The 56,602-nt window shown below is 65.7% G+C and carries 51 protein-coding genes; 21 read left to right on the forward strand and 30 right to left on the reverse strand.

What is annotated here, in order from left to right:
• From AC1DIX_RS20450 to AC1DIX_RS20470, 5 genes are all read left to right on the forward strand, one after another.
• On the forward strand, positions 1-918 hold a 918-nt coding region (locus AC1DIX_RS20450; RefSeq protein WP_477326933.1), incomplete at its 5' end, for an acyl-CoA dehydrogenase family protein.
• 125 nt (positions 919-1,043) lie between these two features.
• Positions 1,044-1,976, forward strand: a complete 933-nt coding sequence (locus AC1DIX_RS20455; RefSeq protein WP_477326935.1) for an IS1595 family transposase — start codon at positions 1,044-1,046, stop codon at positions 1,974-1,976.
• A gap of 93 nt (positions 1,977-2,069) precedes the next feature.
• Complete coding sequence (locus AC1DIX_RS20460; protein WP_477326937.1) at positions 2,070-2,975, forward strand: helix-turn-helix domain-containing protein; 906 nt, start codon at positions 2,070-2,072, stop codon at positions 2,973-2,975.
• Positions 2,941-4,362, forward strand: coding sequence for a cytochrome P450 (locus AC1DIX_RS20465; protein WP_477326939.1), 1,422 nt, complete (start codon positions 2,941-2,943; stop codon positions 4,360-4,362). Before AC1DIX_RS20460 ends, AC1DIX_RS20465 begins: the two co-directional genes overlap by 35 nt.
• The gene (locus AC1DIX_RS20470; protein WP_477326941.1) at positions 4,340-4,993 is read left to right on the forward strand and encodes a hypothetical protein; all 654 of its coding nucleotides are present in this window, start codon (positions 4,340-4,342) and stop codon (positions 4,991-4,993) included. Before AC1DIX_RS20465 ends, AC1DIX_RS20470 begins: the two co-directional genes overlap by 23 nt.
• A 65-nt stretch (positions 4,994-5,058) precedes the next feature.
• On the opposite strand, the gene AC1DIX_RS20475 is transcribed toward AC1DIX_RS20470, so the two are convergent.
• From AC1DIX_RS20475 to AC1DIX_RS20530, 12 genes are all read right to left on the reverse strand, one after another.
• The gene (locus AC1DIX_RS20475) at positions 5,059-5,739 is read right to left on the reverse strand and encodes an OmpW/AlkL family protein (RefSeq protein WP_477326943.1); all 681 of its coding nucleotides are present in this window, start codon (positions 5,737-5,739) and stop codon (positions 5,059-5,061) included.
• Positions 5,740-5,767: 28 nt separating this feature from the next.
• A complete protein-coding gene (locus tag AC1DIX_RS20480; RefSeq protein WP_477326945.1) occupies positions 5,768-7,120 on the reverse strand; it encodes an SGNH/GDSL hydrolase family protein in 1,353 nt (450 codons plus the stop codon).
• Positions 7,121-7,346: 226 nt separating this feature from the next.
• Positions 7,347-8,858: an alpha/beta hydrolase family protein gene (locus tag AC1DIX_RS20485; RefSeq protein ID WP_477326947.1), complete on the reverse strand. Its 1,512-nt coding sequence runs from the start codon at positions 8,856-8,858 to the stop codon at positions 7,347-7,349.
• A gap of 205 nt (positions 8,859-9,063) precedes the next feature.
• A complete protein-coding gene (locus AC1DIX_RS20490; RefSeq protein WP_477326949.1) occupies positions 9,064-10,122 on the reverse strand; it encodes an L-threonylcarbamoyladenylate synthase in 1,059 nt (352 codons plus the stop codon).
• Entirely contained in the window at positions 10,119-11,327 is a 1,209-nt protein-coding gene (locus AC1DIX_RS20495; protein ID WP_442124292.1) for a 5-(carboxyamino)imidazole ribonucleotide synthase, read from the reverse strand. Before AC1DIX_RS20495 ends, AC1DIX_RS20490 begins: the two co-directional genes overlap by 4 nt.
• A 19-nt stretch (positions 11,328-11,346) precedes the next feature.
• Positions 11,347-11,865 (reverse strand): 5-(carboxyamino)imidazole ribonucleotide mutase, encoded by a 519-nt coding sequence (gene purE, locus AC1DIX_RS20500; protein ID WP_477326951.1) that lies wholly within the window; start codon positions 11,863-11,865, stop codon positions 11,347-11,349.
• A gap of 1 nt (position 11,866) precedes the next feature.
• Entirely contained in the window at positions 11,867-12,763 is an 897-nt protein-coding gene (locus tag AC1DIX_RS20505) for a phosphoribosylaminoimidazolesuccinocarboxamide synthase (RefSeq protein WP_477254024.1), read from the reverse strand.
• A gap of 231 nt (positions 12,764-12,994) precedes the next feature.
• Positions 12,995-14,059, reverse strand: coding sequence for a class II fructose-bisphosphate aldolase (gene fba, locus AC1DIX_RS20510; RefSeq protein WP_442124289.1), 1,065 nt, complete (start codon positions 14,057-14,059; stop codon positions 12,995-12,997).
• A gap of 174 nt (positions 14,060-14,233) precedes the next feature.
• A complete protein-coding gene (pyk, locus tag AC1DIX_RS20515; protein ID WP_477326953.1) occupies positions 14,234-15,703 on the reverse strand; it encodes a pyruvate kinase in 1,470 nt (489 codons plus the stop codon).
• 56 nt (positions 15,704-15,759) lie between these two features.
• On the reverse strand, positions 15,760-16,962 hold the full coding sequence (locus AC1DIX_RS20520) for a phosphoglycerate kinase (protein ID WP_442124287.1): 1,203 nt from the start codon (positions 16,960-16,962) through the stop codon (positions 15,760-15,762).
• Between the two features lie 47 nt (positions 16,963-17,009).
• A complete protein-coding gene (locus tag AC1DIX_RS20525) occupies positions 17,010-17,354 on the reverse strand; it encodes an AzlD domain-containing protein (protein ID WP_477326955.1) in 345 nt (114 codons plus the stop codon).
• Positions 17,347-18,090, reverse strand: coding sequence for an AzlC family ABC transporter permease (locus AC1DIX_RS20530; protein WP_477326957.1), 744 nt, complete (start codon positions 18,088-18,090; stop codon positions 17,347-17,349). Before AC1DIX_RS20530 ends, AC1DIX_RS20525 begins: the two co-directional genes overlap by 8 nt.
• Before the next feature lie 215 nt (positions 18,091-18,305).
• Here AC1DIX_RS20530 and AC1DIX_RS20535 point away from each other — a divergent pair, with 215 nt between their 5' ends.
• The 3 genes from AC1DIX_RS20535 to AC1DIX_RS20545 all read left to right on the forward strand — a co-directional run bounded on the left by AC1DIX_RS20535 (position 18,306) and on the right by AC1DIX_RS20545 (position 20,171).
• The gene (locus AC1DIX_RS20535) at positions 18,306-18,500 is read left to right on the forward strand and encodes a zinc-finger domain-containing protein (protein WP_052234051.1); all 195 of its coding nucleotides are present in this window, start codon (positions 18,306-18,308) and stop codon (positions 18,498-18,500) included.
• A 70-nt stretch (positions 18,501-18,570) separates the two neighbouring features.
• Positions 18,571-19,584, forward strand: a complete 1,014-nt coding sequence (locus tag AC1DIX_RS20540; RefSeq protein ID WP_477327005.1) for a YheT family hydrolase — start codon at positions 18,571-18,573, stop codon at positions 19,582-19,584.
• Positions 19,569-20,171: a DUF2946 family protein gene (locus AC1DIX_RS20545; protein ID WP_477326959.1), complete on the forward strand. Its 603-nt coding sequence runs from the start codon at positions 19,569-19,571 to the stop codon at positions 20,169-20,171. The genes AC1DIX_RS20540 and AC1DIX_RS20545 overlap by 16 nt, the downstream gene beginning before the upstream one ends.
• A gap of 34 nt (positions 20,172-20,205) precedes the next feature.
• Here AC1DIX_RS20545 and AC1DIX_RS20550 read toward each other — a convergent pair whose 3' ends face one another.
• Positions 20,206-21,945, reverse strand: a complete 1,740-nt coding sequence (locus AC1DIX_RS20550) for a M48 family metalloprotease (protein WP_477326961.1) — start codon at positions 21,943-21,945, stop codon at positions 20,206-20,208.
• A 132-nt stretch (positions 21,946-22,077) separates the two neighbouring features.
• On the opposite strand from AC1DIX_RS20550, the gene moaC reads away from it, so the two are divergent.
• Positions 22,078-22,569, forward strand: a complete 492-nt coding sequence (gene moaC, locus AC1DIX_RS20555; RefSeq protein ID WP_442124282.1) for a cyclic pyranopterin monophosphate synthase MoaC — start codon at positions 22,078-22,080, stop codon at positions 22,567-22,569.
• A 4-nt stretch (positions 22,570-22,573) separates the two neighbouring features.
• Here the strand turns inward: moaC and AC1DIX_RS20560 are convergent, their stop codons facing one another.
• Both AC1DIX_RS20560 and AC1DIX_RS20565 read right to left on the reverse strand, forming a co-directional pair.
• Positions 22,574-22,855, reverse strand: coding sequence for a high-potential iron-sulfur protein (locus AC1DIX_RS20560; RefSeq protein ID WP_477254031.1), 282 nt, complete (start codon positions 22,853-22,855; stop codon positions 22,574-22,576).
• A gap of 41 nt (positions 22,856-22,896) precedes the next feature.
• A complete protein-coding gene (locus tag AC1DIX_RS20565) occupies positions 22,897-24,207 on the reverse strand; it encodes a cytochrome C (RefSeq protein ID WP_477326963.1) in 1,311 nt (436 codons plus the stop codon).
• A gap of 167 nt (positions 24,208-24,374) precedes the next feature.
• Here AC1DIX_RS20565 and AC1DIX_RS20570 point away from each other — a divergent pair, with 167 nt between their 5' ends.
• On the forward strand, positions 24,375-26,456 hold the full coding sequence (locus tag AC1DIX_RS20570; RefSeq protein WP_477326965.1) for a S9 family peptidase: 2,082 nt from the start codon (positions 24,375-24,377) through the stop codon (positions 26,454-26,456).
• A 171-nt stretch (positions 26,457-26,627) separates the two neighbouring features.
• Complete coding sequence (locus tag AC1DIX_RS20575) at positions 26,628-27,335, forward strand: flagellar brake protein (RefSeq protein ID WP_477326967.1); 708 nt, start codon at positions 26,628-26,630, stop codon at positions 27,333-27,335.
• Here AC1DIX_RS20575 and AC1DIX_RS20580 read toward each other — a convergent pair.
• The 7 genes from AC1DIX_RS20580 to recA form a co-directional block, all read right to left on the reverse strand.
• Complete coding sequence (locus AC1DIX_RS20580; RefSeq protein ID WP_477326969.1) at positions 27,332-28,795, reverse strand: O-antigen ligase family protein; 1,464 nt, start codon at positions 28,793-28,795, stop codon at positions 27,332-27,334. The two genes, AC1DIX_RS20575 and AC1DIX_RS20580, sit on opposite strands and share 4 nt — an antisense overlap.
• Positions 28,796-28,874: 79 nt before the next feature.
• Positions 28,875-29,330: a pilin gene (locus AC1DIX_RS20585; RefSeq protein ID WP_477326971.1), complete on the reverse strand. Its 456-nt coding sequence runs from the start codon at positions 29,328-29,330 to the stop codon at positions 28,875-28,877.
• Between the two features lie 298 nt (positions 29,331-29,628).
• Positions 29,629-30,510: a succinate--CoA ligase subunit alpha gene (gene sucD, locus AC1DIX_RS20590; RefSeq protein ID WP_052234039.1), complete on the reverse strand. Its 882-nt coding sequence runs from the start codon at positions 30,508-30,510 to the stop codon at positions 29,629-29,631.
• A gap of 17 nt (positions 30,511-30,527) precedes the next feature.
• Positions 30,528-31,697: an ADP-forming succinate--CoA ligase subunit beta gene (gene sucC / locus AC1DIX_RS20595; RefSeq protein ID WP_477326973.1), complete on the reverse strand. Its 1,170-nt coding sequence runs from the start codon at positions 31,695-31,697 to the stop codon at positions 30,528-30,530.
• Between the two features lie 71 nt (positions 31,698-31,768).
• Positions 31,769-32,326: a DUF2889 domain-containing protein gene (locus tag AC1DIX_RS20600; RefSeq protein WP_477326975.1), complete on the reverse strand. Its 558-nt coding sequence runs from the start codon at positions 32,324-32,326 to the stop codon at positions 31,769-31,771.
• A 289-nt stretch (positions 32,327-32,615) separates the two neighbouring features.
• Complete coding sequence (gene recX, locus AC1DIX_RS20605) at positions 32,616-33,074, reverse strand: recombination regulator RecX (RefSeq protein WP_442124272.1); 459 nt, start codon at positions 33,072-33,074, stop codon at positions 32,616-32,618.
• A 17-nt stretch (positions 33,075-33,091) separates the two neighbouring features.
• Positions 33,092-34,174, reverse strand: a complete 1,083-nt coding sequence (gene recA, locus AC1DIX_RS20610) for a recombinase RecA (RefSeq protein WP_442124271.1) — start codon at positions 34,172-34,174, stop codon at positions 33,092-33,094.
• A gap of 190 nt (positions 34,175-34,364) precedes the next feature.
• Here recA and AC1DIX_RS20615 point away from each other — a divergent pair, with 190 nt between their 5' ends.
• The 5 genes from AC1DIX_RS20615 to AC1DIX_RS20635 all read left to right on the forward strand — a co-directional run bounded on the left by AC1DIX_RS20615 (position 34,365) and on the right by AC1DIX_RS20635 (position 41,188).
• Entirely contained in the window at positions 34,365-35,072 is a 708-nt protein-coding gene (locus AC1DIX_RS20615; protein WP_442124270.1) for a response regulator, read from the forward strand.
• A 21-nt stretch (positions 35,073-35,093) separates the two neighbouring features.
• Complete coding sequence (locus AC1DIX_RS20620; protein WP_477326977.1) at positions 35,094-36,650, forward strand: sensor histidine kinase; 1,557 nt, start codon at positions 35,094-35,096, stop codon at positions 36,648-36,650.
• Positions 36,640-36,948 carry a DUF4212 domain-containing protein gene (locus tag AC1DIX_RS20625; protein ID WP_477326979.1) on the forward strand — a complete coding sequence of 103 codons (309 nt, stop codon included), beginning with the start codon at positions 36,640-36,642 and terminating at the stop codon, positions 36,946-36,948. Before AC1DIX_RS20620 ends, AC1DIX_RS20625 begins: the two co-directional genes overlap by 11 nt.
• Positions 36,949-36,950: 2 nt before the next feature.
• The gene (locus tag AC1DIX_RS20630; RefSeq protein ID WP_477326981.1) at positions 36,951-39,011 is read left to right on the forward strand and encodes a sodium:solute symporter family protein; all 2,061 of its coding nucleotides are present in this window, start codon (positions 36,951-36,953) and stop codon (positions 39,009-39,011) included.
• Between the two features lie 110 nt (positions 39,012-39,121).
• Entirely contained in the window at positions 39,122-41,188 is a 2,067-nt protein-coding gene (locus AC1DIX_RS20635) for an alpha/beta hydrolase family protein (RefSeq protein ID WP_477326983.1), read from the forward strand.
• Between the two features lie 47 nt (positions 41,189-41,235).
• On the opposite strand, the gene purM is transcribed toward AC1DIX_RS20635, so the two are convergent.
• Entirely contained in the window at positions 41,236-42,279 is a 1,044-nt protein-coding gene (gene purM / locus AC1DIX_RS20640; RefSeq protein ID WP_477326985.1) for a phosphoribosylformylglycinamidine cyclo-ligase, read from the reverse strand.
• Positions 42,280-42,453: 174 nt separating this feature from the next.
• Between purM and hda the strand changes: the two genes are divergently transcribed.
• From hda to folK, 4 genes are read left to right on the forward strand one after another with little or no spacing between them, the layout of a single operon-like run.
• Positions 42,454-43,140: a DnaA regulatory inactivator Hda gene (gene hda / locus AC1DIX_RS20645; RefSeq protein ID WP_477254068.1), complete on the forward strand. Its 687-nt coding sequence runs from the start codon at positions 42,454-42,456 to the stop codon at positions 43,138-43,140.
• Positions 43,137-43,811 carry a histidinol-phosphatase gene (locus AC1DIX_RS20650; protein ID WP_477326987.1) on the forward strand — a complete coding sequence of 225 codons (675 nt, stop codon included), beginning with the start codon at positions 43,137-43,139 and terminating at the stop codon, positions 43,809-43,811. Before hda ends, AC1DIX_RS20650 begins: the two co-directional genes overlap by 4 nt.
• Complete coding sequence (gene pcnB, locus AC1DIX_RS20655; protein WP_442124262.1) at positions 43,804-45,195, forward strand: polynucleotide adenylyltransferase PcnB; 1,392 nt, start codon at positions 43,804-43,806, stop codon at positions 45,193-45,195. The genes AC1DIX_RS20650 and pcnB overlap by 8 nt, the downstream gene beginning before the upstream one ends.
• Entirely contained in the window at positions 45,192-45,668 is a 477-nt protein-coding gene (gene folK / locus AC1DIX_RS20660) for a 2-amino-4-hydroxy-6-hydroxymethyldihydropteridine diphosphokinase (protein ID WP_442124261.1), read from the forward strand. Before pcnB ends, folK begins: the two co-directional genes overlap by 4 nt.
• Before the next feature lie 6 nt (positions 45,669-45,674).
• On the opposite strand, the gene AC1DIX_RS20665 is transcribed toward folK, so the two are convergent.
• From AC1DIX_RS20665 to AC1DIX_RS20690, 6 genes are read right to left on the reverse strand one after another with little or no spacing between them, the layout of a single operon-like run.
• A complete protein-coding gene (locus AC1DIX_RS20665; protein ID WP_477326989.1) occupies positions 45,675-47,060 on the reverse strand; it encodes a beta-barrel domain-containing protein in 1,386 nt (461 codons plus the stop codon).
• Positions 46,996-48,564, reverse strand: coding sequence for an FHA domain-containing protein (locus AC1DIX_RS20670; RefSeq protein WP_477326991.1), 1,569 nt, complete (start codon positions 48,562-48,564; stop codon positions 46,996-46,998). Before AC1DIX_RS20670 ends, AC1DIX_RS20665 begins: the two co-directional genes overlap by 65 nt.
• A gap of 15 nt (positions 48,565-48,579) precedes the next feature.
• Positions 48,580-50,010, reverse strand: a complete 1,431-nt coding sequence (locus tag AC1DIX_RS20675; protein WP_477326993.1) for an efflux transporter outer membrane subunit — start codon at positions 50,008-50,010, stop codon at positions 48,580-48,582.
• Positions 50,011-50,013: 3 nt separating this feature from the next.
• Positions 50,014-51,948, reverse strand: a complete 1,935-nt coding sequence (locus AC1DIX_RS20680; protein ID WP_477326995.1) for an HD domain-containing phosphohydrolase — start codon at positions 51,946-51,948, stop codon at positions 50,014-50,016.
• Between the two features lie 9 nt (positions 51,949-51,957).
• Positions 51,958-52,380: a DUF4399 domain-containing protein gene (locus tag AC1DIX_RS20685; protein ID WP_477326997.1), complete on the reverse strand. Its 423-nt coding sequence runs from the start codon at positions 52,378-52,380 to the stop codon at positions 51,958-51,960.
• Positions 52,381-52,404: 24 nt separating this feature from the next.
• A complete protein-coding gene (locus AC1DIX_RS20690) occupies positions 52,405-52,833 on the reverse strand; it encodes a DUF4399 domain-containing protein (protein WP_477254060.1) in 429 nt (142 codons plus the stop codon).
• 116 nt (positions 52,834-52,949) lie between these two features.
• Between AC1DIX_RS20690 and AC1DIX_RS20695 the strand changes: the two genes are divergently transcribed.
• Positions 52,950-54,071: a formylglycine-generating enzyme family protein gene (locus AC1DIX_RS20695; protein WP_477326999.1), complete on the forward strand. Its 1,122-nt coding sequence runs from the start codon at positions 52,950-52,952 to the stop codon at positions 54,069-54,071.
• A 16-nt stretch (positions 54,072-54,087) separates the two neighbouring features.
• On the opposite strand, the gene AC1DIX_RS20700 is transcribed toward AC1DIX_RS20695, so the two are convergent.
• Positions 54,088-56,163, reverse strand: a complete 2,076-nt coding sequence (locus AC1DIX_RS20700; RefSeq protein ID WP_477327001.1) for a serine/threonine protein kinase — start codon at positions 56,161-56,163, stop codon at positions 54,088-54,090.
• Positions 56,164-56,602 lie beyond the last annotated feature (439 nt).

Genomic DNA, 56,602 nt, shown 5'->3' on the forward strand with positions numbered 1-56,602 from the left:
CGCGAAGTCGAGCGCGTCGATTCCGGCTACCGCTCGATGATGAGCGTGCAATCCTCGCTGGTGATGGTGCCGATCTTTGAATTCGGCAATGAAGAGACCAGGCAGAAATACCTGCCGAARCTGGCCACCGGCGAATGGATCGGCTGCTTCGGCCTGACCGAGCCGAACCACGGTTCGGATCCGGCCTCGATGGTCACCCGCGCCCGCAAAGTGGACGGCGGCTACTCGCTGACCGGCTCCAAGATGTGGATCACSAAYTCYCCGGTCGCCGACGTGTTCGTGGTCTGGGCCAAGGACGACGAAGGCGCGATCCGCGGCTTCGTGCTGGAAAAGGGCTGGAAGGGCTTGAGCGCTCCGGCGATCCACGGCAAGTTCGGCCTGCGCTCTTCCGTCACCGGCGAGATCGTCATGGACGAGGTGTTCTGCCCGGAAGAAAACGCCTTCCCGGAAGTGCGCGGCCTGAAGGGKCCGTTCACCTGCCTGAACTCGGCCAGGTACGGCATCGCCTGGGGCGCGCTSGGYGCGGCGGAAGACTGCTGGCACACCGCGCGCCAGTACGTGCTGGACCGCAAGCAGTTCGGYAARCCCYTSGCCGCGAACCAGCTGGTGCAGAAGAAGCTGGCCGACATGCAGACCGAGATCACCCTGGGCCTGCAAGGCTGCCTGCGCCTGGGCCGCATGAAGGACGAGGGCACCGCCGCCGTCGAGATCACCTCGATCATGAAGCGCAAYTCCTGCGGCAAGGCGCTGGACATCGCCCGCGTCGCGCGCGACATGCTGGGCGGTAACGGYATCTCSGACGAGTTCGGCATCATCCGCCACATGGTCAACCTCGAGGTGGTCAACACCTATGAGGGCACGCACGACATCCACGCCCTGATCCTGGGCCGTGCGCAGACCGGCATCGCGGCGTTCTGATGATCGCCTGACCGACAAGAAACCCGCTTCCGAGCGGGTTTTTTTTGGCGCTGTTCGCGCCAAGTGTGGAATCTTTTCTGCAAGCCTGCGGTCCAAAGTCGACCTGAACCGTTGACGGAGGCCCCATGCAAGCACGGCAGTTCGAACAGTTCCTGCAACGCCTGTCCTCTCTAACGCGGCGCCAGCGCGACCGCCTGCTCGACCTGCTGCAATCGGCGGCCGGCCTTGAGCGTGTACTCGAGATCGTCGAACAACCCGCCACGCCACTTTGCTGCCCGCACTGTCAGGCCGACAAACCCTATCGCCACGGCCATGCGCACGGACTGCAGCGCTACCGCTGCCATAGCTGCCGCCGCACCTTCAACCTGCTCAGCGGCACGCCGCTGGCCCGGCTGCGCCACAAGGCGCACTGGCTCGACTCCCGCAGCGTGCGCCGCTCGGCGCGCGAGATCGGCGTGGCGAGCGCGACCAGTTTTCGATGGCGCCACCGTTTCCTGGCCCTGAGCAAGGATGACCGCCCGCAGCGGCTGAGCGGCATTGCGGAAGCCGATGAGATGTATGTGCTCGAATCGCACAAGGGTTCCAGACATCTCGATCGTCCGCCACGAAAGCGCGGCGGCAAGGCGACAAAGCGTGGGATCTCGAATGAACAAGTGTGCATCCTGGTGGCACGCGATCGCAGCGGCCAGACCATCGACGCCGTGACCGGCAAGGGCAGCGTCAGCAAGCGGCAGCTGGTGCAACACCTGGGACCGCGCCTGGCACCCGACGTGCTGCTGGTGACCGACAGCCATGCGGCCTACCCGGCATTCGCGCGGGAGGTCGGGATTTCGCATGAGGCCATCAACGCGAGCGCCGGCGAACGAAAGCGCGGTGCGCTGCACATCCAGAACGTCAACGCCTATCACAGCCGGATGCGCACCTGGCTGCTGCCTTTCCGCGGCGTCGCCAGCCGTTACCTGRACCACTACTTCGGCTGGCGCTGGGCGCTGGATGGGCAGCGCATTRCCAGTCCAGAYGCCTTTTTGAGAGCGGCGCTSGGCAGATTCAACACTTAATGCAGACAGCGCCCTTTTTTACGCCTGCAAACTGCCCACGCCATGTCGTGATCGTTCTATATTGCTATCAATAACAATTGGACAATACCGATCATGAATGCTCCGTCCTCCCTGCGATTGCCCATTGCGCGCCTGTACCAGCCTTCGGTGGAAGTGTCGCCTTTCGTGCGCGGCTTCATCCTGCGCGATACCCGCGGCAGCGCGTTGCAGGGCGAGCAGCTGCTGAACCGCTTTCCCGCCAGCGCCCACTGCGTGATGACCTGGTTCCTGGAGGGCGAGGCCGAGCTGCTGTCGAATGGCGGCGGGCAGCAGGGTCAGCTGATGTCCGGCTGCGTGCTCAGCGGTTGCCAGACCCATCCGGTCGTCTCGCGCAACCGCGGCGATACCTGGGCCTTCATGGCGATGTTCTATCCGGACGCCTTCCAGGCCCTGTTCGGCATCGACCTGGCGCCGCTGCAGGACAGGTTCTTCCCGGCGCACGAAGTACTCCCCGCGCGCGGCCGCGAACTGGCCGACACCGTGTTCGTCGCCGCCTCGACGGCGGCCCGCCAGGCCCTGGTCGAGCGCTGCATCGTCGAGCACACCCGGCACCACAAGCTGCCGGCCTGGCTGCGCATCCGCCGCATGGGCAGCCGCATCACGCTGGGGATGGCCAGCAGCGTGCTCGGGATCGGGCCGCGCCAGCTGCAGCGCCTGGCCCTGCGCGAGCTGGGAACGAACCTGCAGACCCTGAACCGCCTGCGCCGCGGCGAGCGCAGTTTCCTGAGCGCCCAGCGGCGCTACTTTGCCGGCCAGCCGCTGGACCTCGCCAGCCATGCCCAGGAATGCGACTACGCGGACCAGTCGCACATGGCGCGCGAATGCAAGGCGCAGACCGGCCGCAGCCCCGCCCAGCTGGCGCGCGACGTCGCGCACGAAGAAGCCGATTGGGTCTACCGACTGGAGTTTGCCGATGAGTATGCAGATGAGGAAGCAATCCCGCCCGCCCGGTCCGCGTGACCGCGCCTTCGGCCTGGGCCTGCTGGCCGACATGGAAGACGACTACCTCGGCTTCTGGCGCCAGGCCCGGCACCGCTACGGCGACACGGTCTACATGCGCCACGGCTGGCTGCACCACTATGCCTTCATGCACCCGGACCAGGTGCGCGAAGCGCTGGTCGACAAGGCGCGTTCCTTCATCCGCTACGAGCAGCACATCAAGGTCATGCGCCAGCTGCACGGCAGGAGCGTGATGATCACCGAGGGCGAGACCTGGCAGCGCCAGCGCCGCTCCCTGCTGCCGGCCTTCAGCCCGAAGCGCTTCGATGCCTACGCCATCCAGGTGACGGCGGCGGCGGCCGACGCCTTCGACAAGCTGCAAGCCGACGACGGCGCCGCGGTCGATGCCGAGCACACGATGAACATGCTGGCCATGGACATCATCCTGCGCACGATGTTCGGCAGCAGGGTGGAACAGGACACGGCGCGCATCGAACAGGCGATCCGCACGCTGGCGGCGATCGGCTATGCCGAGATGTTCCTGCCCTTCGCGATGCCGGCCTGGGCGCCGCTGCCGCGCCAGGCGCGCAAGCGCAAGGAACTGCGCCTGCTGGACGGCCTGGTGCGTTCGCACATCCGAGCACGCCGCGGCGGCGCCGGCGCCGGCAGGGACGACGACCTGCTCGGCATGCTGCTGGCGGCGCGCGACGAGACAAGCGGCGCACCGCTGCTTGAAGACGAGATCCGCGACCAGCTGATGACGATCTTCCTGGCCGGCCACGAGACCACCGCCACCGCGCTGGCCTGGGCAGCGTGGGCGCTGGCCGCCGATCCGCTCCTGGCCGCGCGCGTGGCTCACGAAGTCGACACGGTGCTCGGTCCGCGGGTGCCGGCGATGGCCGACCTGGCGCGGCTGCCCCTGCTGGCGGCCCTGGTCAAGGAAACCCTGCGCCGCTATCCGCCCGTTCCCGGCGTGCTGATGCGCCGTGCGATCGAGGACGTGTGGATCGGCGGCTGGCTGGTGCCGAAGGGCAGCCTGGTGACGATCCCCTTCTTCGTCGCCCAGGGCGATGCGCGCTGGTTCCCGGAGCCGGAGCGCTTCGATCCGGCACGCTTCGACGCGCAAGCCACGCGCGAGCTGCCGCGTGGCGCCTACATCCCCTTCGGCGCCGGGCCGCGGGTCTGCATCGGCAACGGTTTCGCCTCGATGGAAATGGCGCTGGCCCTGGCGATGCTGGTGCAGCGCTTCACGCTCGCGCCGGCGCCCGGCCAGGCGGTGCCCGAGCCGCGCATGCAGGTGACCCTGCGTCCCGCCGGCGGACTGCGGCTGGTGCTGACGCCGCGCCCGCCCGCCGCGGCTGTCCCGCCGGCAAAGGAGGCCCTTCATGCCTGCCCCTTCCATGCATAGGCCGGCGGAACTGCCGCGCAGGCTGCACCGGATCGCGGCCGCTCTTGTTGCCGCCTACGTGCTGGTGCACCTGGCGAACCACCTCGCCGCGCTGCGCGGCATCGGCGCGCACATCGCCTTCATGCGGGCGGTGCGGCTAGTGAGCCGCGTGCCGGCGATGGAGGCGCTGCTGCTGCTCGGCGTCGCCGTCCAGGCAGGATCGGGGCTGTGGATGCTCGTGCGCCGCGTACGAGGCGGAGCGCCGCGCCGCCCGCTCTTCGAGCGCCTGCAGGCGTGGTCGGGCGCCTACCTGGCCTTCTTCCTGCTGGTGCACGTGGTGTCGGTGCTGTCCGGACGCGCCGTGCTCGGCCTGGACACGAACTTCTACTTTGCCGCGGCCGGCCTGCAGATCCGCCCCTGGCCGCTGTTCTTCGTGCCCTACTACGGCCTGGCAGTGGCGGCGCTGTTCGTCCACCTGGCCTGCGCGCTGCGGCGCCGCCTGCCGGCTCCGATGACGCCGGCCGTGCGCGAGCGCGCCGCCTGGGGAACGATCGCGCTGGGAGCCGTGCTGGCGGTCCTGATCGTGGCGGCCTTCAGCGGCATGTTCTACCCCATCGGCCTGCCGCCCGCCTACCGCGCCACCTTTTCATGAACGGGCAAGAAAAAACCCCGCCGAAGCGGGGTTTTCAAGAGCGGTTCAGCCCGGGAACAAGCGGCTTAGAACTTGTAGCCGACCGACAGGATGTACGAGTCCGGATCCAGCTTCATGTGCTGCTCCTGATTCGTCGAGAAATGCACATCGGTGTTCAGCTTGGTCTTGATGAAGGCCGCGTTGGCGAACCACTTTTCGTTGATGTTGAACTGCAGGCCGACCTGACCCGAATAGGTCCACTTGTTATCGATGCGGAAGGTGGTCGCGGTGCCGCCGCCCGGGTTGGTCAGGGCGGTCATCGCGAACGAGCCGGTTTCCTTCTGGAACATCGCATAGGTCACGCCCAGGCCGACGAAGGGACGAATCATCGCGTTCGGCGAGAAGAAGCGGTATTGCAGCAGGGCGATCGCCGGCAGGGCCTCGACGGTGCCCAGCTGGCCGGTGCCGGTGATGGAGCCGGCGCCGTACAGCTTGTGCTTGTACGGGGTGCCGATCGCGGTCTCGACCGAGATGTTGTCGGTCAGGCCGTAGGTGATGACGGCTACCGGCTGGGTGTCCTTGCTGACGYCGCCCAGCGAGTTCGGCAGTGCCGGCGCCGAGATCGCGCCGCTGGTCACGTGCGGTTTCAGCATGTTGGCGCCCACCGACACGGTGAACTGGCCCGCCGACTGCGCCGAAGCACCGGTCGCGGCGGCCAGCGCGCCCGCGGCCACCAGCAGTTTCACGAAATTGATACGTGCATTCATGAGTTTTCCTTGTTCTTATCCGTGAAAATTACAGCCAGCCCTTGACGGTCATCTGCTCCAGCACATAACGCGCGATCAGCGAGTACTCGAACGGGGTCGGGTGCACGGAGTCGGCGAACATGTAGTGGCTGACGTCGCCAGCGATCAGATTGTTCTTGTTGCAGACCAGGGAGGAACCCAGCGGATTCTTGGCGGCGCTCAGGTCGCAGGCCGGGGTCGAGGTGTTGGTCAGGCCGTAGGGCGTCGGATTGACGGACTGGTCACGGCTGATGGCGGCCAGGTCGACGTACAGCACCTTGGCGTCACCGCCGACGGCAGCTTTCAGCTGGTCGTTGAAGGCGGCAACCATGGCCTGGATCAGCTTCTGGGTATCGGCCGACTGCGCCTTCGCCGACGGCGAGATCGACACGTCCGGCAGGTTGTTCACGACCACATAGCCGGCGCCGTTGGCCACGATCTGGGTCTTGACCAGTGCACCCAGTTCGGCGCCGGCGGTACCCAGGGCCTTGACCAGGTCCGGGCCGTGGGCGGCCGAGTACGCCAGGCCGGCGGCTTGCGCGTCGGCGCCTGCCTTGTTGCCGATGGCGGTGGCGTTGGCGAGGGCGGCGGTGTTGCCGTTCTGGGCGGCGGCGGTGATCGCGGCCGTGATGATGGCCGGGGCGGCGCTGCCCTTGGCGGCTTCGGCCTGGATCGCTGCGCCGATCGCGGCGGCGCCGGTGGCCGGGTTGGCGGTGCCCGGAGCCAGCTGGGCCACCAGGCTCTGCGCCAGGGCCTGGCCGCCGGCGGCGGTGGCGCCGGCCGACAGTTCGCCGAGCTGTTCCAGCACGTCGTTGCCGCCTGCCATGACGATGACCAGTTCATCGCCCTTGAACTTGCCGCCGACCTTCTTCAGGTGGTTGGCGATCTGGGTGACGACCGGCACGGTCATCTGGCCCAGCGAGATCGCGCCCGGCTTGTCGAGCGCCTTGTTGCCCGGGCCGATCGGGTTGGTCACGCGGGCGCCGCCCTGGGCGTAGTTGAAGCATTCCGGATGGTCGGTGACCGGCACCGAGAAGCCTGCGGATGCGGTGCCCTGCAGGCCGGTCTGGGCCGCGCACGGGACCGGCAGGCCGAGCTGGGCTGCCATCAGTTGGGTGTAGTTCTTGCCGGTCAGTTCAGGGCTGACCGAGGTGTTGTTGCCGTTGATCGTGTACTGGCCGCCGCCCAGCGCTGCCACGCCGCCGACGGCATAGGTGCCGACGTCGGAAAGGCTGTCGCCGAAGGTGATCTGGTTGCTGAATTTGGTCTTGGGCGTCTGGTCGCCGCCGCGAGGGCCGTTACCACCGCAGGCGGTCAGAACGGCCGCGGTCAGCAGCGCGAGCGCGAAAGAGGTCTTACGCATTGTGTCTCCTAGATGAGTTTTTCTTTGCTTTTGAAACGAACGCCCGTGCTATTCGTATCCCAACTAATATGCCAGTGTTCGCACTAGTTGTATAGCGGAAAAGGCTTTGAGGCCGTTTCTCGACAACAATATTTACAACAGTGTGCTGATGAAGCCGGTGGGCGCTGGCGATTATAGCAACGCCACCGGGCTTGTCCTATGTAAAGAAGTGTATTCGAATCAAGCCTTAGCGAGACAGTACCGACTGGAAATAATCGCGGGTCGCCGCCATGCAGAAAGGAGCGACCAGGCCGGCGTGATAGCTGGACGCGACGGCGGCGTCGCCGTTGGCGGCGCGCAGGATGGTCCTGGCCGTCACGAAGCCGGCCTTGGCCGAACGGTAGGGGTCGTTCAGGCTGGGCGTGTCGTCGATGTCGAGCTCGGTAATGGCCGCGCCGCGGGCACGGAAATAGGCGGCCGTCGCGGTCGTGTTGAAGTACGGCACGGTCGGATCGTCATGGCCGCCGCACAGCAGGGTCGGCGCAACCGGCAGGTAGCTGCGCAGGTCGTTCCTTACCAGCCATTTGCGCAGATTGTGTGCGGGCGCGCAGCCCAGGGGCGCGGCCGCGCTCTGGTCGCAGGGGTGGGCCGCCATGTCCGCCAGGTAGGCGGCGCGGTAATCGCTGCGGACCAGGTTGTTGGCGCCAAAATACTGGGTAGAGCCCGCCGCCTGTGGCATTGAGTCGGCCGCGAACAGCGCCGTCGCGGGCAGCTTGCCCTGACTGACCAGCTCGCTGCTGCCCAGGGTGCCCGGCACCAGGTCGACGATGGTGGCGGTGTACTGCGCCTCGTAGACCTCGGCGGGCGTGCGGTAGATCGCCGCGCTGGCGTGCTGGGCCGCGTTGATGATGGTCGGCACGATCACGGTCGCGCCATCGCGCGGCGCGCCGCCGAACAGGTCGTCGCCGAAACGGGCGATCGCATACGGCCCCGACATGCCGGCCGCGGCGGTGAGCGTGAACTCGGCGTTGCCCAGTTCCTGCATCGCGCGCTGGGTGGCCAGCGCCACGAAGCCGCCCTGCGAATAGCCGGTGACCATCAGCTTGCCGGAATCGCGCACGCCAATGGCGCCGAAGCTGCTGCGCGCCGCGCGCAGGGCATCGATCATGTCGGCCGATTCCTGCACCCGGTCGAGGTAGGGGTGATAGCCCAGCGAGGAGCCGCCATAGCCGGCGTAGTTGGGCGCCACCACGATGAAGCCCTGGGCCGCGAACACGGCGGCGGCCAGGCGCGCTTCCGTGTTGTTGGCGATATCGGCCATGTCATAGGACTTCTGCAGCGAGGTGCCGTGGGCGTACAGCAGCACCGGCCGCGAATTGCTGCAGGAATTGCCGCCGCCGGAAGGCACGAAGATGGCCGCGCTGGCATCGGTCGCCTCGCCGGCGCCGCCGATGGTGTTGTAGTGCACGCGGTAGACCGAGACCGAACACTGGGGCTGGCCGGCCACCGCCAGGGTGCCGGTCTGGGCCGATTCCAGGAAGCCGGCCAGCACCGACGGCGACAGGGTGGTCAGGCTGGCGCCGCCGACACTCACGGCGACCGAGGAAGCCTGGCCGACCAGGCTGCCGCGGATGGGCGCGGGCAGCGGATCGGGATTGGCGACGCCGGCCGGGGTGCCGCCGGTGGTGGTGCCGCCGCTGCAAGCGGCAAGCAGGATGCCCAGGCCGAGGCTGAGGCCCAGGGTAGGGAGCGAACGCATGGGGATGTCCTTCTGACAAAACGAGGCTTCTAAACACGTCGTCCCCGCGCAGGCGGGGACCCAAGTTCTGTTTGCGTCTCGATAGCGCGAGCAAACTTGGATCCCCGCCTGCGCGGGGACGACGTTGGAATGGCGCGGGTCGCGCGTCACTCAATTTCCCACAAGCATGCCTTCTACATGCCCGTTTGAGAAGTCTTCGTTTGTATCAGAGCTCGGTAGTGTTGTTTATCAGTCCGTGCACGATCCCGGTCGACCCGTGCGCGGCGCGGCGCAGGCGGTCGTTGACGCCCAGCCAGGCGCCATCCTGGGGCGGGGCCTCGACCAGGATCAGGTCGGCGCCGGCGCCGTCCATCGCGCGCAGCGCCGCGTACAAGGCATGCGCGAACCCGTCCGGCGTGGCCGGCAGGGCGATCTCGGCGTGCACCGGCGGCAGCGGAGAATAGTGGATCAGCGCGACCTTGCGGCCGGCGGCATGCAGGCGCTCCAGGGTGGCGGCCAGGGTGGCCGTGTCCTGCATTGCCACCGGCGTGTGCGGCGCGTAGTGCGATTCTAGTGTGCCGGATGCGCGCGGGGCCGCGGGGTCTGCCCCGGGGGCGTCCGGGCGGGCCGGCAGCCGGTCGATCACCGCGGCAACGGCCTCGGCCGAGATGTGGCCGGGGCGCAGCAGCACCGGGCCATGGGTCCGCAGGCGCGACAGGTCGACGATGGTCGATTCGATCCCGACCTCGCTCTGGCCGCCGTCCAGCACCGCGGCAATGCGTTCGTCGTTGCCGAATTCATCGCGCACGTGCTGGGCGGTGGTCGGACTGACGTGGCCGAACTTGTTGGCCGACGGCGCCGCCACGCCTCCCCTGCCGCCCTTGAAGGCCTGCAGCAGGCGGATCGCCACCGGGTGCGATGGGCAGCGGATGCCGACCGTGTCCTGGCCGCCGGAGACGGCATCGGGAATGTTCGGCGCGCGCTTGAGGATCATGGTCAGCGGGCCGGGCCAGAAGGCCTCGGCCAGCTGATACGCCTCGGAAGGGATGTCGGCGCACCAGTAATCGAGGGCGGCGCCGGGCGCCACGTGGACGATCACCGGATGATCCTGCGGGCGGCCCTTGGCGGCATAGATGGCGGCGACGGCCGCCGGATTCTCGGCGTCGGCGCCCAGGCCGTACACGGTCTCGGTCGGGAAGGCGACCAGCTTGCCGGCTTCGAGCGCGCGTGCGCCCGCGTCGATCCCGGCCTGACCGGCTTCCGCCGACTGCTGAAGCTCACTCACGGCGCGATCCCCAGGATGGCGCAGGCGGCTTCGAACTGGCGCTGCGCTTCAAGCAGGGTCGGCGCGACGAAGGTCACGTGGCCCATCTTGCGGCCGCGGCGCGGATCGTCCTTGCCGTACAGGTGCAGGTTGGCGCCCGGCAGGGCCAGCACCCGGTCCCAGGCCGGCTCGCGAGGCGTCGTGCTGTCGCCGTCGAACCAGACGTCGCCCAGGATATTCAGCATCACACTGGGGGAATGCTGGCGCACGTCGCCCAGCGGCAGGCGCGCCATCGCCCTCACCTGCTGCGCGAACTGGCTGGTCACGCAGGCGTCGATGGTGTAGTGGCCGCTGTTGTGCGGACGCGGCGCCATCTCGTTGACGACCAGCGAACCATCCGCCAGCACGAAGAACTCGATGCACAGCACGCCGACGTAACCGAGTTCGGCGACGATCGCGCGCGCCGCATCCTGCGCCTTGCGCGCGCACTCGGGCGACACGTTCGGGCCCGGCACGGTGGTGGTGAACAGGATGCCGTCGCGGTGCACGTTCTCGGCGATCGGATACACGACCGAGGCGCCGTCATGGCCGCGCGCGGTCAGCACCGATACCTCGTAGGCCAGCGGCAGCATCTTCTCCAGCAGGCAGGTCACCTTGCCCATGGACTCCCATGCGGCGCGCACGTCCTCGCGCGACCGCACGCGCACCTGGCCCTTGCCGTCATAGCCCATGCGCACCGTTTTCAGGATGCCGGGCAGCAGCTCATCGGCAACATCAGCGGCGATGGCGTCGACGTCTTCCGCCGATGTGATCACCTTGTGCGGCGCCGGCATCACGCCGGATTTGTCCGCGCAGGCCACGAAGAAGGACTTCTCGGCGATGCGGTCCTGGGCCACCGACACGCCATGGGCGTTCGGTGCCACGAAGACCTGTTGCGCCAGCCGCGAGAGGCTGTCGGCCGGCACGTTCTCGAATTCGGTGGTCACCGCTGCGCATTGGGCGGCCAGCGCGTCCAGGCCGGCGGCATCCGTATAAGCGGCTTCGACCAGATGCTCGGCCACCTGCCCGGCCGGGCAATCGGCCGACGGTTCCAGCACGGCCACCTTGTAGCCCATGGCTTGCGCCGCCTGGGCGAACATGCGGCCCAGCTGGCCGCCGCCCATCACGCCCAGCCAGGTGGACGGGTTGGCGGCGGGCAGAAACGGTTTCACAGACTGATCACTCATCACTCATCACTTATGACACTTATGATTCAAGCGGAAGGGTCATGGCCTTGGCGGCGGCGGTCTGCTTCGCGCGGAAGTCTTCCAGCTGCGCGGCCAGCGCGTCATCGGTGGCGGCCAGCATCGCGACCGCGGTCAGGGCCGCGTTGGCGGCGCCGGCCTCGCCGATGGCGAAGGTCGACACCGGCACGCCTTTCGGCATCTGCACGATCGACAGCAGGGAGTCCTCGCCGCGCAGGTAGCGCGAGGGCACCGGCACGCCCAGCACCGGCACGATGGTCTTGGCGGCCACCATGCCCGGCAGGTGGGCGGCGCCACCGGCGCCGGCGATGATGGCGCGCAAGCCGCGGCCACGCGCGCTGGTCGCATAGGCGAACATCTCGTCCGGCATGCGGTGGGCCGAGATCACCTGGGCTTCATGCGGCACGCCGAACTGCTTGAGGATGGCGACCGCATGCTGCATCACGTCCCAATCGGAATTGGAACCCATGATCACGCCAACTACGGGGTTCAATGCCGGTTTCTGATTCTGATCGGCCATCTCAGACCTTCAGCTTCTCGCCGGTCAGGCGTTCGATGGCTTCGAAATACTTGGCCTGGGTCTTCTCGATGACGTCCTGCGGCAGCTTTGGTGCCGGCGGGGTTTTTTGCCAATCGGTCAAAGTTTCGAGGTAGTCGCGCACGAACTGCTTGTCGAAGGACGGCGGCGACATGTCCGGCGCATAGGAATCGGCCGGCCAGAAGCGCGAGGAATCGGCGGTCAGGACTTCGTCCATCAGGTGCAGCACGCCGTTGTCGTCGAGGCCGAATTCGAACTTGGTGTCGGCGATGATGATGCCGCGCGTGGCCGCGTAGTCGGCGGCGGTCTTGTACAGCTGGATGCTGACGTCGCGGATCTTGTTGGCCAGCTCGCTGCCGATGCGCTGTTCCATGTCGGCGAAGCTGATGTTCTCGTCGTGCTCGCCCAGGTCGGCCTTGGCGGCCGGGGTGAACAGCGGCTCGGGCAGCTTGTCGGCCTGGCGCAGGCCGCTAGGGAGCTGGATGCCGCAGATGGCGCCGCTGGCCTGGTAGTCCTTCCAGCCGGAACCGATGATGTAGCCGCGCACGACGGCCTCGACCAGGATCGGCTTCAGGCGCTTGGCGACCACGGCGCGCCCCTTGACCTGATCCACTTCCTCAGGCGCCACCACGGATTCCGGCGCCACGCCGGTCAGGTGGTTCGGCACGATGTGACCGAGTTTCTCGAACCAGAAATCGCTCATCTGGTTCAGCACCATGCCCTTGCCCGGGATCGGTTCGTTCATCACGACGTCGAAGGCGGACAGGCGGTCGGTGGTGACGATCAGGATCTTGTCGTCGCCGACGGCATAGTTGTCGCGGACCTTGCCGCGGCCGAGCAGTGGCAGGGAGGAAATAGTGGCTTGGTAGAGGCTTTTCATAGAAGGGGTATCTTGATAAAGCGAAACCGGCGGAGGATCCGCCGGTGGGGAGTGCGACATTTTACGTCATTTTTGACGCGCTGCCGCATCGGGCTGTCATTCCCGCTATCCCGTCGTTCCCGCGCAGGCGGGAACCCAAGTTCGCAGCTCGGCCACGTAAACTTGGCCCCCCGCCTGCGCGGGGGCGACGTTTTAGCGCAGCGGGTTCGCTGTTACTGCGCGTTCTGCTACTTACTGCACGATCTGCGACAACTCGCCAGCCTTGTAACGCTCAGCCATCTTCTCGAGCGGAATCGGCTTGATCTTCGCAGCCATGCCTTCGCAGCCGAAGGAGATGTAGCGGGCCTTGCAGATCTGGGTGGCGGCTTCGCGGGCCGGCTTCAGGTAGTCGCGCGGGTCGAACTTCGACGGATTCTCGAACAGGTACTTGCGGATCGCGGCCGTCATCGCCAGGCGGATGTCGGTGTCGATGTTGATCTTGCGGACGCCGTGCTTGATGCCTTCCTGGATCTCTTCGACCGGCACGCCATAGGTTTCCTTCATGTCGCCGCCGAATTCGCGGATGATCGCCAGCAGTTCCTGCGGCACCGACGACGAACCGTGCATCACCAGGTGGGTATTCGGGATGCGGGCGTGGATTTCCTTGATGCGGTCGATGGCCAGGATGTCGCCGGTCGGCTTGCGGGTGAACTTGTAGGCGCCGTGCGAGGTGCCGATCGCGATCGCCAGCGCGTCGCACTGGGTCCTGGCGACGAAGTCGGCGGCTTGCGCGACGTCGGTCAGCAGCTCTTCGCGGGTCATGGTGCGGTCCGCGCCGTGGCCGTCTTCCTTGTCGCCCTTCATGGTTTCCAGCGAACCGAGCACGCCCAGTTCGGCTTCGACGGTCACGCCGATCGAGTGCGCGAACTTGACGACTTCCTTCGAGACTTCGACGTTGTACTCATAGGAGGCGACCGACTTGCCGTCGGCTTCCAGCGAGCCGTCCATCATGACGGAGGTGAAGCCCGAACGGATCGCGGCCATGCACACGGCCGGCGACTGGCCGTGGTCCTGGTGCATCACGACCGGGATGTGCGGATAGGCCTCGACGGCGGCGTCGATCAGGTGGCGCAGGAAGGCTTCGCCGGCATATTTGCGGGCGCCGGCCGAAGCCTGCATGATCACCGGGCTGCCGGTCTGATCGGCCGCGGCCATGATGGCTTGGACCTGCTCCAGGTTGTTGACGTTAAAAGCCGGCAGGCCGTAGCCGTGTTCGGCGGCGTGGTCCAGCAGTTGACGCATTGATACGAGTGCCATGGTTTTGCTCCAAACAATAAAAAAACCTGTTGGAACCTCGTCCGTCAGTGTTGCCCGCGCCCCCGTCGCCCCCGCGAAGGCGGGGGTCCAAGTTTGCGTGCATATCGTCAGCTCATGCAAACTTGGGTTCCCGCCTCCGCGGGAACGACGTTGGTCGCGGCAACGACGTTTAACTTACGAGGATTCCTTCAAAAAATTCTCAGCATCGCCAACACGCACGATCTTGAGCGCATTGGTGCCGCCGGCCTGCCCCATCGGCGAACCCCAGGTCACAACGATCAGGTCGCCCTTGCGTACGACGCCTTCGCGCATGAGGAGTTCCTCGGCCTTGCGCAGCACGGCGTGGCTGCCGCCTTCCTGCATCAGGTGGAAGGAACGCACGTTGCGGTACAGCGAAGCCTTGCGCTGGGTCGTCTGCGACGGGGTCAGCGCGAAGATCGGGGTGTCGATCGAGTGGCGCGACATCCACAGCGCGGTCGAGCCCGATTCGGTCAGCGCCACGATCGCCTTCACGCGCAGGTGGTGGGCGGTGAACAGGGTGCCGTAGGCGATCGACTGGTCGATGCGGGTGAACTGCACGTTCAGGAAGTCGGCTTCCAGCTTGTTGTATTCGGACTGCTCGGCTTCCACGCAGATCGCCGACATCATTTCGACGGTCTCGATCGGATACTTGCCCGATGCGGTCTCGGCCGATGTCATCACGGCGTCGGTGCCGTCCAGCACGGCGTTGGCCACGTCCGACACTTCGGCGCGGGTCGGGACGGCGTTGACGATCATCGACTCCATCATCTGGGTCGCGGTGATCGCGAGCTTGTTCGATTCGCGCGCCATGCGGATCATGCGCTTCTGCAGCGCCGGCACGGCCGCGTTGCCGACTTCGACCGCCAGGTCGCCGCGGGCGACCATGATGCCGTCGGAGGCGTCCAGGATTTCCTGCAGCACCGGAATCGCTTCGGCGCGCTCGATCTTGGCGATCATCATCGGCTTGTGGCCGAAAGGCTCGCCGGCGATGTTGGCCAGCTGGCGCGCCATTTCCATGTCGGTGGCGCTCTTCGGGAAGGAGATGGCGAGGTAGTCGGCCTGGAAGCTCATCGCGGTCTTGATGTCTTCCATGTCCTTCGAAGTCAGGGCCGGCGCGGTCAGGCCGCCGCCCTGGCGGTTGATGCCCTTGTTGTTCGACAGCTCGCCGCCGACCTTGGTCGTGGTGTAGATCTCGTTGCCGACGACCTTGTCGACCACCAGCACGATCAGGCCGTCGTTCAGCAGCAGCTTGTCGCCCGGCTTGACGTCGCGCGGCAGGGCCTTGTAGTCGAGGCCGACGCGTTCCTGGTTGCCCAGCTCGCCGTTCTCGCCCCATTTGGCGTCCAGGATGAAGGGATCGCCATTGTTCAGGAAAATCTTGCCTTGCTCAAATTTACCGACACGGATCTTCGGGCCCTGCATGTCGGCCATGATGGCCACTTCGCGGCCGCACTCGGCGGCGGCGCGGCGTACCAGGGCAGCGCGATCGATGTGGTCCTGCGCCCGGCCATGCGAGAAGTTCAGGCGTACGACGTCGACGCCGGCGCGGATCATCTTGACGAGAATGTCGAAATCGGTCGACGCAGGGCCGATGGTTGCTACGATCTTGGTGCCACGGTACATGGTTATCCTTCAATGAAAAGCGCAGCCTTGGGCTGCGCTAGGGTCTCACTCAGCTTCTACTTGGCGCTGCGTTGCAGCAGGATCTCCACTGCCGGAAGCGTTTTCCCTTCGAGGAACTCGAGGAAAGCGCCGCCGCCGGTCGAGATGTAGCCGATCTGGTCGGCGATATTGTATTTTGCGATGGCAGCCAGGGTGTCGCCGCCGCCGGCGATCGAGAAGCCCTTCGACTGCGCGATGGCGGTCGCCAGGGTCTTCGTGCCTTCGGCGAACTGGTCGAACTCGAACACGCCGACCGGGCCGTTCCAGACGATGGTGCCGGCCTTGGCGATCTGCTGGGCCAGGGCAGCGGCCGTCTTCGGGCCGATGTCCAGGATCATGTCGTCGTCGGCCACGTCCTTGACGTCCTTGACGGTGGCGGCGGCGGTCGGCGAGAACTCCTTCGCGCACACCACGTCCACCGGGATCGGCACGGTGGCGCCGCGCGCGGCCATCTTGTCGATGATGGTCTTCGCTTCACCCACCAGGTCGGCTTCCATCAGCGATTTGCCGACGTTCAGGCCGACGGCCTTCATGAAGGTGTTGGCGATGCCGCCGCCGACGATCAGGTTGTCGACCTTGTCGGCCAGGCTCTGCAGGATGGTCAGCTTGCTCGAGACCTTGGAGCCGGCGACGATGGCCAGCAGCGGACGCTGGGGTGCATGCAGGGCTTTACCGAGCGCATCCAGTTCGGCGGCCAGCAGCGGGCCGGCGGCCACCACGGGCGCGAATTTCGCGATGCCGTGGGTGGTCGCTTCGGCGCGGTGGGCAGTGCCGAAGGCGTCGTTGACGTAGACGTCGCACAGCTTGGCCATCTTCTGGGCCAGCGCGTCGTCGTTTTTCTTTTCGCCCTTGTTGACGCGGCAGTTTTCCAGCAGCACGACCTGGCCTGGAGCAACATCCACGCCATCGACCCAGTTCTGCTTCAGCTCGACCGGCTGGCCCAGCAGCTCGGACAGGCGTTTGGCGACCGGCGCCAGGCTGTCTTCCGGCTTGAACTCACCCTCGGTCGGACGGCCCAGGTGGGAAGTCACCATCACGGCCGCGCCTGCCTGCAGGGCATCGCGGATCGCGGGCACGGAAGCGCGCACGCGGGTATCTTCGGTGATGTTGCCGGCATCGTCCTGGGGAACGTTCAGGTCGGCGCGAATGAAGACGCGTTTACCTTTCAGCGCGCCCTGGTCGATCAGGTCTTGCAAGCGGGTGAAATTGAGGACAGCCATGTCAGCGTGGATCCGGTAGAGATTAGTGGAAAAAACGTTATTCTACCTTAGGCGTTGTTGCCGAAAACATGAAACACACGCAACAGTGTCAGTACCAGCATACCGAACACGATGGTCTGCAGCATGGCCCGCCGCCACAGGTAAAACGCGAGGGCGGCCACGCCGGCCAGCAGCTTCGGATTGGCCAGCGCCAGTTGCAGCTCGCCCTGCGGGCCCAGCACCATGTCCGGGAAGACGATGGCGGCCAGGGCGCAGGCCGGCGCATAGCGCAGCATCTCCTGAACCCGCGGCGGGATCGTCACCTTGTGGCCGACCAGCCAGAAGGTGCTGCGGGTGCAGGCCGTGGCCACGCCCAGCACCAGGATGATGATCCAGATCTCCCAGTCAGCCATGGCGCACCCGGCGTTTCTGCACGGTCTCCTCGAAGACCATCGCGGTGACCATGCCGGCCAGCACCGCCGCCAGCAGGCCCAGCTTGTACGGCAGGCCGTGCGCCAGCACCGCCGTGACGCCGGCCACCAGCACGCCGCACAGGGCCGCGCTGTTGATGATCAGGGGCACCATGATGCACAGGATGGCCAGGGTGCCGGCAAAGCCGAGCTGCCATTCGGTCGGCACGGCGCTGCCGAGGAAGATGCCGATCAGGGAGCCGATCTGCCAGGCGACCCAGTTCGGGTACATCAGCCCCTTCAGGAAGGCCAGCTTGCCGGGCTCGGGCTTCGAGGTCGGATAGCGCTGCAGGAACAGGGCGATCGAGACGTCGCCGGAGATATAGCCGAGATAGAAACGCTGCCACAGCGGCAGGTGGGAGAAATGCGGCCCCAGCAGGGCGGAAAAGATCACGAAGCGCAGGTTGACGACCAGGGCCGTCAGGAAGATCACCCAGACCGGGGCGCCGGCGGCGATCAGCGGCAGCGAGGCCAGCTGGGCGGAACCTGCGAACGCGACCAGGGTCATGCCGCTGGCCTGGGCCACGGTGAGGCCGCTCTTGACCATCGCGACACCGACCACCATGCCCCAGGCACCGATGCCGAACAGGGTAGGAAAACCGGTCTGGAAACCTTCGCGCCAGCCGCGCGCCTCCGCCTGCGGGTCCAGCACCTGCGAGTCCGGCTGCAACTGGTTCATGTCGCGTTCCTGCAACATTCAAGGGGAACCAGCAGCGCGGCGGACGGGTGGCGTTCGAGCATGGAACGGGATCGGTGATAGTGCGAGAGAATTTCCTGGAAGGAAAACTACTCGACAGTAATCGGCCCGCTATTCTACCGGACCATTCCGGCAATCAGTGCGAATCCGTTAAAATCATGGCTTCGAATATTTCGCAATGACGGAGAAGTCAAAACATGAACGAGAAGACCATTCCTGTGGTGGAACTGGAAGCCAAGGACCTGCCGGCCTACTGCCCGAACCCGGCGATGCCGTTGTGGTCGTCCCACCCGCGCGTCTTCCTGGATTTCGATCATCACGGCCACGCCAAGTGCCCCTACTGCGGCACCCAGTACCAGCTGAAGCCGGGCACCGTACTGTCGCACCACTGATCGACACTACTTTAGCCCCGTCCTGGCCGTGAGCCGCTACTGCGCCGAGTGCGGCCCCCTGTTCGAGGGCATGCCCGGCTATCGGGCGCCGTTCTGGCTCCCCGGCGGCGACCTGCAGACGATCTACCCGGCCGTCTGCATCGCGAAGCCCGACGTCGCCTTCCGGCGTGAACGCTGGGATACGCCCTGCGGCCAGGATTTCATCGACGTCGATTTCGTCGACGGACAGCCGGGGGCGCCGTTCGTCATGCTGTTCCACGGCCTGGAAGGCTCGTCGAACAGTCATTACGCGCGCGCCCTGATGGCGGCTGTCCAGGCGCGCGGCTGGCATGGCGCGATCCCGCATTTCCGCGGCTGCTCCGGCGAAGCCAACCTGGCGCCGCGCTTCTATCACTCCGGCGACGCCGAAGAGCTCGACTGGATCATCCGCCGCCTGCGTCCGCGCTTCGACGGTCCCTTCTACGTGGCCGGCGTCTCGTTGGGCGGCAATGCCCTGCTGCGCTGGCTCGGTGAGCAGCAGCATGGCGCCGACATCGTCGATGCGGCCGTGTCCGTGTCGGCCCCGCTCGACCTGGCGGCCGGCGGCGCGGCGCTGTCGAGCGGTTTCAACCGCCTGTACACGCGCATGTTCCTGGAAACCCTGAAGCCCAAGGCGCTGGCCAAGCTGGAGCGCTTTCCCGGCCTGTTCGACCGCGCCGCCCTGCTCGCCTCACGCGACCTGTACAGCTTCGACAACGTCGTCACCGCGCCGCTGCACGGCTACCGCGACACCGACGACTACTGGCACCGCGCCAGCGCCAAGCACGTGCTGCACGACATCACCGTGCCGACCCTGGTGCTGAACGCGCGCAACGATCCTTTTTTGCCAGGCAAGCACCTGCCGGAAACGGCATCGCGCGCCGTCACGCTGGAATATCCGGAGACCGGCGGCCACGTCGGCTTCCCGGCCGGTCCTTTCCCCGGCCGCAAGGCCTGGCTGCCGCGCCGCATCCTGCACTTCTTCGACGAAGTGCGGGGACAGGCGCACGCGCGCGCCGGCGCCAGCACGACTATGCCAAGCTTGACCTCATGGACGACATCGTAAAACAGGCAATGGCCAAGTGGCCGAACGTGCCGCACTGCTATGGCTGGCTGGCACTTGACGCGCGCGGCGTCTGGCGCATGCGCGACGAAACCGCCCAGCGCGCCGAAGCGCCGGGCGACAAGCTGACCAATGCCGCCCTGGTCGGCTTCATCAACCGCAACTACCTGCATGACGAGCGCGGCTGCTGGTATTTCCAGAACGGCCCGCAGCGGGTCTATGTGAACCTGGAAGCCACGCCCTTCATCGCCCGCACCGATCCGGCCCAGGGCCTGGTCCTGCATACCGGCCAGGCGATGGCGGCGCCGGAACAGGTGTTCATGTTCGAGACCGGCAGCATCGCCTGGCGCGCCGGCGAACAGCTGGCCCAGCTCGACGACCGCGACGTGGCCCAGCTGCTGCAGGCGATGGAACTGGACGGCAAGCCGGTGGCGGACGAAGGATTGATGGCCTGGCTCGAAGGCGGCCCGGGCCGGCTGGCCCTGCGCTGGCAGGGCCGCGAGATCGCGGTGGAACGTGTGACGCTGGAAGAGGCGGCGCAGCGTTTCAGTTTCGTGCAGCGACCGGACCTCTTGATCGTTCAGAAATAATATTTCATTTTTGGCAGTAAAATGAAAGATTGTTTCATTGGCTGCGGCGCTGCTGCATCTTGCGTTCGAGCGTACTCATCGAGCCGATATCATCGCCGAAACCGGAGCGGGTATCGTTGCCGAAGCCGGGCGCGCTGCCCGAGCTGCTCTCGATCTTGAATGTCGGCTTGCCTTCCGCCAGGTTGTCGCGGTCTTTCTTTTCTTTCTTCTCGTCCTTCTGGCGCTGCTGCAGCTCGCGCTCGCGGGCGTCGATCACGGCCTGGTCGTAGAAGGACACGTCCTGGGCCTTGCGCGCCATGTTCAGCTGGTCGACCGCGGCCGGCACCGCGCCGGTCAGTACATAGGATTCTGCCAGCGCCATGTGCTGCAGCGCGATCTTGCCCTGGGCCGCATAGGTCTTGGCCAGCTGGTCGTAGAGCTTGGGCTCCTCGCGGTACTGCTGGACCTGGTCGCGGAGGAAAGTAGCCGCCTGGTCCAGCTTGCCGGAAGCGATCATCGCGTCGGCGTACTGTCGCGCCAGCATGCGCGACAGCGGGAACTTCTGGTGCGCCTGCTCGGCTTCCTGCACCGCCTGTGCCAGCACTTCCGGCGGCTGGCCCGGAGCCAGCTTGATCTCGGTGCCGAGGCTGGCGAACATGGCCGCGCCGTCCGAACTGGTGCGCTCGGCGGACAGCACGCCCGGCCGCGGCTTCATCGAAGCCTTCGCCTTGTCGAGCCAGCTCTGCGCCAGCTTCAGGTCGCCCTGCTTGAGCGCGAGGAAGGACAGGCCGTACATGGCGGCGGTCTGCTGCTGGGTGTTGTCCTGCCTGAGCTGGGTTTCGAACGCCCCCTTGCTGTCGTCGTAGCCCTTGGCGCTCGGATCCTGCAGCACGCGGGCGCGGGCGCGCACCAGGTGGAATTCGATGGAATCCGGGCGGATGTGGCCGGGCTTGGGCGCTTCGCGGATCCGGTTCTGGATGTCGGCGATGCGCTCGCCGGTCAGCGGGTGGCTCGACAGCCAGGCCGGCGCCTCGCCGTACAGGCGGGTCGTGCCCTGCAGGCGCTTGAAGAAGGACACCATGCCGGAAGTGTCGTAACCGGCCGCGCGCATGGTCTGGAAGCCGACACGGTCGGCCTCGCGCTCGGCGTCGCGGCTGAAATTCAGCTGGCGCTGGATGGCCAGGCCCTGCCCGCCCATCACCACGCCCATCGCCGCGTCGGCGCCGCCGCCGGCCTTGCCGACCAGCGCCGCCAGGATCAGCGCCGCCAGCGGCAACAGCGCATCCTGCTTCTGCTGTCCCAGCATGCGCGCGATGTGGCGCTGCTGCACGTGGCCGATCTCGTGCGACAGCACCGAGGCCAGCTCGGACTCGTTCTGCGCCGCGATCAGGAGCTGCGAATGCACGCCGATGAAGCCGCCGGGCAGCGCGAAGGCGTTGATCATCGGATCGCGCACGGCGAAGAAGAAGAAATCGGCATTCGTCTCGCCGCGCGCGCCGGGCGCGAAGGAGACCAGGTTCTCGCCGAAATTGTTCAGGTACTCGACGATGGCATCGTCATCGAGGTAGTCGCGGTCGCGCCGGATGTCGTTCATGATCTCCTCGCCAAGCTTGCGCTCGATGACGGGAGACAGGTCGGCGCGCGCGGAATCGCCGAGCGTCGGCAGGGTGGCGTCCGGGGTGCGCAGGACGGGCGTGGCTGGCACGGTCGGCGCCGCCAGCGCGAGGGTGGCGGTGGCGCCCAGACAGATGGCGCTCACGAGCGAGCGCCAGCGCAGGCGGCGCGAGGTGGTCATTCCTGATGGTGAAAGCTGCAACATCGCTGGATTCGGGGTCGATTTCACGGTGCTATCATACCTTCTTCCGGCCCATTGTCACCGCTGGACCATATTCCGCTTAACGTTCTCTTAATATTCGATTACAACAATATGTCCACCCAGGATTCGCCACTGACCCACTTCGACGCCACCGGCCAGGCCCATATGGTCGACGTCGGCGCCAAGCAGGAAACCCATCGCATCGCCGTGGCCGCCGGTACCATCCGCATGAAGCCGGAGACCCTGGAGCTGATCCGCTCCGGCTCTGCGAAAAAGGGCGACGTGCTGGGGATCGCGCGCATCGCGGCGATCATGGGGGCGAAGCGGACCAGCGACCTGGTGCCCTTGTGCCATCCGCTGGCCATCACGCGGGTGGCGGTGGATTTCGAAGTCGACGCTGCTGCGAATGCCGTTCACTGCCGCGCCCAGGTCGAAACCGTCGGCAAGACCGGGGTCGAGATGGAGGCGCTGACCGCCGTGCAGGTCGGGCTGTTGACGATTTATGACATGTGCAAGGCGGCCGATCGCGGCATGGTGATGACCAATGTGCGGGTGCTGGAGAAGCATGGCGGCAAGTCCGGCGACTGGACCGCGGCGGTGTAAGCCCCTACTTCGGCGAAAACGCCATGCACCAGCCATCCGGGCTGACCGGCCCGGCGACGATATTGCAGGTCCCGAGGGCTTGCCCGGCCGCCGGCGGAACGAAGGCCGTGCAGTTCGCGCAGTGCTTGCCCTCGTTCGGCCGGTCCTGGTAGTGAAAGTCCTCTTTTCGCGCCGTACCTGCGCGCGCCGCAGTACTCCCGCCGGCCAGCGGCAGCACCAGCAATACCGGCAGCGCGGACGCCATCGTCCCCAGCACGCGTCGGCGTGCCAATTGATACTCATCCATGATCGACTCCTCTCGAGGAAAGCGGGGGCTCAGAACAAGGGTTAGAACATGAACCATCCCAGCAGATAGACGGTGTCGTTGTCGGAAGCCTTGCGGCCGAAGCCGTCGTAGTTCGTCCTGGCGCCGTTGAACTTGTCGTAGTGCGTAAACTGGAGCATCAGGCGGATGTCCCGGCGCGGCAGGTAATTGAATTCCAGGATGGTGCCTGAACTGTTGGGACTGCCGTTCCCGCTGCCGGTGATTGCTTCGCCCGTGTTGTAGAGGCCGTTATCGGCCGTGCCGTGGATATTGAAGCGTCCCAGGTTGATGCCGTATTTCTTGTCGTAGTAATAGCTCGCCTTGGCCCGGAACGAGTCCAGCCTGTCGCTGCGGTTGCTGGCCGATGCATTGGGATTCCAGGTCTGCCATTCGCGCGTGTAGTCGAACTGCGCCGAGATCCGGTGCCGGTCCGTGATGTACTGGTATTGCGCATCGACGCCGATGTCGCGGAAGTGATCGGTCGGCCCCGTCAGCAGCTGGTTGTCGGGGAAGACCTTGGCGACCAGGCCATAGGTGCCGATCATCGCCGACTGCTTGCCGCCCTCCCATTCGTGCTGCAGCGCCAGCCGCCAGTAGGGGTTGTAGCCGTCCAGGGCTGCCGCGCTGGCCTTGTCGATGCCCAGCCTCAGCGGCGAGAACAAATGGTTGCTGGTGCGGTAGGCCGTGACTTCCGCATACAGCGTGTTCCGCCACAGGGCATAGACGCCGCCGCCGGCCACTTGCTGCCCCAGGTTTTCGATCAGGGGCGCGGCCGCGGGCACGTTCGCCGTCGGCGACGAGGCGTACGGAAAGCCCCAGGTGCTGGTCGTGTTGTAGACGTCCTGCACCTGCGGGTTGTTGTGCAGGGTGAAGCCGTAGAGCAGGTCGTCCTTGCCCAGGCTGAGGTGGTTCGCGTAGCGCAGGTCGACGTTGTCGATGCTGGCACGGTGTTCGACACCGTCGTAGGTCGCCTGCGAAAAGATGCCGACATGGTCGCTGAGCTTGCCGTTGAAGAAGAGGCTCACCTGCTGCAGCACGACGTCGCGGTCCATCGGAAAGTTCTGCCTGAAGCCGGCGTCGGCCTTGCTCGTGCTCGAATATCCCACCTGGAGCATGCCGGCCACCGGCAGGGTCAGCTTCTTGCCCAGCGTGTAGCCGTTCAGCTTGAACTGTCTGCCGGTAGGCGTGAGTTCGGGCCAGCTGAAGTGGCAGGTAAAGCAGTCCAGCCCGGTCTGGCGCGCGAAACTGGGAACCGCCTGGGCCGGCATCGCGCTGCATGCCAGCAGCGCGCCGGCAAGTACCGCACGCCACGGAATCTTGATGGAAGTTGTCATGACGATGCCCTCGCTGGGATTGACTCGAACCCCGCGCCTGTCATGTGCAGGCGCAGGAGGTGTCGGTTAATCCCGCCCGCGGGCAGCGGGGTTCAGACGGATAACTGATTCCCCATCATCCTTTCCACATGTTAAATTGCTTCTTTTCACAGAAGCACGAGGACAGGATGAAAGTACGTTTGCTTGCGCTGGCAGCCGCCGTTGCCGCGACCTTCGCCACGACCGCCGTCACCATGGCGCACGCCGCCGTGGCCGCGCCGCGCGGTTTCACGGTCGAGGACCTGGTGACGATGGAGCGCGTCGGCACGCCGGCGGTGTCGCCCGACGGCAGCCGCATCGTCTACACGGTACGCAGCACCGACATGGCGAAGAACAAGGGCCATACCGATCTGTACCTGGTCGACCTGCGCGCCGCGAACGCGAAGCCGCAGCGCCTGACCTCGGATGCCGCCAGCAGCACCGATCCGGAATGGTCGGCTCTAGGGGATGCGATCTATTTCCTGTCCGCCCGTTCGGGCTCGTCCCAGGTCTGGCGCATCTCGCTGGCGGGCGGCGATCCGGTCAAGGTGACCGACATGCCGGTCGACGTCGACGCCTACCGCGTCTCGCCGACGGGCGACCGCATCGCGCTCAGCATGTCGGTGTTCCGCGACTGCCCGGACCTGGCCTGCACCAAGGCCAAGGCCGACGCCAAGGAAAAGGACAAGGCCACCGGCATGGTCTACGACCGCCTGTTCGTGCGCCACTGGGATACCTGGGCCGACGGCCGCAACGCCGTGCTCTACTCGGCGCCGCTGGACGCCGGCGGCCGCGTGAACGGCGCACCTAGCAGTCTGTCCGGCTCGCTGGACGGCGACGTGCCCTCGAAGCCCTTCGGCGACCGCGAGGAATTCCATTTCAGCCCGGACGGCAAGACCGTCGTGTTCTCGGTGCGCATCGCCGGCAAGACCGAAGCCTGGTCGACCAACTTCGACCTGTATTCGGTGCCGGCCGGAGGCGGCACGCCGAAAAACCTGACCGCGGATAACAAGGCATGGGATACCAAGGGCGTGTTCTCGCCGGACGGCCGCACCCTCGCCTACCTGTCGATGACGCGTCCGGGCTTCGAAGCCGACCGCTACCACATCGTCCTGCTCGACCTGGCCAGCGGCAAGAAGCGCAACATCGCCGAGAGCTGGGACCGTTCGCCGGGCAGCATCCAGTGGACGCGCGACGGCAAGGCCCTGATCGCCGACGCCGAAGACATCGGCCAGCACAAGCTGTTTTCGATCGACGTCGCCAGCGGCAAGGTCACGCCGCTGACCAGCAAGGGCTCGATCGGCGGCTTCGACGTGCGCGCCGACACCATCGCCTTCACCCAGGCCAGCCTGGCGTCCGGCGCCCAGCTCTACGCCATGAAACTGGGCACCGACAATCCGGTCAAGCTGACCGACCTGAACACCGACAAGCTGGGCGACGTGCGCTGGGGCGAGTACGAGCAGTTCTCGTTCAAGGGCGCGAACGGCGACACCGTCCATGGCTACGTCATGAAGCCGTGGAACTATGAGCCGGGCAAGAAATACCCGATCGCCTTCCTGGTGCACGGCGGCCCGCAGGGCAGCTTCGGCAATGGCTGGAGCTACCGCTGGAACCCGCAGGTCTATGCCGGCGCCGGCTATGCGTCGGTGTTCATCGACTTCCACGGTTCGACCGGCTACGGCCAGAAGTTCACCGACGCCATCAGCGGCGACTGGGGCGGCAAGCCGCTCGAGGACCTGAAGAAGGGCCTGGCCGCAGCCGTGACGAAATATCCGTGGCTGGACCGCTCGAAAGCCTGCGCGCTGGGCGCCTCCTATGGCGGCTACATGATGAACTGGATCGAAGGTAACTGGTCGGACGGCTTCAAGTGCATCGTCAACCACGACGGCGTGTTCGACACCCGCGGCATGGCCTACTCGACCGAAGAGCAATGGTTCACCGACTGGGAAAACGGCGGCCCCTATTTCTCGGTGCCGGAAAAGCACGAGCGCTTCAACCCGGTCCTGCACGTGAACAAGTGGAAGACCCCGATGCTGGTGGTGCAAGGCGACAAGGACTTCCGCATCCCGACCGCCCAGGGCCTGTCGACCTTCACGGCCCTGCAGCGCCGTGGCATCGAGAGCAAGCTGCTGGTATTCCCGGACGAAAACCACTGGGTGCTGAAGCCGGCCAACTCGTTGCTGTGGCACCACACGGTCATCAACTGGCTGGACCAACACATCAAACCCTGAGCCCGCAGTCGGTCTTTCACCACATGCCCGCTTTCGCGCGGGCATTTTTTTTCATTTGCCATGCGAAAGGAATGACAAAGTGCTATCATGGCAACTTACCGGCGCTCCTGAATGTTTCTTGCGGCCGTCGGATATGCGAGCCAGAACCACGGAAAACCGACGATGAGCAGTATGCAGACAGAACGCGAACTCAAACCCCAGGAGTTCGGATTCGCGGCCTTGAACCTCCAGGTCGGCGTCCGGCTTCAATTCATTACCTACCGCCGCATCAAGCCGATGCAGTATTTCTCCACACTCATCGGCTGGATGATGGACGAGTACCTGATCGTCAAGATCCCGCAGGAGAACGGCGTCCCGGTCGGGCTGGTGGAAGGCGAGCGGATCACCATCCGCGTGTTCTCGGGCGTGAACGTGTGCTCCTTCGCCTGTACGGTCGCGCGCGTCTTCGACCGCCCCCTGCTCTACGTCCACCTGTCCTTCCCCGACACGATCCAGGGCACCAGCCTGCGCACGGCGATGCGGGTCAAGGTCGACATTCCGGCCCAGGTGCTGCCTGCGCATCCGGATGCGGCCCCGGTCGGCTGCACGCTCACCAATGTCAGCGTCAACGGCGCACGCATCGAGTCGAACTGCAGCCTGCCGGAAGACGGCGGCGAGATCGAACTGGAATTCGGCCTGACTTCGCCGATGGATGAGAAGGAAGTGCGGGTAAGGACACGCGCGGCGGTGCGCAACGTCAACGCGCTGCGCCGCGATTCGGACGCAACGGAGATCTTCGCCTACGGCGTGGAATTCCTGAAGCTGGATCCGATGCACTTCACCATGCTGCAGAACCTGACCTATGAGGTGCTGCTGGCGGACCGGCAGAAGATCGTCTAGAAGTAGCCGGCTTCCCACATGCGGGGCCAGTATGACCTCGGGTTGGCTGCCAGCTCCGGCGGCGTCAGTGGCTCGTGACGGGCATGCGTGGCGATGCTCGGCGCGACCGCGATTGCCATACCAGCGACTGCTGCAACTGCCAGGCCGGCAATCAGCCAGCGTAGCGGCATCGTGGCACGCGGCGCGAGCACTGCCTGCCGCGATTTAACCCAGCCGACGGCACAACCCAGGTACAGAACGATCGCCATCTGGCTCTGGGGCATGACGAGTACACCGGAGAAGAAACCATCCACGACGATTGCTGCGCCAGTCGCCAGCAAGGCGACCAGGATCTGCTGATTGCTCGAGTCTGACTCGGCGATGTGGGCGCCAGTGCGGACCAGGCCGCGTACGCCGATACCGATCGCTCCAAGCAGGCACGACAACGCCGGGATACCCCATTCAACGCCGATCTGCATGATGAAGTTATGTGGATGAGCACCGATACCCAGTGTCGCGCCGTAATGAGCGAAATGCTGAGGACCAATGCCGAGCCAGGGATGCGTGGCCATCAGTTGGCAAGACAAATGCCACAGCAGGTTGCGGCCCGATGTCGGGTCGGCAGCCGTGCGCTGCAGGACATTTGCGGCTGCGTCGAAAGGACGTAGACCGACCAGCATCGGCAGCAGAATGAATCCCAACAGATAGGCGATGCCGCCTGCCAGCGCGGCAAGCGCCATCGCCTTCAGGAAGCTAGAGGCCTGGGAGCGGCGAATTGCCGGCACGACCGCGCAGCCGGCGCCCAGAGCCAGGATGCTGGACCGTGCTTCGCTGACGAACAGCAGTGCCCACCAGAATGCCGCCAGCGCAAACCATACCCGGCGCAAAACGCTACGTGGGGGAGCTTGCAGGTAAAGAAGTACGATGAAGGGCAGCAGGACCGTCTGCGTATGGTTGAGAAATCGGATATTACTGAATCCAATCGCCAGATCCTGCATGTCGAGGTGGTTTGTGTTGGCAAGCGTTGCGGCATACATCAGCAGGACGCGCAGGGAGTAGAGGACGGAAATAGCGCCGATGCATTGCAGCGCAAGCAGGAGACCGCTGTTTCCGGCACGGCTCAGCCCCGCAGCGAGCAAGGCTACGGTTAGCAGCAAGAGCAGCAGCATCGACCACTCGTACAGGGCATGCGTCAGCGAGTAGGCATTCCATACCGAGACGGCGCCGAGGGCAAAAAATCCGACCAGGCACGCGCGCGCGATCGGATTCAGCCCGGCGATACCGTCCGCAGCTTCACTGCGCGTCATGATGAAGGCGGCCATGACGGCCAGTAGCCCGAGTTCGATGCAACGCTGGTCGTCGTGGCCAGAAGCCCACAAGAAACTGGCTGCCATGGCAGCGATGACGAGCAATGCCTGGCCGGTCCCGTTTGGCTTTGCGGCAATGCGGAGACCGATGGCGGAAGGTGCTGAGCTGGACATGGCGCCTCTGACTTGGACAGTTTCGGAACTGAAAAGGAAAAGCCGCCCGAAGGCGGCTTTGCGTGACTATTGCCGAGGATTACGAACCGATCGAATTCTTCTCGAAAGCAGCCTTCAGCGTGGGATTGGCGGTGATCGACGATGCATCGATCTTCCAAGTAACATTCGTCTCGTTCAGGGTCGGGGCGAAAGTCACGGTCTTGTCGCCGCTTTCGGTGCCTTTGCCGATGTTGTCCAGGGTCATGGTGATCACGCCGTTAGCGCCAACTGCGACGTTCTTGACTTCCTTGGTCGCGGTGAAGGTCGGGCCGCTGGTGCAGCCAGAAACACCACCTGCTTCCTGAGCGCACATCGCAACAGCGGTCTTGTACGGGTCAACAGCCGACAGGGCGTTAGCAGCCTTGGCCTTGGCGGTGTAATCGCTGTAAGCCGGGATCGCGACGGCTGCCAGGATACCGATGATCGCGACGACGATCATCAGTTCGATCAGGGTAAAGCCGCCTTCGGCTTTCTTCATCATTTTCGGTGCTTTCATGGTATCTCTCCAGTTTTGGTACGGCATTTAAAGGGTGACTGCTTATCCGGGTGCTGCTTGCTTCTGCCCTTTTCTATATGCAACTGCCGTGCCAGGTCGTTTCCATGCGAAATCGTTAGCATGCATACATCAAAACGCCGTGCCAGCACCAATTTTTGTCAGTATTACCCTTTCCGTATGACAATTTTTGTCATGGCCAGCGGCAAAATTTGTCCAGGTGTCGAAAATTGTCGCGTGCCTGCAAAAAAAACGGGGAGCCGAAGCTCCCCGTTTCCGTTCCGGCTGAAGAACTGGCGGATTACAGCATGGCCTTCAGCAGGCGAGCCATTTCCGACGGGTTCTTGGTGACCTTGATACCGCAGGCTTCCATGATTTCCAGCTTGGCTTGCGCGGTGTCGGCGCCGCCCGAGATCAGCGCGCCGGCGTGGCCCATGCGCTTGCCCGGAGGAGCGGTAACACCGGCGATGAAGCCGACGACCGGCTTCTTCATGTTGTCCTTGATCCAGTAAGCAGCGTTCGCCTCGTCCGGGCCGCCGATCTCGCCGATCATGATGACAGCGTCGGTATCCGGATCGTCGTTGAACATCTTCATCACGTCGATGTGCTTCAGACCGTTGATCGGGTCGCCACCGATGCCGACTGCCGACGACTGGCCCAGGCCCAGCGCGGTCAGCTGACCGACTGCTTCATAGGTCAGGGTGCCCGAACGCGAGACGACGCCGATGCGGCCCTTCTTGTGGATGTGACCCGGCATGATGCCGATCTTGATTTCGTCCGGGGTGATCAGACCCGGGCAGTTCGGGCCCAGCAGCAGGGTCTTCGAACCGGCCTTGGCCATGCGATCTTTGACTTCCATCATGTCGCGGACCGGGATGCCTTCGGTGATGCAGATTGCCAGGTCGAGTTCGGCTTCGACGGCTTCCCAGATCGCGGCGGCGGCGCCTGCCGGCGGCACGTAGATCACGGAAACGTTGGCGCCAGTGTTCTGCTTGGCTTCCTTGACGCTTGCGAAGATGGGGATACCCTCGAAGTCCTCACCGGCTTTCTTCGGGTTCACGCCGGCCACGAAGGCTTCACGGCCGTTCGCGTAGTCGCGGCACATGCGGGTGTGGAACTGGCCGGTCTTGCCGGTGATACCTTGGGTGATGACTTTGGTGTCTTTGTTAATCAGAATCGACATGTTATTTCCTTTGCGAATTAGGCTTGGCCAGCAGCGGCGGCAACGACCTGCTTCGCTGCGTCTTCCATGGTGTCGGCCGAGATGATCGGCAGGCCGGAATCGGCCAGCATCTTCTTGCCCAGGTCTTCGTTGGTGCCCTTCATGCGGACCACCAGCGGCACCTTCAGCGAGACGGCTTTCGATGCGGTGATCACGCCTTCGGCGATCACGTCGCAGCGCATGATGCCGCCGAAGATGTTGACCAGGATGGCTTTCAGGCCCGGGTTCTTCAGCATGATCTTGAATGCTTCGGTGACTTTCTCAGCCGTCGCACCGCCGCCCACGTCCAGGAAGTTGGCCGGCTCGCCGCCGAACAGCTTGATGGTGTCCATGGTGGCCATGGCCAGGCCGGCGCCGTTCACCAGGCAGCCGATGTTGCCGTCCAGCGAGATGTAGGCGAGGTCGAACTTCGATGCTTCGACTTCGGCCGGATCTTCTTCATCCAGGTCGCGGTAGGCGACGATTTCCGGGTGGCGGAACAGGGCGTTCGGGTCGAAGTTGAACTTGGCGTCCAGTGCGATGACCTTGCCGTCGCCGGTCACGATCATCGGGTTGATTTCGGCCAGCGAGCAATCGGTTTCCCAGTAGGCTTTGTACAGGCCTTGCAGGTTGGCGCGAGCGGCGGCGATCGAGCCTTCCGGCACGCCGATCTTGCGGGCGACGTCGTCAGCCTGCGCGTCGGTCAGGCCGACCGACGGCTCGATCACGACGTTGTGGATCTTTTCCGGGTGGCTGTGCGCGACTTCTTCGATGTCCATGCCGCCTTCCGACGAGGCCATCAGGACGATCTTCTGGGTGACGCGGTCGGTAACCAGCGAGACGTACAGTTCCTGCTTGATGTCGGCGCCTTCTTCGATCAGCAGGCGGCGGACTTTCTGACCTTCCGGGCCGGTCTGGTGGGTCACCAGCTGCATGCCCATGATCTGGTTCGCGTATTCACGGACCTGGTCGATCGACTTGGCGACCTTGACGCCGCCGCCCTTGCCGCGGCCGCCAGCATGGATCTGCGCCTTGACTACCCAGACCGGGCCGCCCAGCTCTTCAGCTGCCTTGACGGCTTCGTCCACCGACATGCACGGAATGCCGCGCGGAACGGTCACTCCGAATTTTCGGAGGATCTCTTTGCCCTGATACTCATGGATTTTCATGCTGGCTTCCCTTCTTCTGTTACTGATTTAGAAATGCGGTTGAATAAATAGAGGCTACAAAAACCGGAATACTACCCCGACACCACCTTCAAGGCCCAGCGCGGGTAGTACTTGGCGACGGCAGGACCGTCGGTGCGCAGCGCATGACAGCGGTCGAGTTCATAAGGACGCTCGGCCGATTGCGCGGCTTCGCGGTTTTCCATGGCGTCGTCGGCAAAGGCCTGGATTGCCGCAGTGGGCAGGACCTGTGCCAGTTCGGTCAAATGGGTGCATCCGAGGACGCCGGACAGGCGGTCTTTCAGGTGCAGCCGGAAATGTTTCAGCAGCGACAAGCCAATCAATTTCTTGTAGGCGAGAGCGATGGTGTCGCAATAACCGGGATAGGGTACGGCATCTGACGAAGCTTCGGCGTCCGTGATGACCATCTCGTGGTCGATGGTCACGCGCAGCCTCAGATCGTGCACAGGCACGCCTCCCGGGCGGGGGCCGGAAGGCAGGTCGATATCGTGGGTCTTGATGTCGCGGATGCAGGCGTCGAGGTCCCACAGCCCATCGTCGCGCGCGAACGCTTCAACGGTGATGGCGCGCGTGTGCCTTAGCTTACGCGGTGCGGGGGATGACAGGGGCATAAACACCAATGCCGGAATGCGGCGAAAAAAGTATGCAGCCGTTGTGCCTGATGCACGTTGCCGCAGCTTCTACGGCAACAACCGCTCTTGCGGCGCTGCTTAAACCATGAAAGTTTAGCACAGGGCGCCAGCGGATGCACCCGGCTGCCATTTTGACAGGCAGTTTGACAACACCGAAGTGCAAGCGCACAGCGTCAATCCGCCGTTGAGGAGGAGCCGCGGGCGGCACGTCGGCGGGTGGCGCTGTGCGCTTGCGCCTCAGCGTTGAAGCGTCGGGCCAAACCGAGGGTCACGATTCCTCGTCGTCCTCGTCTCGTCCCTGCATTGCGCTGCGGATCGCGCTCTGCGAAAAACCACGCGCCATGAGGAAGCGCATCTGTTTACTACGATCTTCAGCATCCTGCGGAACCCGGTTGAACTTGCGGCGCCACACTTCGCGGGCGCGGGCAATTTCGGTTTCCTTCAGGCCGGACTTGAGCTCGTCGAGTTCTTCGCCCTTCACGCCGTGCTGCTGGAGTTCCGCCAGCACGCGGCTGTTGCCGTAGCGGCCGGCACGGCGGTGCACCAGCGACTCGGCGAACCTTTCCTGCGACAGCCAGTTGTTCTTTTCGAGGAAATCGAGGAGGGCTTCGACGTCGTCCCCCTCCTCGGCATAGCGAGACAGCTTGCGCCCCAGCTCGATCCGGCTGTGCTCGCGCGTCGACAGATACTTCAACGCACGAGCCTTGAGACTCAGGACCTGTTTCACTGAGACGCTATCGAAGATTACTCTTCGCCGACAGCGGTCAGCTCGGCCGCACCGGCGCCGTCACCGGCAGCGACCGGCGCCAGTTCGCGCACGCCCAGGGCGGCGCGGACCTTGTTTTCGATCTCGCGGGCCAGGGCCGGGCGCTCGCGCAGGTAGATACGCGCATTGTCTTTACCTTGACCGATGCGTTCGCCACCGTAGCTGTACCAGGAGCCCGACTTCTCGACGATCTTGTTATCCACGCCCAGGTCGATGATCTCGCCTTCGCGGGAAGTGCCTTCGCCATACAGGATGTCGAAGTGGGCTTCCTTGAACGGAGGAGCGATCTTGTTCTTGACGACCTTGACCTTGGTTTCGTTACCGATCACCTCGTCGCCGGCCTTGATCGAACCGGTACGTCGGATGTCCAGACGCACGGAGGCGTAGAACTTCAACGCGTTACCGCCGGTCGTGGTTTCCGGGCTGCCGAACATGACGCCGATCTTCATACGGATCTGGTTAATGAAGATCACCAGGGTGTTCGTACGGTTGATCGACGCGGTCAGCTTGCGCAGCGCCTGCGACATCAGACGGGCTTGCAGGCCCGGCAGCGAATCACCCATGTCGCCTTCGATCTCGGCGCGCGGGGTCAGTGCCGCCACCGAGTCGATGACCACCATGTCGACGCTGCCCGAACGCACCAGCGCATCGGTGATTTCCAGCGCCTGCTCGCCGGTGTCCGGCTGCGAGATCAGCAGTTCGTCCAGCTTGATGCCCAGCTTCTGCGCATAGGTGACGTCCAGCGCGTGCTCGGCGTCGATGAAGGCGCAGGTGCCGCCCATTTTCTGCATCTGGGCAATGGTTTGCAGGGTCAGCGTGGTTTTACCCGACGACTCCGGACCATAGATCTCGACGATACGGCCGCGCGGCAGGCCACCGACGCCCAGTGCGATGTCCAGGCCCAGCGAGCCGGTGGACACGGTTTGCACTTCCTCGACCGGCGCATTGGTGTCCATGCGCATGACCGAGCCCTTGCCGAATTGCTTTTCGATCTGCGCGAGGGCTGCTGCCAGCGCCTTGCCCTTCTCTGCTGCGTTTACTGCGGATTTTTTATCGTCCATGATTTACTTTCAGTCCTAGAGTGAACCAAGATAGGGACCGCTCGCGCGATTTCAATAGGAAGTACTGTATAAAATCCCAGTGGTTTTGGCAAGCGATATTTACCGCCATTTGATCAATTCGACATGTTGCGAGATATCAAACACAATATGCGGGTAAGCTAGGCTCAAACGACAAAACCAGGGGGAGATCATGCGTATTTTACTAGCGGAGGATGATAGCGTACTTGCCGATGGCCTGACGCGCTCCCTGCGCCAGTCCGGCTACGCGATCGACTGCGTGAAGAACGGGCAGGATGCCGACACCGCACTGTCGACCCAGGAATTCGACCTGCTGATCCTCGATCTCGGCCTGCCGAAGCTGTCCGGGCTCGACGTGCTGCGCCGCCTGCGCGCGCGCGGTTCGCTGCTGCCGGTGCTGATCCTCACCGCCGCCGACTCGATCGAGCAGCGCGTGGGCGGCCTCGACGCCGGCGCCGACGACTACATGGCCAAGCCCTTCGCCCTCTCCGAGCTGGAGGCGCGGGTGCGCGCCCTGACCCGGCGCGGCCAGGGCGGCGGCTCGACCGTGATCCGCCACGGCCCGCTGGTGTACGACCAGGTCGGGCGCAGCGCCTACATCGACGACCAGATGCTGGACCTGTCGGCGCGCGAGCTGGGCCTGCTCGAGATCCTGCTGGCGCGCACCGGCCGCCTGGTGTCCAAGGAACAGCTGGTCGACCACCTGTGCGAATGGGGCGAGGAAGTGTCGAACAACGCCATCGAAGTCTACGTGCACCGCCTGCGCAAGAAGATCGAGACCGGCGGCATCCGCATCGCCACCGTGCGCGGCCTGGGCTACTGCCTGGAGCGCTATTCCGACAGCGCACGCAAGGCGCAGGCCGCCGGCAGCGGCAAGTAAGGCGGCGGGCAAGGCCGGCACATGAGGTCCCTCAAGCGGCGCGGCGCCGGCATCATCGCGCCCGAACCCGGCCCCGGTTCGACCTTCGATCCCGTGTATGTTCCTCCGCGGCCCGAGCCCGAGGAGAGCATGCAGCATTCGCTGTTCGGCGAGATCCTCGACTGGATGCTGGCCCCGCTGCTGTTGCTGTGGCCGATGAGCATCGCCATCACCTACCTGGTCGCGAAATCGATCGCCAACCAGCCCTTCGACCATGCGCTCGAAGACAGCGTCACCGTGCTGGCCCAGCAGGTCAAGGAAGTGGACGGCAAGGTGGTGGCGCGCCTGCCCGGCAGCGCGCGCGACTTCCTGCGTGCCGACGACATCGACAGCGTCTACTTCCAGATCACGGGACCGCGCAACGAAGTCGTCGACGGCGACCGCGAATTGCCGCTGCCGCCGCCGGATGACGCCGAGCGCAGCGGCCGCGTGCACTTCCGCAACGAGAGCCTGCACGGCACCCCGGTGCGGGTCGCCTATGCCTGGGTCAACCTGCAACCCCTGCTCGATCCGGGAACGGGCGGCAGCGGCGAACCGCGCCTGGCCCTGGTGCAGGTGGCGGAGACGCTGGAAAAGCGCGCCCAGCTCGCCAACGAGATCATCAAGGGCGTGATTCTGCCCCAGTTCATCATCCTGCCGGTGATCCTGGCCCTGGTCTGGTTCGCGCTGTCGCGCGGCCTGTCGCCGCTGGCCCAGCTGCAGGAACGGATCCGCGCGCGGCCACCGGACGACCTGTCGCCGATCGATTCGCGCCAGGTGCCGGAAGAGATCTCGCCGCTGGTGGGTTCGCTGAACGACATGCTGGCGCGCCTGGCGCACACCATCGACGCCCAGAAGCGCTTCATCGCCGACGCCGCGCACCAGATGAAGACCCCGCTGGCCGGCATGCGCATGCAGTCGGAACTCGCCCTGCGCCAGATCGATCCGGACGAGATCCACCGCTCACTGGAGCAGCTGGCCAAGAGTTCGGAATCGGCGACGCGCCTGGTCAATCAATTATTGGCGCTGGCGCGCGCGGAAAACCAGCCGCATGCCGGCCTGGCGCTGGAGCCGCTCGACCTCGCGCTTCTGGCGCGCAGCGTGGTGCTGGACTGGGTGCCGGCCTCCTTCGCCCACGAGATCGATCTCGGCTACGAAGACCCGGACGGACCGCTGGAGATCCTGGGGGACGGCATGATGCTGCGCGAGCTGCTGTCGAACCTGATCGACAATGCGCTGCGCTACACCCCGCCGGGCGGCAGCGTCACCGTCCGCGTGCGCAGCGACGGCGGCCTGGCCCTGCTGGAAGTCGAGGACACCGGCCCGGGCATCGCGCCGGGCGAGCGTCCGCGCGTGTTCGAGCGCTTCTACCGCATCCTCGGCAACAGCGCCTCCGGCTCCGGCCTCGGCCTGGCAATCGTGCGCGAGATCGCGCAGCAGCACGGCGCCGAGATCGAGATCTTCTACAACCCGCGCAGCACCAGCAAGAAATACCCGGGCAGCCTGTTCCGGCTGACCTTCCCGCCACCACCCGCCCCACCCGATCCCGATGCAGACTGACAGCGTTCTCCCTCCTTCCCCGCCGCCGCGCGAGCGCATCCTCGCCGCGCGCGCCCTGCACTGGTCGCGTGCGCGCAGGCTGACCCTGGTCCTGCTGGCGCTATGGCTGGCGACCGGCTTCGGCACCGTGTTCTTCGCGCGCGACCTGGCGCACATGTCGGTGTTCGGCTGGCCGCTGTCCTTCTACCTGGCGGCCCAGGGCGCGACGCTGATCTACCTGGCCATCATCGGCGTCTATGCCTGGCGCATGCGGATCCTCGACCGCGAGTTCGCACGCATGCTCGGGGACGGCGCGTGAACATGGGCGGCAAAAACAAGCATCGCAGCTACTTCCAGCGCCTGGCGCGCTACTACCTGTGGTTCACGGCCTGCCTCGGCCTGTTCCTGGCGGCGCTGGCGATCCTCGAAAACGAAGGCATGCCGCGCCAGTGGATCGGCTACCTGTACATGTTCGCCACCATCGTGCTGTACGCGATCATCGGCGTGGTGGCGCGCACCTCGAACGTCTCCGAATACTACGTGGCCGGACGGCGGGTGCCGGCCCTGTTCAACGGCATGGCGACCGCCGCCGACTGGATCTCGGCGGCCAGCTTCATCAGCCTGGCCGGCACGCTCTACCTGCACGGCTTCGACGCCCTCGCCTACGTGATGGGCTGGACCGGCGGCTACTGCCTGGTGGCGCTGCTGATCGCGCCCTACCTGCGCAAGTTCGCGCAATACACGGTGCCGGACTTCCTGGCCGCGCGCTACGGCGGCAGCAGCAGGCACGGCAAGCTGGTGCGGGCGCTGGCGGTAGCCGCCACCATCGTGGTCTCCTTCATCTACGTGGTGGCGCAGATCTACGCCGTCGGCCTGATCGCCTCGCGCTTCACCGGCGTCGACTTTTCGGTCGGAATCTTCCTCGGGCTGGCGTCCATTCTCGTTTGCTCGTTCCTCGGCGGGATGCGGGCCATCACCTGGACCCAGGTCGCGCAGTACATCATCATCCTGGTCGCCTTCCTGATCCCGACCATGTGGTTGTCGATGAAATTCGCCGGCAACCCGGTGCCGCAGGTCGCCTACGGCTCGGTGCTGACCAAGCTGGCCAAGCGCGAGGCCCAGCTGGCGGTCGACCCGCGCGAGCAGGAAGTGCGGGCCGCCTTCAAGGCCAAGGCCGACGAATACGGCGCCAGGCTGGCGGCCCTGCCGCAATCGTGGGAAGCGGGCAGGGTCGAAGTCCAGCGCCGGCTCGACGCCGCGCGCGGCCGCAACGCCTCGCTGGGCGAAGTCCGCAACGCCGAGCGCGAACTGATCGCCTACCCGCGCACCGCCGACGAAGCCGCCCACGTATGGGCCGAGCAGCGCGCCGCCAACCTCGCGCGCGCCCAGCCGCCCGAACCGCATGCGGAGCCCTTCCCCGGCAAGACCCGCGAAGAATCCGACCAGCGCCGCAACAACTTCCTGGCGCTGGTGTTCTGCCTGATGTTCGGCACCGCGGCCCTGCCCCACATCCTGATGCGCGCCTACACCACGCCCTCGGTGCACGAGACCCGGGTATCGGTGTTCTGGACCCTGTTCTTCATCCTGCTGATCTACCTGACGATGCCGGCGCTGGCGGTGCTGGCCAAGTTCGACATCTACACCTCCCTGGTCGGCAGCAGTTACGACACGCTGCCGACCTGGGTCTCCTACTGGGCCAACGTCGACAAGACCAATCCCCTGATCAGCATCGCCGACATCAACGGCGACGGCATCGTGCAGCTGGCCGAGATCGCGATCGACGGCGACGTCCTGACCCTGGCCACACCGGAGATCGGCGGCTTGCCCTACGTGATCTCGGGCCTGGTCGCGGCGGGCGGCCTGGCGGCGGCCCTCTCCACCGCCGACGGCCTGCTGCTGGCGATCTCGAACGCGCTGTCGCACGACATCTACTTCAAGATGGTCGACCCGGGCGCCTCGACCCAGAAGCGGGTCACGATCTCGAAACTGCTGCTGCTGGCGGTGGCCTTCATCGCCGCCTACGTCGCCTCGCAGAAGCCGGCCGACATCCTGTCGCTGGTCGGCGCGGCCTTCTCGCTGGCCGGCTCGACCCTGTTCCCGGCGCTGGTGGCGGGCGTGTTCTGGAAGCGCGCCAACCACCAGGGCGCGATCGCCGGCATGCTGGCGGGATTCCTGGTCTGCGTCTACTACATGCTGCACACCAACCCGATCCTGGGCGGGAACGCGGACAGCACCTGGTTCCACATCGCGCCGATCTCGGCCGGCGTGTTCGGGGTGCCGGCCGGGCTGGCGGTGCTGGCCGTGGTCAGCCTGCTGACGCCGCCGCCGCCGCGCGAAAGCACCGGGCTGGTCGAGTACATCCGGGCGCCGGAGGAGGCTTGATTCTGTAGCAGAACGGCAACATTCTCAAAAATGTTGCCTGAAAGAATAGTCCGACTGATATCCTTTTCGTATCGTGGCGGCCCGCTCCGCCGCTTTCGTCAAGGATCCTCATGCATTTTCAGTTTATCCCCTGCCGCCGCGCCGCGCTGGCACTGCTGTTGACGCTGTCCCTGCAATGTGCCGCATCGACCAGCGCAGCAGAGGCGCCGGCGCCGGCCCCGGCCTCCGCCGCGCAGCTGCCACTTGCGGCTTTTTTCGACAACTCCAGCTTCGGGGGCGCGCTGCTTTCTCCCAGCGGGCGTTACCTGGCCGCACGCGCCAGTGCGCCCGGACGGCGAGTGCTGCTGGGCGTAGTCGACCTGCAAGCCAATACGATCAAAGTCGTGGCGGCCTACAGCGATGCCGACATCGGCCACGTGGCCTGGGTCAACGACGAGCGCCTGGCCTTCGACGTGACGGAAAGCGACGTCGCGCCGGGCGACCAGTTCCTCGGTGCCGGCCTGTATGCGGTCAACCGCGACGGCTCCAACCTGCGCCAACTGGCCGACCGGCGCGGGCAGAACTTCGTGACCGAGGCTACCGGCCTCGCGGCGCGAAAGCTGCTGCCGTGGTATACCTTCCTGATGCGGCAGACCGGCGCCCAGGATTCGGACTCCATCTACGTCACCAGCCCGGACCTGCAAAACCAGAGGGATGGCGTGGCCCCCAATGTCAAGCTGCTCTCCCTGAATACACTGACCGGCAAGACCATATCCGTGAGCAGCCCTGGCCATGTCACCAGCTGGATGCTCGACCATCAAGGCAAGCCACGCCTGGCGGTCGGCCAGAAGAACGGCCTCACCGTCATCTATTACCTCGACCCGGCCACCGATGAATGGCGCACGCTGGTCAGCTACAACGCCTATGCACGGGGCCAGGACGCCATCTCGCCGGAAGGCTTCGGACCGGATGGCACGCTCTACGTGAGCGCGCGCGGCGGCCAGGACACACTGTCGCTGTATGCCTTCGACTACAAGACCGGCAAGATCGCCCCCGAGCCACTGGTCAAGACCAAGGGTTACGATTTCAACGGCAACCTGCTCGGCAATCGCGCCAGGCTCCTGGGCGTACGCTATGAAACCGACGCCTGGGGCACCGTCTGGTTCGACCCGGCCATGACGACGCTGCAGGAAAAAGTCGACAAACTGCTGCCTGCCACCGTGAACGTGATTTCGGTGGCCGCCACAGCCGACGCGCCGTGGGTGCTGGTGCGTTCGTACTCGGGCGTGCAGCCCTCCGTCTTCATGCTGTACAACCTGCAGACCGGGAAGCTCAACAAGGTCGGCGAAGCCCGTCCCGGCATCGATCCGCGCCGCATGGCGAGACAGGATGCGTTCCGCTACAAGGCGCGCGACGGCATGGAGATCCCGGCCCTGCTGACCCTCCCCGCCGGCACGCCGAAGGGAGCGAAACTGCCGATGGTGGTGCTGGTGCATGGCGGACCCTATGTGCGCGGCACGGCCTGGGGTTGGAGCGGGCAGACGCAATTCCTGGCCTCGCGCGGCTATGCCGTGCTGGAGCCGGAGTTCCGCGGTTCAACCGGCTACGGTGCGAAACACTTCACGGCCGGTTGGAAACAATGGGGCCTCAAGATGCAGGACGATATCGCCGACGGCACGCGCTGGGCCATCGCGCAAGGCATCGCCGATCCGAAGCGCATCTGCATCGCCGGCGCCAGCTACGGCGGCTACGCCACCCTGATGGGACTGATCAACGATCCGGACCTGTACCGCTGCGGCATCGACTGGGTCGGCGTCACCGACATCCAACTGCTGTACGACGGCCACTGGAGCTTCAAGTCCGACATGAGCGACGAGTGGAAGGAATTCGGCATGCCGGAACTGGTCGGCGACCCGGTCAAGGATGCCGCGCAATTGACGGCAACCTCGCCGCTGCGCCAGGCCGCGCGCCTGCGCCAGCCGCTGCTGATGGCCTATGGCGGCGTCGACCATCGGGTGCCGATGTACCACGGTCGCAAGTTCTACGATGCCGTCACCAGCACCAACAAGCAGGTCGAATGGATCGAGTACCAGGAAGAAGGTCACGGCTGGTCGCTGCCGAAGAACCGCATCGACTTCTGGGGTCGGGTCGAGAACTTCCTCGACAAGAATATCGGCAAGGATGCCGTGATCCAGTAAAGCAAAACGGGCGCCGCGGCGCCCGTTTCACATGCGTTCAGGAAGGATCAGACGACGATGGTCTGGGCTTCGCCCTCGTTGCGGGCGCGGATCTCGCCGATGCGGTAGACGGTCTCGCCGTCCGCCGCTAGTCGTGCCATGGCGGCGTCGGCGTTTTCCTTCGACACGATCACGGTCATGCCGATGCCGCAGTTGAACACCCGGTGCATCTCGGCGTCGGCCACGCCGCCATGCTGCTGCAGCCACTGGAACAGCGGCGGCAGGGTCCAGGACTTGCTGTCCAGCACGGCGGTCAGGCCATCCTGCAGCACGCGCGGGATGTTCTCGACCAGGCCACCGCCGGTGATGTGCACCAGGCCCTTCACTTCCATCGTCTGCATCAGCGCCAGCAGCGGCTTGACGTAGAGGCGGGTCGGCGCCATCAGGACATCGGCCAGCTTGCGGCCGTGGAAGTCGGCTTCCAGGTCCGGCTTGGCGACTTCGATGATCTTGCGCACCAGCGAATAGCCGTTCGAGTGGATGCCCGAGGAAGCCAGGCCCAGCACGACGTCGCCGGCGGCGATCTTGCTGCCGTCGATGATCTGCGATTTTTCCACGGCGCCGACGGCGAAGCCGGCCAGGTCGTATTCGCCGTCCGGGTACATGCCCGGCATCTCGGCGGTTTCGCCGCCCAGCAGGGCGCAGCCGGACTGTTCGCAGCCCAGGGCGATGCCCTTGACGACGGCGGTGGCGGTGGCGACGTCCAGCTTGCCGCAGGCAAAGTAGTCGAGGAAGAACAGCGGCTCGGCGCCCTGCACCAGGATGTCGTTGACGCTCATGGCGACCAGGTCGATGCCGACCGTGTCGTGGCGGTTCAGCTCGAAAGCGAGCCTGAGCTTGGTGCCGACGCCGTCGGTACCGGACACGAGAACGGGCTCCTTGTACTTCTTGCTGATCTCGAACAGTCCGCCGAAGCCGCCAATGCCGCCAAGGACGCCTTCGCGCATGGTGCGCTTGGCAAACGGTTTGATCGCTTCGACCAGGGCATCGCCGGCATCGATATCGACACCGGCATCGCGGTAGGAGAGAGAAACATTAGACGGTTGGCTCATGATATTTGGCAGCAGAGGCGGTAAAATAGATAGCGGTGGATCAACTGAACGCACCCGCGTCACTGCCGGGAACGGCCAACTGGTCAATCCGCTATTTTAGCAAAACGGCCCCGCCACGACGCGAAAACAAGAACAATATGCCTTTTTTCCCTCAGCCCGGATGAGATGCAAGCCATGAAACAGCTGGTGCTCGATTTAGGCGCGGCCGAACCGGCGCAGAGCCTCGACACCTTCCAGATAGGAGCGAATGCCGAAATGGCGCACCTGATGCACCAGTTCGCGCAACGCGCCTCGCGTGAGCATTTCTGCTATCTCTGGGCCGAAACCGGCGCCGGCAAGACCCACATCCTGCACGGCCTGGCCGCCACGCCCGGCTCGCGCTATATCGCCTTCGACGCCGATGCCGAGCAGTTCACCTACACGCCGGACACCAGCCTCTACCTGGTGGACGACATCGACCGCCTGACGCCGGAACGCCAGATCGACGCCTTCGCCCTGTTCAACCAGGTGCGCGAGCACCGCGCCTACATGGTCTGCGCGGGCCCGGTGCCGCCGGCCGTGCTGCCGGTGCGCGAAGACCTGCGTACCCGCATGGGCTGGGGCCTGGTGTACCAGATCCACGGCCTGTCGGACGACGAGAAGATCGCCGCCCTCACCCAGGCCGCCGAGGCGCGCGGTTTGACGCTGTCGGCGAGCGTGTTACCCTATTTGCTGTCCCATTTCAAGCGCGACATGCGCTCCCTGTCGACCATGCTGGACGCCCTCGACCAGTATTCGCTCGAGACCCAGCGCCCGGTCACGCTGCCCCTGCTGCGTGACCTGCTGCTGCAGGGAAACCCGCAAAACGAATCCAAAGAATGAGCAACCTCGCGCTGTTTGACCTCGACCATACCCTGCTGCCGCTCGACTCCGACTTCGAGTGGGGCCAGTTCCTGGTACGGAACAAGGTGGTCGACTGCGACGCCTACCAGCGCCGCAACGAAGAATTCTTCAACCAGTACCAGGCCGGCACCCTCGACCCGGTCGAATACCTCGAGTTCGCCCTCGGCACCCTGGCCGGTTTCGACCCGGCACGCCTGGCGGACCTGCACGCGCAGTACATGCGCGAAGTGATCGAGCCGGCGATCCATCCCAAGGCTCTGGAACTGCTGCAGCGCCACCGCGACGCCGGCGACCTGGTGGCCATCATCACCGCCACCAACGGCTGGCTGACGGCGCCGATCGCGCGGGCACTCGATGTCGAGCACCTGATCGCGGCGCGCCCGCACCTGGACGAACGCGGCCATCCCACCGGCAAGCTGCTCGGCACCCCGACCCAGGGCCACGGCAAGGTCACCCACATGCACGCCTGGCTGGAGAGCCTGGGCAAGCCCTTCGACGGCTTCGAGCGCAGTTATTTCTACAGCGACTCGCACAACGACATCCCGCTGCTGTCCGTCGTTTCGCACCCGGTGGCGACCAACCCGAGCGCCAAACTGGCCCAACACGCAAGCGCCCATGGCTGGCCTTTACTCCATCTGTTCAATGATTAAAAAATTCATCCGCAAGATCCTTGGCGTGAAAGACCAGCGCGATCCCACCCAGCCCGTGATCCTCGGCCCGGCCGAGCATGGCATCGACCCGAAACTGCTGTCGCCGAACGCGGTGCGCGTCACCCAGACCCTGCAGGAAGCCGGCTTCAAAGCCTTCGTGGTCGGCGGCGCCGTGCGCGACCTGCTGCTGGGCGTGAAGCCGAAGGACTTCGACATCGCCACCGACGCCACCCCGGAAGAGGTGAAGAAGCTGTTCCGGCGCGCCTTCATCATCGGCCGCCGTTTCCAGATCGTGCACGTGATGTTCGGCCAGGAGTTGCTGGAGGTGACCACCTTCCGCGGCAACGCCAGGACCGACGCGCCGAAGGACGAGCACGGCCGCGTCCTGCGCGACAATAACTTCGGTCCCCAGCACGAAGACGCCGAGCGCCGCGACTTCACCATCAACGCCATGTACTACGACCCGGCGACCCAGTCGGTGCTCGACTACCACGGCGGCATCCAGGACATCCGCGACAAGGTTCTGCGCATCATCGGCCAGCCGGAAGCGCGCTACCGCGAAGACCCGGTGCGCATGCTGCGCGTGGTGCGCTTTGCCGCCAAGCTGCAGTTCACGATCGAGCCCGCCACCCGCGCGCCGATCCCGGTGATGGCGCCGCTCATCAACAACGTGCCGGCCGCGCGCGTGTTCGACGAGATGCTGAAACTCCTGCAGTCCGGCCACTCGCTGGCCTGCCTGAAGGAGCTGCGCGCCTCCGGCCTGCATCACGGCCTGCTGCCGCTGCTGGATGTGGTGCTGGAACAGCCGATCGGCATGAAGTTCGTGACCCTGGCGCTGGAATCGACCGACGCCCGCGTTCGTGCCGGCAAGGGCGTCTCGGCCGGTTTCCTGTTCGCTTCCCTGCTGTGGCACCAGGTGCTGGAAAAGTGGAACGCCTACCGCGCCGCCGGCGAATCGGCGATCCCGGCCCTGCACCTGGCCGCCGACGATGTGCTGGACAACCAGACCGACAGCCTGGCCCTGCAGCGCCGCATCGCCACCGACATGCGCGACATCTGGGCGATGCAGCCGCGCTTCGAACGCCGCACCGGCAAGGCGCCCTACAAGCTGCTCGAACACCCGCGCTTCCGCGCCGGCTTCGACTTCCTGCTGCTGCGCTGCGAATCGGGCGAGCTCGATGCGGAGCTGGGCAACTGGTGGGCCACCTTCTATGCCGGCGACATCGCCGAGCGCGAGCGCCTGATCAACTCGGCCCGCGAACCGCTGGGCGGCGAGAAGAAGAAGCGCCCGCGCCGCCGCGGCCCGCGCAAGACCGGTGACGGCGACTCTGCAGTCCAGTTCGACGCCGGTGCGCAGGCCGCATCGGGACCGGACGGCGAATGAGTTCCTGGATCGGCATCGGCGCCAACCTGGGCGATGCCAGTGCAAACGTCCTCGACGCGCTGGAGCGCCTGGCCTGGGTGCCGGGCGTGCGCCTGCTGCGCGCCTCGTCGCTGTACCGCACCGCGCCCATCGATTCCTCGGGCGCCGATTACGTCAACGCGGTGGCGGAAGTCGACACATCGCTGAGCGCCCGCGCATTGCTGGCCGCCCTGCACGGCATCGAACAGGCCCACGGCCGCGAACGCCCCTACCGCAACGCCCCGCGCACCCTCGATCTCGACCTGCTGCTGTACGACGACGAGGTCATCGCTGATGCGCCTTCCCTGCTGGTGCCCCACCCGCGCATGCACGAGCGCGCCTTCGTGCTGGCACCGCTGGCCGAGCTGGCGCCCGGGCTCTTGATTCCCGGCCGCGGCCGCGTGGCGGACCTGCTGCCAGGCGTGGCCGACCAGGCCATCGAAAAGATCCGCTGACCAGCACTAGCCGCCGATATTGCGGAAGGGATCGAGCGCCAGGTCGATCAGCCTGCGCTCGCGCACGACGATCTCGGCCACGGCCGTCATCCCGTAGCGCAAGGGATAGACTGTGTCGCCCACGGTGTAGTGATCCTGGTCCAGCGCCACCCGGCCTTCGTAGACCGGCTGTTTGCTCTGCTGGGAAGGCTTGGTCGCCGGGGCGATGAATTGCAGGGTCCCGTGGATCAGGCCATAGCGCTGGTAGGGAAACGCATTGAATTTCAATTGCACCGGCAGCCCTTCGCGCAGGAAGCCGCGGTCGTGCTCGGCGATTTCGACCTTCAGGATCGGCCTTGCATTCTTCGGCGCGATGCCGCCCAGTGGAGAATTGGCCTGGATCTTGTCGCCGGGCTGGGTCGAGGTGACGTCGGTGATCACGCCGTCGACAGGCGCGACGATGAGCAGGAAGTTCTCCTTGTCGATATTCTCGAACTTGATGCGGGCGGCGGCGTCGGCCACCAGGCGTGCCGTCTGCACCTGCAGGCGCATCTTGTCCTCGGCATTGTCCATCTCGCGCTCCGCCGCTTCCAGTTGCAGGCGCAGCTTGGACAATTCCTGGCCGCTCGTTTCGAGCTCCGAGCGCGCCTGGGTCGCTTCGACGCCTTGCCTCGCGCCCAGCTCGGCAATGCGCGACTGCGCCACGCGCACCGCATTATCGGCCGCCAGCAAGGCGTTTTTCTTGCTTTCGACCTGCAACTGCGACACGCCGCCGCCGCCCGGCATCGCGAACAGGCGCGCGTACTTGTCGGCTTCGTCCTTCGCCGCATCGCGCGCACGCCGGGCCTCGTCGAGGTTGGCGCGTGCTTCCTGCTGCTGGGCAGCCTGGCCCTGCGACAGCCTGCTGGTGCCCTGGGCGAGGCGCTGCTGGTGCTGGCGTTCTTCGACCGCGACGGCCTCCTTCAGGGCGGCGACACGGTGTTCCATCAGCGCTTTCTTTTCAGGAAACTCCTTCCAGTCGCGTTCAGCGTCCTCGAGCTTCAAACGCGCTTCCAGCGCATTCTTCGCGGCCTCGATGGCGCCGCGTGCGTACAGCCGCGCGACGACGTCGCCCTTGTTCACCGGCTGGCCCTCGGCGATGTAGATATTGCTCAGTTCTCCATCGATGGGCGCATACAGGCGCCGCACCTCGGACGCGGGCCCGAGCGCGCCCCCGGCCGTCACCAGGACGTCGGCATGGCCGAAGAAGGACCAGACCAGCGCCGTCAACACCAGCGCGACCATGGCGTAGACCAGGGCCTGCGTGAAGCGCCACGGCACCGCGGTGAGGATGCCGATGCCTTCGGCGCTATGGTCCTCGAGCGCCTGGCTCAGCGGCGCCATCGGCTTCGGCTTCAGGCTTGGCAGCTTCATGGTTGGCCTCCTGCAATGCGAGCTTGCGGATATCGCTGAGCGCGGCGGCATAGGCGTCACGGTATGCAGGCACGTGGGCGGACATGAGCGCAAAGGCGCGCTGGTGGGCGTCGCCCTGGTCTTCCCACTGCCTGAGGAACTGGCGGATCCGCGCCGCATCCGCCTCGTCGCGTACCGGCGCCTGGGCGCCGCCCCGCGCCGCCGTGAAAGCGCGCAGCTGGCCGATCCAGTCGAGCTCCGCCAACAGCGGTAAGAGCTCGGGATTGCGGCGGCCATGCCGGCGCATGTCGGCAAGCTGGGCCGTCGCGCGCTGGAACTGGCCTTTGTCGATCGCCGCCATCCACGGCGGCAATCCGGCCTTGATCTGGGCTTCGGTGTCGAGTGCGCGCAGGCGGGCGTTGTCCGGATCCTCGTCCAGCGCCGCCGCGGCGACGGCCGCCGCCCGTACGTAATTGCCGCCGGCCAGCAGCTCAGCGGTCTCGCTTTCGGCACCGCCGCCACGCACCAGCATCCATCCGAGCAGGACGACCGGCGCCAGCGCGGCAATGCGCCACCTTACCGGCACCTGGGCCGCCATCGCCCTCAGCCGGCCACGACCGGCGGGCCGAGGGTCGGGCGCCGGACCGTCCGCCGCAGCGGCGGCGGCCCGCTCATCCTGCACGGGAGCGGGCTCGACGCAGAAGATGTCCAGGAAGGAATCCGCAGCCTCGACGAAAGTCGTCCGGTCCGCATCCGCCGCCACGGGCACCTGGGTCACGCCGATGCGCGTGGGCGCTGCGTCGGGCAGGGATGCATCCCATTGCATGGAGACGCGATAGACGAAGTGCCGGCCGCCGAACGCGAGCGTATCGCCTTCGTGCAGCGGCACCGCCTGTTCCTCGATGCGGCTGGCGTTGACGAAAGTGCCGTTGGTGCTGCCCAGGTCTTCGATGAAGGGTTCCCCGCCCTTGAGGAAAATGTGCGCATGGCGGCGCGACAGATAATTCACCTGCGCCGGCTCGCTGTCGCGGTAGCGCGCGAAGGTATCTTCCGCCTTGCCGATCAGGAAAGGAAACTCCGTGACGACGATGGTCTGCAGCGCCGAATCATCATGGCCGGGCGCCAGGGTCAGGCTGGCCAGGCGCGCGCGTGGCGATGCCGCCGGCCCCTGCTCCAGGCATACGCGGAACTTCAGCACCTTGCCGAGTCCCAGCACGTCGCCGCTGTGCAGGGTGGCGATCGCCGTCCTGACCGGCACGCCGTTGACGCTGGTGCCGTTCGTGCTGCCGAGATCCGCAAGGTAGACCGTGTCGTGTTCGCAAAAGAGGCGGGCATGGCGGCGCGACAGTTCGGAGGCGAGCTCGGGCGGATAGGCATCGAACGGCGCTTCCGCGCGGCCGATCGCGAACAGGCTGTCGTGGATCCGGATCGGCGCCAGCTCCGGATGCGAAACAGGTTCGAGCACGATCCGCACCGCCGTTCCCGTCGCGGAGCGGGCAGCGGCGATCGTGAGATCGGGCATCATGGCCTTGGGCCCCGTTCAGTTGCGCGCCGCACTGCGCACATCCACCGCCGGCCAGCCGCCGCCCAGCGCCTTGTACAGGGTCACGGTGTCGGACAGGATCTGCTGGTGATTGGCCAGCAGTGCCAGCTGCGCCCCCAGCAGGGAGCGCTCGGCTTCGAACACATCCAGCTGCGATACCACGCCCTCTTTCAACTGGGCTTCCACCTGCGCGGCGACGATGCCCAGGCGTTCCGCCTGCTGCTGCAGCTCGTCCCGCTGGCGCCGGTGCGCATCGAGATTGACGAGGGCGTTCTCGACTTCCTCGAACGCGTCCATTACGACCTTCCGGTACTGCTGCTCGGCCACCTCGTTGTTGGCCTGGCTCGTTTTCAGGTGCGCCTTGACGGCGGGGTCGAAGATCGGGAAATTGATGCTCGGGAGCAGGCCAAAGGTAAACGACTTGAGCAGCGAGCCGAGCGCGAAGCTGGACGTGCCGCCACGGCCGGTCAGGCTGATGGACGGCAGCTGGGCCAGCTTGGCCTGGCCGACCAGGTCGTAGGATTCGAGCACGCGGTATTCGGCAGCCACGATGTCGGGACGGCGCTTGAGCAGTTCCGACGGCAGGCCCTCGGGTACGGCGGGCAGATGCACCCGCTCCTGCAGCGAGCCGGTGGGCAGGCTGAAGTTCCCGGCCGGTACGCCGAGCAGGGTTGCCAGCGCATTACCGGACAGCGCGCGCAGGCGGCCGAGCTCGATCAAGTCATTGTTCAGGCGGTTGATCTCCGCGCGCTGCTGCAGCACGCGCGTCAGCGGCAGCAGGCCCTGCTGCTGCATCGCTTCGTAGGTCGCCAGGATCTGCCTGTTCTTTTCCAGGGTCCTGCCCTGCTGGGCCAGCTGTTCGTCGAACTGCAGGATCTGGAAATACGTCGTCGCCACCTCCGATGCCAGCGTCAGGTAGCCCGCGCGCCAGTCGGCCTCGGTGGCGCGGAATTCCGCGGTCTGCGCATCGGCCCCCTTGGCCACCTTGCCCCAGATGTCGACGTCCCAGTTGACCTGCGTGCCGAGACTGTACTGCTTGGTGAACTTCTGGCCGGTACTCTTTTCGAAGCTGGCACCGGCGCCGGCGTCCAGCGTGGGCAGGGCCCCGGCCCGCGCCTCGTCGATCTGCGCGCCGGCGACCCTGGTGCGCGCCGCCAGGATCTTGAGATCGACGTTGTCGCGCACCGCGCGCTCGACCAGCCGGTCCAGGTCCGGGTCGCGGAAGCCCTTCCACCAGTCCTGTTCGATCATTGCCGCCGGTGCCACCGGCAGGGCCCGGCCACTTGCCCAGGCCGTCTTGGCCGGGCTGTCCGGGCGCTGGTAGGGCTTCATGCTGACGTCGGCGCAACCACACAGGAGCACGGCCGCGATGCCGGCCGTGGCGGCCGCTACCGGGTGGATCCTGTTGCAGGGCAATAGCGTCCTCATGGCTCACCTCGTCTGCCATGCCTTCGAGTCGACGAATACCTTGAACAGGCGTCCGTCCAGGTGGCCCGCGCGGCACTCTTCGTCGATCAGGTCGAGCGCACGCTCGGCCGGAACCGCCTGCTTGTACGGCCGATCGCGTGCCGTCAGCGCGTCGTAGATGTCGCTGATCGTCAGGATGCGCGTCTGCAGGCTGATCTCCGCACCGCGCAGCCCCATCGGATAGCCGGTTCCGTCGAGCTTTTCGTGGTGGCCATGGGCGATCGCCGGCACGCCTGCCAGCTCGCGCGTCCAGGGAATCAGGATCAGGAAGGAATACGAGTCGGCCACGTGGGCTTCGATCTGCCGCCGCTCATCCGGGGTGAGGCAACCCTTGCCGATGCTGAGCGCGGCGAATTCCGCGTCGTCGAGCAGACGGAAGGACGGATCGCCGGTGCCCGCGCACACATGGTCGCGGATCGCACCCAGCCCCTCCGGCACCGTTGAGTGCGAGACCGATGGTTCGTTGGCCCGTATGATCAGCGCGAGGAACTCGTCGAGGCGCTCGTCCTCCTCGGCCAGCTGCGCCACGATGCGCTCGCGCTCGCGGCGCAGGTCGGCCGCGCCCAGTTCGCCGCTCAGCTGCCGCTCCGTCAGGCTGCGCCAGGCATGGCGTTCGAGGCAGGCGCGGGCATAACGGAAGCGCTGTTCCAGCAGGCGCATGTCGGCGTGGTGCAGTTTCTTTTCCTTGCGCAGCACGTGTTCGCGCACCCCGACCTTGCCGAAATCGTGCAGGAGCGCGGCATAGCGGATCTCGCGCAGCTGGGCCGGCGTGAAAGCGGCGCCGCGCAGTTCCGGATCGTTGGCATGCTCCAGCGCCACGGCCAGGTTTTCGGCGTAGCCGGCGACCCGGAACGAATGCCCGGCCGTGACCGGATCGCGCTCCTCGATCGCCTGTACCGACGCGCACACGAAGCCGTCGAGCAGGCCCTTGATATCGGAATACAGCTGGAAGTTTTTCAGGGTAACCGCGGTCTCCGCGCAGACGCCGCTGAGGATCTCCAGGTCGGCTTCCTGGAACGCATGCGGATCGGACGAGGTGTCGACCTGGATCAGGCCGAGGACTTCGTCACCCAGGATCAGCGGCGCACACATCACGCTCAGGATCGCCTGGGCAATGATCGACTCGTGCGCGCCATAGTGGCGGTCCGCGAGCGTATCGACGGACAGGATCGCCCGCTTGCGGCCCAGCACTTCGTCGACGATGGTACGCGAGATCCTTATCTGGGCGGGATCTTCCACGATCCCGCCGCGGCGGCGCGCGGCGACCGGCTGCGGCGGGTCGCGTTCGCTGCCGCGCAGCATGATGAAGGCGCGCTCGGCCAGCGGGAACAGGTCGAAGATGAAATTCATCAGCTTTTCGATCAGCGTGTCCTGGTCGGTGACGACACCCAGGGCGATACCGACCTGGGCCATCGCATGCAGCCGGTGCACCGTGTTCTCGAGATCGCCGCGGCCGGCGCTGCTGGTATCCACCACGGGCGCGAACTGCGTGGCGTCCACCGAACGCGTGATCACCGCGGATGCGGCGCCGCGCTCGGGCAGCAGCAGGGAGTGGAACACGAGGTGGGCGGACGCCAGCGCCAGTTCGTCGCCTTCGGCCAGCACGCGCCAGGCGCCGGGCGCGAGGCGCTCGCCGGACACGAAGGTACCGTTGCGCGAATGCAGATCCTCGACGAAATAACTGGCGCCGCGGCGCCGGATGCGCGCATGCCGCCGGCTGACCGTCTGTTCGGGGATGCAGACGTACCTGTCGGAGGCCAGCGCATCCTGCGGGTTGCGCCCGACCACCGCCTCCTCATGCAGCGGGAACACGGCCGGCTTGCCGGGCTCCGCTCCCATCCATTCCAGGTAAGCCCGGACCGGGCCGCTCGATGCGGAAAATGGCGTGTTCGGTTCCATGTGACTGCTTCATCTGACCGTGATCGTGATCTTTTTGGAGACCACCGGCGGCGTGTGGACCATGTGGTTTTCGTCGCCCATCACCAGTTGCAGCGTATGCTTCCCCGGCGGCAGTTCGAGCATCGTCTCGGTCTCGCCCGCGCCGAAATGCAGGTGGTTGCGGTCCGACGGGATCTGCTGCCCGGCCGCCGGCGGATCGGCATCGACCAGCAGGTGATGGTGCCCGGTGTTCTTGAACGCCACGCCCTTCGGCGCGACGCCCATGTTGCGCAGCCCGAACCATACGCGGAAAGGCTTGCCGGCCGGGAGCACCGCGCCATCGGACGGCCAGCCGATGTAGCAGTAGGCATTGCTCGGCGCGTCGGTCGAACCGGCCGGCGCGCTGGCCAGGATGGCCGCCACGGCGACGGCGACGGGGAACAGGTTGCGCATGGTGGTCTCCAGCGGCTTCGGCAGCTATCGCACGGTGATGGTGATCTTCTTGGACATGATGGGCGGTGCGTGCGGGATGTGGTCCTTGTCGCCCAGCAGCAATTGCAAGGTATGCGTCCCGGGCGGCAGCTCGACACGGGCTTCGGTTTCGCCGGCGCCGAAATGCAGGTGGTTGCGATCGTTCGGGATCGGTTCCGTCATCGGCGGCAGGTCGGTATCGATCAGCAGGTGATGGTGGCCGGTGTGCGTCACCGCGGTTCCCTTGGGTGCGACACCCATGTTACGCAGGCCCATGCGCACCCAGAACTTGCCGCCGTTGATGACCGTGCCGTCGTGCGGCCAGATGAAATACACCTGGGCATTTTCCGGAGCGGGAGTCGGGGTGGCGGCAGCGGTGGTGCCGGCATGCAGGGTCGCCGCCAGCAATAAAGGAAATACCAAAGGAAAGCGCATGATCGATAGCTCCCGAAAAGGGCTGACTGAGGTGCGCGTCAATACTTCTAAATCTGGCACACTCTGGGTCAGATCGCAAGGTACTTCTGTCGAACACAGGCCAACGGAGCGCGCTCATGTGGCAAACACCCTGGAAGGTTTGCGTACTGGCCGGGCTGGCCTGGGCATGCAATGCTGCTGCCCAAGACCATTTGCCGCGGATCCAGCTCGCAGGTGTCGTTCCCAAGAACAGCGCCGAGCAGTTCGAACTGGCGTTCTGGAACTCGGTCAAGGACAGCAACCAGATCAGCGATTACGAGGCCTATCTGAAGGCCTATCCGAAAGGGAAGTTCGTGGCGCTCGCGCAGGCGCGGATCGCCACCCTGCGCGCGGCGCAGGCGCATGTGGCGGGATCCGCCTCGCCTCCGCCGAGTCCGAAACAGGCGCCCGCCAAGGCGCCGGACACGGCCGTACGGCCGCCGCCCGCCAAGGCCGTGCCGGCGGCACCTGCCGCCGCCCCCGCCGCCGGTGCCGCCGCATCCGGCACCGAGATCAAGGATTGCGCAGCCTGTCCCGTGCTCGTGTCCCTGCCCGGCGGCACCTTCTCCATGGGGAACAACACGAGCGACCCCAGCGAAAAACCGGCGCACCAGGTCACCATCGATGCGCCGTTCGCGATCGGACGCTATGAAGTCTCGGTACAGCAATGGAGTGCCTGCGCCGCCGCCGGCGCTTGCCCGAAGATCGCCGTGCCGGTCGGCGCAAGCCCGAACGCACCGATGCGCGATGTCAGCTGGGACGATGCCCAGCAGTACGTCAAGTGGCTCGGCGCCATCAGCGGCAAGCCTTATCGCCTGCCCACCGAGGCGGAATGGGAATTCGCTGCCCGCGGCGGCACCACGACCCGCTACTGGTGGGGTGAGCAAATGGCGCAAGGCAAGGCCAATTGCAAGGAATGTGGAAAGCCATGGACCGAGGATGCGCCGGCGAATGTCGGCAGTTTCGCTGCCAACCCCTATGGACTGTACGACACCAGCGGCGGCGTGTGGGAGTGGGTCGCCGACTGCTGGCACAACAACTACAAGGGCGCCCCGGCCAACGCCCGCGCCTGGGACGAACCGGATTGCCGCGTACGCGTCATCCGTGGCGGATCGTGGCGCGAAGGCGCCTCGTACATGGTCACCTCCACGCGCTTCAAGTACGACGCCAGCGTGCGTCATTCGCAGAACGGCTTCCGGGTTGCGCGCAGCCTCAAATGATGCGCGGCCTGCACGGCTAGGGCTTGCGCGGACGGGTATGGATCGGCAGGAACTCGACCGCGATCTTGCCGGCGCCGCTGTGCGCCCGGATCTGCTCCAGGCGCCTGGCGGCATCGGCCAGGTAGGCGGCGGCGGGCTCGGACACGGGCCGGGGCGCATCGAACAGCACCGTCGGCGTCGTCACCAGTACCACCAGTTCCGCGCCGAAGGGCTTGCCGATCCCCCATTCACCCAGGCTGCCGACCGTCGCCGTGTAGTTCGGCGGCGCCCGGTTGTCATGCGCGCGCACATTCGGCAGCAGGTGGGTGACGCTGCCATCGAGCGAATAATAGTCGACCGTGATGAAGGACTCGGCCGCCGGGGTGGTCACGTCGACCATCAGCGAATCGCCTTCGGTTAGCACGGCATCCGGCCCGTGCCCGGCACCGGCAAGACGGATGGCGGCGCCGCCGCCGGCCTGGCGATAGGCCGACCAGTATGGTCCGAGCGTCGAGATCACGCCACACCTGGCCTGGTCCACCAGCCTGACGTCGAGATTCACGCTCGATACGCCCGGCACCGCGGCAAGCTCGTCCTTCAAGCCGGCCTGCCCCGGCGGTGTCGACAGGTAGCCATGTACCGTCACCGCATGGCCATCGACGGCGCCCACCAGTGCCGCGCAGGGGATCTTCCCCAGCGTCGAGGCAATCGCGGCTGCCGTCGGCGCAGGTACAGGCGTCGGTGCGGGTGCGGCTGGCGTCGGCGCGGGTAGGGCCGCGGGCGGCGCAGCCTGTTCCTGGGCCGTCGCCGGCGGCGGTGCCGCGGCAGTCGCCTGCGTGCGTGGCTTCGCGCCCAGGTAGTGCCAGCCGACTGCGCCCAGCGCGGCGATCGCAAGGATGCCCGCCGCCACCCCGGCCGCCAGGCCGTAACGCTGTACCGATGCGCCGGTGCCGAAATCGTGCAGGAAGCGCTCGACCGTGGGTGTGCGCGTATTGCGCTCCAGGGCCAGGCCGCACTTCAGTGCATGCCAGGGTCCGCGCGCCAATCCGGCCGGCCGCTGCGGTTTCATGCCGGCGCCGCGCGCCTGCAGGGCGGAGACGCCGTTGAACGGGTGGTGGCCCGTCAGCAACTCGTAGGCGATGCAGGCCAGCGCATAGATATCGTCGCGCGGATCGGGGTCGAGGTGCTCCAGCATCTCGGGACTCGCGTAGGCCGGCGTGAGGGCGCCCAGGCTGCCGGGATCGAATACCGTGACATCGACATCCTCTTCGGTTTTCTGGAACACGCGCGCGATCCCGAAATCGATGACCTTGACGTTGCCCGACTCGGTCAGGAACACATTGCCGGGCTTGAAGTCGCAATGGACAAAGCCGCGCCCGTGCGCGTAGGCCAGCGCATTGCCCATGCCAGTCACGATGCGCAGCACGTCCGCGTATGGCATGCCGGCGAAGCCCGGCGCACGCAGCACCTGGCTGAGGGCCTTGCCCTTCAGGTATTCCATGGTCAGGTAGACCATCGGACCGTCGCGGTCGAAATCGTAGACCGACACGATGTTCGGATGCGCCAGCGCCTGTGCCTTGCGTGCCTCGCGCTGCAGGGCGATCAGGGACTTCGGGTGGCCACGGAACTGGACGTTCAATACCTTGATGGCGATATAGGGCTTGCGATCCGATGCCTCCAGCTTGCGAAGGTCGAGCGCCTTGTACACGGTTCCCATTCCACCGAAGCCGATGCACTCCTCCAGCACGAAGCGGTTGTTCAGCGTATCGCCGACGCCTTTCATGCGTTCGGGCTCGGGATCGACATCGCTGTCGTATTCGCGCGAGGGCGGTAGAGGGTCGCGCATGGTGTACGCGCCGGGCCGGGTCTGGACAAAGGTGTCGTCGCCCCCCTTGTGCTGGCGCGCGACGATCAGGCGCTCGATGCGGTGCTGGATTTCCGTATAGACATCGCCCGGCAGCGGCTTGCGCGCATGCTCTTCGCTCAGGACCTCGAGCAGGCGGCCCACGCTCTCGGGCGCACTCTCGAGCACGCGATCGACCTCGGCAAAGAATTCGGCACGCGGCAAGGTGCCGGACTGCAGTTGCCGGATCGCGTGAGCGAGGCTATCCATGGTTGTGTTTGTTAGATCCCGGGGCGTTTATTGAGACTAGCATGAAAGCCCGGATGATCAAGCCCTGTCGCACGCCGGGATGTGGGTTCGCGCCGAACAGGCCCATAAAAGTGTTGGGTCCGGGCCATCACCGGCGATGCCTGCGGCCGCTTCCTCCGATGCCGTGAACGGCTGAGAATAAAAACAAAAACTCATTTAATTTCAATGGCTTGCGTTTGAGTTGGTGACGCTCGAACGAAGCGCGGCTTCAAGTTCGCATCGCCCTCGTACTCCTTCGGCGACATCACTTATGCGCCGACGTCCAACTCGTCGATCAACGCCGCCCAAACCCTGGGCCAGGTCCAGAACGTGATGACCGCCACCGCCAACGGCTCGGCCTTCGTCGACGGCGTGCACGTCGACAACGACGTCTCGCAAAACGGCCAGAACACCATCGTGC

The sequence above is a fragment of the Massilia sp. 05N420 genome (assembly GCF_056397205.1).

Bases quoted from the DNA above. Each gene is read 5' to 3' on its own strand.
- pcnB (WP_442124262.1), top strand. From the start codon at position 43,804: ATGATTAAAAAATTCATCCGCAAGATCCTTGGCGTGAAAGACCAGCGC.
- AC1DIX_RS20635 (WP_477326983.1), top strand. From the start codon at position 39,122: ATGCATTTTCAGTTTATCCCCTGCCGCCGCGCCGCGCTGGCACTGCTG.
- AC1DIX_RS20600 (WP_477326975.1), bottom strand. From the start codon at position 32,326: ATGCCCCTGTCATCCCCCGCACCGCGTAAGCTAAGGCACACGCGCGCC.
- moaC (WP_442124282.1), top strand. From the start codon at position 22,078: ATGTCCACCCAGGATTCGCCACTGACCCACTTCGACGCCACCGGCCAG.
- AC1DIX_RS20675 (WP_477326993.1), bottom strand. From the start codon at position 50,010: ATGAGGACGCTATTGCCCTGCAACAGGATCCACCCGGTAGCGGCCGCC.
- AC1DIX_RS20560 (WP_477254031.1), bottom strand. From the start codon at position 22,855: ATGGATGAGTATCAATTGGCACGCCGACGCGTGCTGGGGACGATGGCG.
- AC1DIX_RS20685 (WP_477326997.1), bottom strand. From the start codon at position 52,380: ATGCGCAACCTGTTCCCCGTCGCCGTCGCCGTGGCGGCCATCCTGGCC.
- AC1DIX_RS20480 (WP_477326945.1), bottom strand. From the start codon at position 7,120: ATGCGTAAGACCTCTTTCGCGCTCGCGCTGCTGACCGCGGCCGTTCTG.
- AC1DIX_RS20470 (WP_477326941.1), top strand. From the start codon at position 4,340: ATGCCTGCCCCTTCCATGCATAGGCCGGCGGAACTGCCGCGCAGGCTG.
- fba (WP_442124289.1), bottom strand. From the start codon at position 14,059: ATGGCACTCGTATCAATGCGTCAACTGCTGGACCACGCCGCCGAACAC.
- AC1DIX_RS20615 (WP_442124270.1), top strand. From the start codon at position 34,365: ATGCGTATTTTACTAGCGGAGGATGATAGCGTACTTGCCGATGGCCTG.
- AC1DIX_RS20545 (WP_477326959.1), top strand. From the start codon at position 19,569: ATGGACGACATCGTAAAACAGGCAATGGCCAAGTGGCCGAACGTGCCG.
- AC1DIX_RS20540 (WP_477327005.1), top strand. From the start codon at position 18,571: ATGCCCGGCTATCGGGCGCCGTTCTGGCTCCCCGGCGGCGACCTGCAG.
- AC1DIX_RS20630 (WP_477326981.1), top strand. From the start codon at position 36,951: ATGGGCGGCAAAAACAAGCATCGCAGCTACTTCCAGCGCCTGGCGCGC.
- purE (WP_477326951.1), bottom strand. From the start codon at position 11,865: ATGGCCGATCAGAATCAGAAACCGGCATTGAACCCCGTAGTTGGCGTG.
- AC1DIX_RS20460 (WP_477326937.1), top strand. From the start codon at position 2,070: ATGAATGCTCCGTCCTCCCTGCGATTGCCCATTGCGCGCCTGTACCAG.
- AC1DIX_RS20650 (WP_477326987.1), top strand. From the start codon at position 43,137: ATGAGCAACCTCGCGCTGTTTGACCTCGACCATACCCTGCTGCCGCTC.
- AC1DIX_RS20580 (WP_477326969.1), bottom strand. From the start codon at position 28,795: ATGTCCAGCTCAGCACCTTCCGCCATCGGTCTCCGCATTGCCGCAAAG.
- recA (WP_442124271.1), bottom strand. From the start codon at position 34,174: ATGGACGATAAAAAATCCGCAGTAAACGCAGCAGAGAAGGGCAAGGCG.
- AC1DIX_RS20695 (WP_477326999.1), top strand. From the start codon at position 52,950: ATGTGGCAAACACCCTGGAAGGTTTGCGTACTGGCCGGGCTGGCCTGG.
- AC1DIX_RS20530 (WP_477326957.1), bottom strand. From the start codon at position 18,090: ATGAACCAGTTGCAGCCGGACTCGCAGGTGCTGGACCCGCAGGCGGAG.
- AC1DIX_RS20680 (WP_477326995.1), bottom strand. From the start codon at position 51,948: ATGGAACCGAACACGCCATTTTCCGCATCGAGCGGCCCGGTCCGGGCT.
- AC1DIX_RS20520 (WP_442124287.1), bottom strand. From the start codon at position 16,962: ATGGCTGTCCTCAATTTCACCCGCTTGCAAGACCTGATCGACCAGGGC.
- AC1DIX_RS20625 (WP_477326979.1), top strand. From the start codon at position 36,640: ATGCAGACTGACAGCGTTCTCCCTCCTTCCCCGCCGCCGCGCGAGCGC.
- AC1DIX_RS20465 (WP_477326939.1), top strand. From the start codon at position 2,941: ATGAGGAAGCAATCCCGCCCGCCCGGTCCGCGTGACCGCGCCTTCGGC.
- hda (WP_477254068.1), top strand. From the start codon at position 42,454: ATGAAACAGCTGGTGCTCGATTTAGGCGCGGCCGAACCGGCGCAGAGC.
- AC1DIX_RS20485 (WP_477326947.1), bottom strand. From the start codon at position 8,858: ATGCGTTCGCTCCCTACCCTGGGCCTCAGCCTCGGCCTGGGCATCCTG.
- AC1DIX_RS20665 (WP_477326989.1), bottom strand. From the start codon at position 47,060: ATGAAGCTGCCAAGCCTGAAGCCGAAGCCGATGGCGCCGCTGAGCCAG.
- AC1DIX_RS20585 (WP_477326971.1), bottom strand. From the start codon at position 29,330: ATGAAAGCACCGAAAATGATGAAGAAAGCCGAAGGCGGCTTTACCCTG.
- sucD (WP_052234039.1), bottom strand. From the start codon at position 30,510: ATGTCGATTCTGATTAACAAAGACACCAAAGTCATCACCCAAGGTATC.
- AC1DIX_RS20700 (WP_477327001.1), bottom strand. From the start codon at position 56,163: ATGGATAGCCTCGCTCACGCGATCCGGCAACTGCAGTCCGGCACCTTG.
- AC1DIX_RS20495 (WP_442124292.1), bottom strand. From the start codon at position 11,327: ATGAGTGATCAGTCTGTGAAACCGTTTCTGCCCGCCGCCAACCCGTCC.
- AC1DIX_RS20525 (WP_477326955.1), bottom strand. From the start codon at position 17,354: ATGGCTGACTGGGAGATCTGGATCATCATCCTGGTGCTGGGCGTGGCC.
- AC1DIX_RS20570 (WP_477326965.1), top strand. From the start codon at position 24,375: ATGAAAGTACGTTTGCTTGCGCTGGCAGCCGCCGTTGCCGCGACCTTC.
- AC1DIX_RS20505 (WP_477254024.1), bottom strand. From the start codon at position 12,763: ATGAAAAGCCTCTACCAAGCCACTATTTCCTCCCTGCCACTGCTCGGC.
- sucC (WP_477326973.1), bottom strand. From the start codon at position 31,697: ATGAAAATCCATGAGTATCAGGGCAAAGAGATCCTCCGAAAATTCGGA.
- AC1DIX_RS20565 (WP_477326963.1), bottom strand. From the start codon at position 24,207: ATGACAACTTCCATCAAGATTCCGTGGCGTGCGGTACTTGCCGGCGCG.
- AC1DIX_RS20690 (WP_477254060.1), bottom strand. From the start codon at position 52,833: ATGCGCTTTCCTTTGGTATTTCCTTTATTGCTGGCGGCGACCCTGCAT.
- pyk (WP_477326953.1), bottom strand. From the start codon at position 15,703: ATGTACCGTGGCACCAAGATCGTAGCAACCATCGGCCCTGCGTCGACC.
- AC1DIX_RS20670 (WP_477326991.1), bottom strand. From the start codon at position 48,564: ATGATGCCCGATCTCACGATCGCCGCTGCCCGCTCCGCGACGGGAACG.
- purM (WP_477326985.1), bottom strand. From the start codon at position 42,279: ATGAGCCAACCGTCTAATGTTTCTCTCTCCTACCGCGATGCCGGTGTC.
- AC1DIX_RS20550 (WP_477326961.1), bottom strand. From the start codon at position 21,945: ATGACCACCTCGCGCCGCCTGCGCTGGCGCTCGCTCGTGAGCGCCATC.
- folK (WP_442124261.1), top strand. From the start codon at position 45,192: ATGAGTTCCTGGATCGGCATCGGCGCCAACCTGGGCGATGCCAGTGCA.
- AC1DIX_RS20575 (WP_477326967.1), top strand. From the start codon at position 26,628: ATGCAGACAGAACGCGAACTCAAACCCCAGGAGTTCGGATTCGCGGCC.
- AC1DIX_RS20620 (WP_477326977.1), top strand. From the start codon at position 35,094: ATGAGGTCCCTCAAGCGGCGCGGCGCCGGCATCATCGCGCCCGAACCC.
- AC1DIX_RS20535 (WP_052234051.1), top strand. From the start codon at position 18,306: ATGAACGAGAAGACCATTCCTGTGGTGGAACTGGAAGCCAAGGACCTG.